Below are 57,671 nucleotides of genomic sequence, written 5' to 3'. Positions count from 1 at the left end.
AACTGCTTCCATTACCATTTGCAGGTCTCCTGCCGTTGACATAAAATTTCGTCACTTCACCTTTAGTGATATTCAAGCTGTTAGTAGAGCCTGGTTGATAACATTGCAAGCGATTGCCTTGATTGCAAACCACAGGACCACCTAATATGTTCTTCACTAATTCGGAACCAATCACTTCTAAGGTTAAAGTACACGATTGTTTATATCCTAATGAAAATGGATTCATGCAGTTCCCTGCTCCCGAAGTCACTTGATTGATTCCGATAATAGGACTCATAACCAAAATTTTTGTTTTTTTTGATTGATTGGTAACGGTGTATTTTATCGTAGCCGTTCTTGTTGGGCTTACAGTGACCGTAGGAGGAAAGTTTGCATCAGGGATAAATGTCCACAAAGGACTAGAGGCCTGCTCCATAGTGGTAGAACGAGTATCCGCGATGGCATTATGATTTAGAAAACTCGAGAATATTATGAAATAAAGAGGATATCTTTTCAATTAATGCTCCTTGCAAACAAATTTATCAATTATCAATACTAGAGTCTGTTGGCATTTCATTCGGTCTACTTCCCACGCATAAAGCACAGAACGTAGTCTAATCAAGAAGTTGTCAACAGAGCCTGGGTTTAGTTGAAACTAAGAAATACTCGGCATTTATAATAAATAGTTCCTAATTATCAACCTTCAAAGCAATCTTTTTTATAAAAAAACCGAGTTACGATCGTAGCTAATCCGAGTTAACTTTGCCATGAAAAAATACTCTCAAATTATTTTAAAGTAAGATGGAAGTCTTGAACCATATCTCAAGGAGAAAATCCATCTCTATATTTAAAATGTTCACAAATATGGATGACAATGATATAGGTTGATTGTTTGTTTTTTTTAAAATCCAAGTATGGCTCATATTTGTTGTTGCCCATAGAATCGTTGATAAAAAATTTTGCCTTTCTCGTTTCGTTTTAATTGCCTGATAAGTCATGTATAAATAGAGCCAACTCGGAAATTATTTTCCAAGTGTTGCAGTACTACCGGCAAAAAAACCTGGCAATCCTTTTTGTCGATAAATAATATGCATTGCCTGGATAGGTTTTATAGATTGTTCCTGGCTTGCTATAACGCTCATTTGTACCGTTTTAATATTCTCAATAGGACTGAGCACTAAAGTATCAAAAGTAGATGAAAGCGTGGCTTTAAATACACCACCAACCACCAGAGGAAACTGTAATTTGTCAATTTCTTTTGGCATATGAGTAATCAATAACGGTCGGTAGGCCACTTTGCCTTGTTGACGTATCATGCACGACAAAAATCCTGTTGAAAAATACTTTAAATTAACACCTATAAGCGGAGGATTTTCATTAAAAACTTTCGCGGCATACCTATAAAATAGTACGATTGCCTTCTAAGACGAGACTGAGGCATGTGCCATAGAACTACATATCTGTTTTTCGAAGTGGAATTTCATTGATTCTATTAATGATTTGAATAATTAAATGTAGCAAATTTGCATTGCATTATTTAGTATTGTGTCTGTGCTTTAAAATAAAATGAAATTAGAAACGCTGCATTGCATTATACAAAATGAATGCAGTGCCATAATTGTCGTACCAATTGAGCAACCCAGCCCATTTTTTAGAATGGCATTTCTTATTGTTGCGTTTATTACTACTAAAAGGGAACATTAGAGTGAAAATGAATCAATTCCAATTAGCAAGCACTTTGTTTTTAATGATGAGTCCAGTCTTTGCAAATAATCCGGTCCTTCATTCTTTAGACCAACCATTTCCCAAACAGAGTTCCACCTTGGGAGGAAGTGTCACTTCAACCTATATTTTTACCAATAATCTTCCCTTTGCTTTTACAAAGCCATTCCGAGTAATACCAATACTGTGTCCATCTCCTAATCAAGCCTGTACTGCTACCGAAGCAGAATTTAAATACAACGATCGATGTTCTGGTAAAAAATTAAAACCTAAAGAAAGCTGCACCTATAGCATTACCCTAACCCCTAATAGCATTGGCCGAAAAACTGTTTTGGTGGCTTACAGCGGGTACGACAATAACGTAGTACACGTTCAACCCGCATTAACAACGACCGCATCTGCAACTCCAGCAGGCCTTCTTGGCACAGCCGATTTTCCTACTGCCCATCCATTACCAAGTCAAGCATTTACAAACTCCAATTATGCTGTAACGTTTACGTTCAAAAACTATGATGCTTCGGCAACCAGTTTTACACAAAAAATCACTCAAAATAATAATTCGCTCCATCCTAATTTCTCAATTACGAGCAATAGCTGTGTTCCATCGGGAACAACGGGAACCTTAGCAAGCGGCGAACAATGCAGTATTGCCGGCACATTCAGTTCACCTACGAATGGCACGTTTACTCTGGCAGCTGAATTAATTGGAAATCTAAGTTCTAATAAACTCACTACATCAACCACCGTACAATCTTTCTCATTCAATAAACTAATTGGTGTTGATTATAATCCTAATCATTATACGAGTAACTATCCATTCAATTTTCACGATGTGTTTTATACAGGAACACCCAATAACGCAACAGCTACCAATGTCTACGCAGAACTACAACAATTGCAAAATGCAGGATTTACAACGGTTCGTTCCTATCAAACAGAACCGTATAGTTGGATAGATATTATTAAACAAGCTAACATTTTGGGAATGAAAGTTATTTATGAGGCAGTCATCCCCCAGCAGCCAAATGACACCATTTATCCAAAGTGCCCATTTGGCGCCCAAGATTATATTCCATGTGCACAAGCCACATTAAATTCTGTGATTCAGGCAGTGACGCCTTCAGTATTTAATAAAACCGTCATTCTTGTCTTTGCAGGACACGAAAATTATTGTAGTGCAGGCGATACAATTCCTCCCTGTACCGGAACCTCGAATATTAATTATTTAACTAGTGCTGTTTCTGCTTTGAAAACAACATTAGCGACACACAGTTTGACAACTCCTGTAGGCTCTGCAGTCGTCAGTGGAAATTTTGTTACCCCAAGCCCTGTAATTTCTGCAGATATGATAAAATTAATTAATTCCTATTCCTCTACTGCCCCCTTGGCTTTTGATCCATACCCTTTTCAATTTGGAGTATTACCAGCAACTACAGCCGTATGGACGCCTCCATTAAGTTCAACGATACAGCATATTAATTCACTAGCATGGGACTACATCCAAGTTGTAGGTTCGACTAACCCACCAGCACTACCCAAAGCTAATCCAAAGCCATTTTATACCCCTGGGCGTGTGTTGTTGGCAGCAGAAACAGGATGGGCAACAGCAGGAACTACTACAGGATATGCATGTAATTCCCCTGGGCCATGTCAACCATCCGTAGCAAATGCTACTGCATACTTCAAAACCCTTTATCAGTTGAATACAAGTAATTTTATAAAATCATCTGGATATAATATAGGAGTTCTTGCATTCGAAGCTTATGATGAGCCAACAAAAGCAGGACCTACAGCAGAACAAAATTACGGTCTTTTTAATTCGAATTGTGTTCAAAAAGGAGCTGGTCTTGTTCCTAACAATGCTATAGTATCCGCAAAAGGATGCCAAGGATTTACCAGTGGCACACTACTGAACATATTTGGTACTACTCCCCCAGATCAGGCATCGTTTAAGGTGCAAATTACTTATCCATCAGGACAACATCCAACGATTAACGTGACGATACCTGCTAATTCCGGTACCGACCCCAATATCAGCGCAGTGACACCATGGCCACAATTTTTAATTTATAAAGGAGCCAAGATTACTGTTTCTTCGACTACCAGTACACAATCTTGCACCACGACAGCTCTCGAAGTTACGCCATCTCCCGCCTCAATCACTTTTGGATCAGTAAAGTGCAAAAATCCCCCTCCCAGCAATATGAGCTGTGTCGGTCTAGATTGCCAATTATCTAATCCTTTTTAAATGTATTTTGACCAAAATATATTTTCTTATAGCAATACAATGTTGGGCCATTGGCCCAACCAAGCCATTTGAACATAGTCTTTCGGTTCGTTCTAAACCGACTTTTAGCGAAATCTACCATCCCATCGAATGATCAAAATGACATCATGATGAGTTAAAATTTGACTACACATCACAAAATATTATATTATTAGGCCACTTTGATTAAATTAGCGACATTTGTACCTGAGATAATATTATGAGAGCCAAATTTTTTAACAAAAAACCTATTCCGAAAACCAGCCAAAATGCTTTTGCATTATTAAACTCTGATACTCTGAGTACTGTTGGAACAATTCTCTCTAATTTTATTCATCTGATTAATATTGAAAAAAGTGTTTTGACTCATCCGAATTCGGCAATATCTGATAATCAAAAGTTCCTTAAGGAATTAGAAGCTGGTTTTAATAAGCTGCGAAATGCTCTTGAGCATGGAAAACCGTATCGATCTTTATTTAACGACGTTTGTAAATTAAAAGAAGGGCTTGAAGTAATTTTTGGATATTACCAAACTCAGATTGAACTCTGCCAGCCAATTGCAAAGGATTATCTAAGAAAAATTCGAAGTGAAGATAGTGAGGTTGCAACGTTATTACATAAAATTGCTTATACAGAAAAGCAATATGCGTTTCACCCCAAGGAATCAAAAATAATAAAAAAACACATCATTAATGTCACCGCTCAAGATGTTATGGAGCAGGATATGACAACTATTCGAGAAATTGTTCAACAGTCTCTTTCTGTTGATCATCAAGATGAATCAGAAAATTCATGTATCAGATCTTTGTAATTGGTAATCTGATTTGATTGATGGATAAATTGCTCATGACAAAGTAATTCGATTTTCTTTGTCATGAGGATTTTGGTTTCAAAATTAGCTCACATTAAACTAAAGTTACACCTATAGCGATCACGATAATTATCAACACGCACTATAGTTTTGCAGAATCAATATCTTTAATTTCCTTCTATATTTTATCAGCTTTTTCTATATTTGATAATTCACGTCGTTACGGTATTCATGCAGTTAAATTTGGTTTCAACGAAGTGTCTTGTTACTTCATAATGAACTGTTTTGCTGCTTAGGTCCGCCTGGCGTAATTGATTTATAAGTGTTTCATTGTGACGAAAACTATCCACCCATTTTTTGAGCCTTTTTAGACGCCATATATGTTTATAAATTTTCTTATTCTTGATCTCTTTTATAACAATAATCTTAGGCAACTTAAAGGGCAGGAACTCTTCGTTGAGAATAAGTATTGCCATTACCCAGCGTAGCGAAAGGAATGAAGGGTAAAAGTCGCCACTGCGGTGACTGATATTTTTTAAAACAGTTCCTGTTTTATCTGTAAATTTTATATTTCCAGCGGTCAAACAGCATGCAGTCTCAAGAGGCTCACCGGTCATTTGAAAATGTTTCGGTGCTATATTATGAGGGCGAGTTTCAAAAGCGAACCACAACTTACCTTCCATATCTACTAAAAAGCGAAAAATGGTTTCTTCTTCTTGTGCCAGCAGTTGTTTTAAAGTAGATAAAGACTTTATAGAAAAAGAATTAGCTTCACAATTAACAGCTGTTTTTCCTGCATAAAAAATATTTGCTGGATCTGGCGGACTTGAGAAGAACTCTTTATCTAGTTGGGTTGAAAATTTAATCATATATTTCATTAAGATAATAGGGCGTTAATAACATGAATCATAACAAACAAATAGGCACCGTCAAATGAATAAATTCAAGGTAAAAATAGCAATAGCTTGCAGAACCAAAAATTCGAACGTTTTAGGCATAAAAGGATTGCAAATTTAATGTAACTCGATAACATAATCTACAAAAAATTAACAAAGGAGTGTCATGAAACTTGCACTATTTACCACCGCTTTATTAGCTGCTGGATCCGTGTCTGCCTCGACTGCAGTTAATGGCTGGTATGCCACCGGTTTTGGAGGTTACACTTACGCCCCCTCAAATGTTGAAAGGCTTTATTATGGTTACTTGCTCTCTGATGTGCATTATCGCTGGGGCTATAATGCTGGTGGCGGCATTGGATACCAAAGTGATCCTGTTCGGTATGAATTTCAATATACTTACTTATATGTTGATACGAATCAATATAGTGTGAATCATAAAAAAGCATTGGATATCGATGGTGGTACTAAAGCAAATATTCTTATGGCAAATCTTTATTATGATTTTCCTGAAATGCTGGGTAAAATTTCCCCCTTTCTTGGAGTGGGTATTGGTTACTCCTTTATGCATGCCACTTTAAACAGTACAAGCCGTTTCAAAAAGCCTCATTTTAACACAGACCTGGACTCTTTTGCTTATCAAGGAACTGCTGGGTTGACTTATAATTTTAAGAAACATTTTGCAATCAATGCGGCCTATCGCTATACAGCAACAACCAATAAGGGTAACTGGGGCAAAACCCTGCAGGCACAAATGGGTAATCTTGGAGTAATCTATCGTTTTGATATAGGCAGTTATAAATAGAGATTTTTTATTTAAATTGATTTAAAATTGGGCATTTCTGAATGTCGCGGACAACCCGCGACATGTAAGAAAAGCCCCCTACTACATATAAGAAAACTCTGGTTCATGGCGATGATCAGCCAAAAATGATTTTTGCACGATTTGACCAATTTTTTCTATATCTTCCTTCATGATAGAAGGTGCACAAAAATTAATGGAGTACTTGGTTAAGACTTTTGAGTCTTGTTCATCAAGTAAGGAGGTATCTTCAGCTGCAATTGAAGATGCTAAAATCGCAAGGTCGCTGTCTCTATATTGAGTATTTCTTAGATACTCTCTCACAATTGGCTGATTTCTTTTAATCTGAGATTGATAATATCCTAGAATTACCTGTAGATCCTCTTTTAATCTACAAACATCACCGTAAAAAGATTGATAAGGTTTACCTTCATTTACCGCATCTTTTAGTCTTTTCAAACGCTCGTCTAGCCCATTGATGAATTCTTTATTATCACTTATCCTTCCATTAGAAAGAGCGTGAGAATTTAGAACACTTTTTTCAGTGTTAACCAACTGCTTAAAATGAAATACAATTTTTTCAATATTGGATAAATCATCAAAACTGGCCAAAATATCAAAGGCTTCTTGGCTAGTTTTTGGAATGCTTTGTTTTTTAAAAAACGATAATAACTTGGCCTGCATAGTAAATCTCTCCGAGAAATGACTTTTTCTTAATCAAAGTGGATATATTTTAATATGATCAGCGCAATTAGTCAACTATTAGCCATATTGATCCATTTTTAATCAACTATAATTTGGGTAATAGACAATAACTAAAAAATGATTTGAACGGATGATAGCCTCTTTCTTCGCACTGATTTACTGCTTTTGTTAAGATAATGAATCGATACATGCATGGACTTTTTCTGAATAAGATGAAGTTCATCATACTTCATAAATAACTGAGTTCATTGAAGTAAGTGCTCCCTAATTACTTGGGATATGCTAAAAAGTTTTTCCTCCTAACCCATAATAAATATTGGGGGTTTGCAACTCATTTTTTTGTTTCAATTCAGTTATGTGTTGAATTGCCTGAATTTTTTGTGGACCATAGTCCATTAACTTAAGCGATACTTGATTTGCTGAACCAATTCGCATTAATTGTGCCTCACAAAAATTTAAATTTTTAATTACCGGGCCTGTAAGGATAATTTTTTTATCCAAATACTTTGTTAAATTTAAATCTGAATTGTTAAATTCTTCTTCTACCTCTTTTCTAGTGCATTTAATGGCACAAATAACGGAACGAGGCAATACACGATATGCCAATGCTTCATAAGCATAAAGTGGCCAACCTGCACTAACAGGCATTGAAAAATTAAAAAACTCATTGATATTTCTTGCCTGAACCGTTTGAAGTCCATTTAAATCAACAACAATTTCCTTATTGTCAGCTGGAGTATTTGGATTCTTTGATAAACTGACTTCTCCCTTTGAGCCGACATATTCAATTTGCGTAAGATCTGGAAGCGCAATTGCATAAATATAAGTATCATCATTATTGAGGGGAAAAATAGCAGCACTCTCAAATTTGGTACTCATACAGACGCAGACCGCGGGATCCGCATCCACAGCCCGGTTATTAATTCCTCGATCATTATCATATCCTCTATATTGAATTGCTTCTCTCCACCAATCTGCTTCAAACTCTTTAATTCTCGGAGAAAATCCTTCTTTAAAAATGAATTCTGGTGGTCGCTTATCCGAGCGATAGTAAACTCGTCCTTGTGCATTTAATTCATTTTCTTTATTAAGATTATTGGTAAAAAACATCACGATTCCTTGACCATAAATATAATGATTTTTGCCCTTCATAATGAGAATACGCTTAAATAATTATAACTACTAGTAAAAATCATTTCTCGATGACCAATAAAATCTTCTCTCCAATTATGAACAATTGAAATTATATATTTGCTTATTGAATAAAAAATTTACTTGGATACAATAGCTATTTTTTCGGATATCCATCATGGGATTTTACTTTAATACGTACAGACAAGAAGAAGGTGATAGGGCTTACAACGAGCAAAGATATGAGGATGCCCTCACTCATTACTCAGAAGCATTAAAAACATTGCATATGCATGCTGCTACTCAAACAACACGGCACATTGATTTTTATGATGCATTGGTTTATGTACTCTCCGAAATTTTAACAACCAAACTGTTCATTATTCAGCGTGAAGCCCAAAATGCAAATTTTGCTGTCGTTATAAGCCATTGGCAGGATATTCCCGGCTTGTTGCATGAAATGAAACTTACTCATAAAGAGCATCTTAAAACATCCAAGCACGCCTTTAGTAACAAAGAAAAAGTAATTTCAAAAGTACACTCATTACTTGCAAAAATTTGTGAAGAGGTAAGTGACGAGTTGGTAGATCAATTAGAAGAAGATGATGCTGAAGTAAATCTTCAAGTACTTACACAATCCATTGAGTGGATGAAGAGAGCCATACATTTTCAGGTAAAAACAGAAGGAGCTACTAAGCTATCAAGCAGCCTGGGATATTTAAATTTACTTGAGCGCCTCTATAAAAGAACACAAGATGGAACTCATATTCGAGTAATGTCCGAGTATATTATTGAACATAATCTCTTGGAAAAAACAATGAAATCGCCCTTACGGAAACTAGAACTACTAAGCTATGTTGCAAGAGTGGCGCTTTTTAATCATCAAGATATTAGTGAACTTACTCTTGAATGTAAAACACTCTATGATTTAGTTCCTGAAGATGAACGAGACAATCCCATCCTGGACGATCTCCAGAGTTTACTTCATCTAATACCTCAAAAAGATGGAGAGGAAGATGATTATGAAGTGGAAAATAATGATCCAGAGGTTATGGATGATACAAATTTTACATTGGGCAGCTTAGAAGACCTCTCGGTTGACTCCATCACATTAGATCAGATCGATGAACGTGCCTGTCCTGTCGATATGTTGGCAGAGCTTCAAAGTTTAAGCTCCGAAACCACTGAGGGAAGTACATTACCCTCATCATCAACGAATCCATTGTCCTCGGATCAGGAAATGGCATATAGCTCTTCGTTTAGTGGTCAGAGTTTTTGGCAAACGGCACTACCAACTATTTTTAGCTCCCCTTCTCAAGTGCAATCATTAGAAAATGAAGTTCCCCATAGCAGAGCTCTTCAGCAGGGACTGGAAAAAATAACCACCCACTCAGAGAATCCAAGATTTATAGCAAATTTACTCTCTCTGGTAGCAGATTTCTTCAATAAATACAAAGCGCGTTACGTTCAAAAACAAAATGCGATTGTGTTAGCCCATGATCTATATCAAAAGGTATTTAAAATAGATCCTCAGCATCACAGAGCCAGTGAAAAATTGAAAGATATACGCACTCAACACCTAAGATTGATTAGCTCATATCAATTCTATAGTCATCGACCTCAAAGTCCTATACCAACTGTTACTGCTAGAATTTCAGAAGCAAAACATTGTTTTAGTCAGGCACTTGAAGAGTTAATAATTCAGTTAGAAAGCCTATTAATGAATCAGCCGGCTAAACTTCGAATAACAATTGACGAATTAGCCTGCTTTATTGGGGAGCAGCTATCTAAAGGCGCAATCACCGCCAACCCAAGTCCTGAAATAGGGCAAATGCTGAAGAGCGCTTTTGAGGAGGAGCTTAAGAACTCAGCGCATTCAGCATCCAGGCCAGAAAATTATTAGAGCTGTTCTACATTCATATTTTGGAGTGCAGCTTCAAAATATGAATCACTATGAATTTTGGCTGTAGGCTTTTACTTTATCTTTACCGGCCTGTTTCGCCGCGTAAAGAGCATGGTCAGCAGCCTTGATTATCTCGTCAATAGTAGCGCCATGTTTTGGTGCTTCTGCTACGCCAATTGAAATAGTAATGTTATCCAGGGGATTACCTTTAAAATATATGGATATCGTTTTTATCTTTTCGCGAAGTGCATCCATTTTACTCATAGCATTGTTCAAAGTTGCATTCAACAATACAACAACAAACTCTTCGCCACCGAAGCGAAAAGAAATATCACTTTCCCGGAAATTATCCTTCAATAATTTCCCGATTGTCTTAAGTAACTCATCTCCCGCTAAATGGCTGTAAATATCATTAAATTTCTTGAAGTTATCGATATCTAGCATCGCAACACATAATGTATTTTTATCTCGAGCAATGCGAATTAATTCCCGCGATAAAATATCATTTAAATAACGTCGATTATATAAATTAGTTAATGGATCATGTAATGATAATTCACTCAATGATATGCGCAAATTAATATTAGCAATGGCAAGCTTCACAATATTACCAAATGAATTGGCCATGTCTTGTTGGTGTTGTGTTAATTTTTTACCTTTTGGTGCAAGTAGATGGATAGCACCAATTAATTCATTTTGAACCATGAGCGGTAATGCCATATACCCTCCTTGAGGAGGAGTCTTATAATGGGAACAAGGAACTGATTTATTCGGATCATCAACCACGTTGGTAGTCGCTTCACGAATTGAAAAACAATCGATGGGAAGGAAAGTCTTTGGCATTAATTGTTCTTTTCCCCATTGAACTACAGTTTCCATTTGATTCACTCCCTTATTGTAAACCGACAAGCCGCCGCTTAAATCAGGGAATAAATCTTGTGCAATTAAATTAATTCGTGGATAAGCCTCTTCTGTCGTAATACAAATTTGCAATGAACGATTTAATTTATTTAATAAGCTCTCATCATGCTCCAATAACTTCAATTCATTTAAAGTTCCCATCGTTTTCTCGTTCAGCTCTCTCATTTTTTCTTCATTTTGAATTCGATCACTGACGTCTTTCATTTGCACAATAAAATTAATCGGCTCCCCATGCTCATCACGAATTAACGTTGCACTGACCATCACCCAAATAATACTGCCATCTTTTCGAATATAACGTTTTTCCATATGCGAAATACGCAATTCGCCTTGCAGAAGTTTACTCATGGCATCTTGAGTCATAGACACATCATCAACATAAGTAATATCCATCATATTTTTACCATGTAATTCCTCACCACTGTAACCCAAAATCTCTTGCAGTGTACGATTAGCATGGATGCATTTACCTTCAGGTGAAACAATGGCCATACCAATAGGTGCATTTTCAATGGTATTGCGAAAGCTCTCTTCACTATGTCTTAAATCGGATAAAAGATTTGAGCTGTATATTTCCAGATAGATTGATCTCATTAAAAATTGATTTACTTCTGCAGTGCTATAAATCACGATAAGAGCATAAAGCAAAATCGCCATAAATAAGATTACAGATAATGAAGGGGTAATGGAAACTGATAAAAAAATCAGGAGCAGCCATATTGGTGCCATGAACGCAATATAAGCATTATAAATGGTTAGCAATTTAGCCGCCGGTGCTCCAAGCAATCCGATCAAATAGACGAAAATGCCCATGCGATGAAGAGGATCATCTATACAGAGGAACAACAATCCTCCTAAAGCCCATAAAATACCCGAAAGAAGATTATTAATTACAAAATATTTTTTCCAAAAAGAGGGATGCAATACCCCCCCTTCTTTTGTTTCCCGATGATAACGAAATAAAAATAGCCCTCTTAATAATTGATTGAAAACAACCATCGTTAGTACCCAAATCACTACCAGAAGTTTATTATTCACTTGCACCCAAATGATTAAAGCAAAAATGATGGTTGCAAAAAAATCCGCAATAACTAGAACGTAAAATTTTTTATATGATTCGGTTATAAGCTTATTTTCTATTTCAGAGCTCGTAACACCCGGAAAGTCCATTAAAGAATCCTTCTGAAAAGTTCGGCAGCTTATTAAGATAATAGTATTTATTCGTGGAATATCCAGAATGCTCCTTAATATCCCTAAAGTGTATCTTTACGATTTTGTTATATAAATTGACGATTATGAAATAATGTCTTAACTTGGACAGGACTTACGAAAAATCTCAAGGTCGAGGCAAAAAATGTTTTTAATGAGGGAGTTTAGATAGGCTAAATGACCGAATTAAAAACATTTTTTAACAAAGAGATTGGGGTTTTTCGTAAGTCCTGTTGGATATAAAAAAGAATAGGATGTCCATTCTTACTGCGCATATAACAAATTGATATCTACTTTAAAAGGAGCGCCTATGTTAATTAAATTGATGCTTGGGGTACGTCAGTTCCAAGATGGGTCATTTAAACAAATGGAAGACATATTCAAGCAATTGAGTGTAGGTCAAACCCCTGAAATTCTATTCATCACATGTTCTGATTCACGCTTATTGCCAAATCTTCTGACACAAACAAAACCAGGTGATTTATTTGTCATTCGTAATGTAGGAAATATCATTCCTCCTTCTCATATTCCATCAAGTGAAGCTGCGGGGCTTATGTTTGCTCTAAGTGAACTTCATAGCATCAAAGACATTATTATTTGTGGCCACTCACACTGTGGTGCCATGAAGGGTTTATTAACTCCCAACCTCAATGAACGCCTGCCCGAAGTCGCCTCATGGCTTACTCATTCACATTCGGTCTTAAAAAAAATGAATGATTCTAAAGAATCTAATCCTAATGATTTCAGTTTAAAAGTGCTTCAAGCCACCAAGCTAAACATTTTAACTCAGATGGAACATTTAAAATCATATCCATTGATTGCCGAAAAATTGAAACGTAAAGAACTCACTCTTCATGGATGGTTCTATGAGTTTGAAACAGGTGAAGTGTTTGTTTATGAGTCTAGCTTTGATGAATTTGTTCCACTTGAAAAAGCATTGGGTTTTGCTATTTCTACACGTAGGGATAAAATAATTGAACAGGTAGCAATGAAACATCTTGAACTTTTTACCAATCCTCAAACAGCCCATGAATATAAAGAGTTAATGCGGTTATTTTTGCTTCTTGAAAAGAATTTATCGCCCATCTGGCAAACAATAAAAAAAGAAGTTACTCAAAAAGTATGGGCAGAGTTAGGAGGATTATATTCCAGTATAGATGATGTTGAATTCATCGATATGCTAGAGCAAGGCTCTCAGTTAAAACTGATGAATTTAAAAAATTTTCAAAAAAACATATCGGAATCAATTGGTTATCAGAACTATCTCCATAAGACAATGTATCATTCTTTTTTTGCACCAATTCCTAAATCAACTCCAGATACCTTCTGTAATTTTTTAAATTTTAATCTTTAAATCATAAAGACCAGAACATTCTGGTCTTTTACTTTGAGTCCTTTAGAAGGCTTAAATTCCAACTCCAATTCTAAGCAAGAACGATATCTATTTAATTTACAAAATAAAACTTTTAGTCTAAATAATATTATTAAAGGGATTTTAATTTGGGTACTTATGAAAAAATGGTCTGGATTTATTATATTTTTGCTGGTACTTATACTCGTAGCTTACTATTTCATTGGTTTAACAATCAAAAGCACTCTAAATAAAAATATAGACTCAATACCTAAATCGTCTGCATTTAGTGTCCATCTTGCTCAATACCATCGTGGATGGTTTTCATCTCAAGCAACATTAACACTTAAGATGTATATTCCCGCTCAAAGTACAACAGATAAAGATGGAGTCACTAAAACAGAACCACCGGTTGATTTGAATATGGATATACCTATTCTCATCAAACACGGACCATTCATAACGACACCTAATGGAATACGTTTTGGATTAGGTCTCATTACAACGCAACCTGAAACACATTATGAAGCCTTTATAAATTATCTGAATAAAACTGTTTTCAGATACACGCTTCCTTCCTTTTCCCTAGAAGGCAAGATTGGACAAAATGAGGGAGACTTTCAACTCAATTGGCAAGGTTTAACTTCTTTGCTCAGCGTTTCCTCTAATCTGGATCATATCAATGGTAATTTAAGGCTTTGGGGGTTAAATGGCGAAGCTAGCAACCCAGTTAATGCTCAAAGTAATGTTAGCTTCAATATTGGCGAAGTCACCTATGATTATAAATTTAAACGGTATCAAGAATGGTTATGGCTTGGTCAAACTTATTTTGATATTCCTTCTATTGCATTCAATCTAGCTGGTGCAAAAAACTTCGAGCTTACTGGATTTGATTTCTCGGCTAGCTCTGATGTTCGTGATGATGTGCTGAACATCGACCTTAAACTGTCATTGCAAAAACTATTTACTAATAATCAAAATTTTGGACCAGGGATTTTACACTTGAATTTTAGAAATCTGGATCCAGCAATTGTAGCGAAAATCAATCAACAAGAATTCAATATGATTCAAAATAATAGCGACCCTAATCTTGCCACGCTTGCATTCGCAACAGAATTACCAAAACTCCTTGCCAAAGGTGCGGTATTAGAGCTTTCAGAATTGACCCTGAACTTACCAAGTGGGAAAATTATAGGAAATTTTAAATTATCAGTACCAAAAGGCGAAGAAAACGATCTATCACAGATAATGCAAAAGATGCAAGGTGAAGGTTACTTTAAGGCACCGATAGCCACAGTAAAAGAGCTGATGACCGCATCAATTAAAAGTGATCTCGCCAACAATACCCAAGCGAACGAAGAGACTCAAGCACCTTCACCTGGCTCAACAAGCCCAACACAAATCTTATCTATTACTGATAATGAAGCTGCAAACAAAGCAGAAAAAATATTACAAGATTTTGTCAGCAAAGGTTTTTTAAAGGTTGAGGGTAATGATTATGTCTTTACCTTCAAATTAGAAAACCAAAAAATTACTGTGAATGGCCGGCCATTTGCTCCCGCTATGCTAAAATAATTTCTGCTTCATTACGTTTAAAAAGCCCCTATCACAAACCGATATGGGGCTGATAATTTTTTACATTATAGACATTTTTTGGGAGTTATAATAGTTTGGATCGGGTCGCTTAGCATAGGCATCAACAAGTTCTGTCAAAAAACCAACTTTCTCTGCCATTGGCAGATCAGATGCTAAAACTCCTTGAGTTATACCGGCAAAGATTTGAGTTAACGAAGCTGAAGAAGGATTTGAGTTTGCTTGATTCCTACCGGAATGGATATCCTGCTGAGCCACCTGATTAATTCCACGAATTGTTGAGGAAGAATCAGCCTTATTTTGAGGTAAAAGAGCCAAAGCACTTGCATGCTCCTCTATTTCATTAGCTGAAAAAATGTTTTTTAGAACCCCTTGCTCACGATGAAGTGATTCTTTTGCTTTAGGTCCACTTCTAGAAGCGAAAAAAGAAATGTTACTACGAGTCATTGCTTCTTTTACAGGTAAGTTTTCATGGCTTCTTTTAAAATTAACTTCTAACCAATTGACCAATCGAGAAGGATTCTCCACATGAATACAAAATTTATTATGATTACATTCATTTTTAATATTCTCACCTTTTTCGATGCGAGCAACATGATTATCAACCACAAAGTATCCCTTTGTTGCTTCAAACGGAGGTAAGATACTCCCTGGATAAATGATAAAATTATAACCTAAGGCAGCTGCTAACAGCATAATAGAAGGACTTTCTTCGGTAAGGTAACCTTCAGAACGATGAAGCCATAACTCGCGATTATCTCCTTCCCCGGCATGACGACTTGCAAACTCGGAACTTACCTTGTCAATAGTTACCTTAAGACCTTCTACTGAACTATATAGAGGTATTATTTCTTTTAAAATTTCATTAAAATTATTTTGAGACACCCAATTATGCCAACGAACTATTTCAAAATTCTTTCCAGTATCCGCAGCTAATTTATTGATAATCTCAATTTTTTCATCCACGGTCTTATTTGGATACCTAGTATCGAAATCGTTCTCAGTAAGCCCCAAAGGAGCTAAGAACGCGCCAAGATTAGCTTTAAAATATAGATCCCCTAACTCTATGGCGTTCTTTTTAAGAGCATCTTCATTATCACCGGATGAGGAATCTTCCTTAAGATTATGCCAATAAATTTCATCGGCAATTAAAAATGTTGCTTTACCCTTCACACCAGTATAATCAGGACCGGTTTGATGCATATCAACAGCTTGTTTCACAATAGCTGCTAAAAATCCACCAGCACAGTACTCATTTCCTTTAATACTTAAAAGAACTAAATCATTTGTAGTCTTCAACGAAGGAAAACGACTTTTACTACTATCTTTTGAATCAAAACTTGCGGTAATAATTTTGCCGTCTTTCGGACCTTTGATTTTGGGCATCTAATATTTCCTTAGCGTTATGTTTATCACTTCTGCACACTATCAATTCACTCAACTACTTAAAAATTATTTAAGTCGGGATGATAGGTACTTAACTTAATATTTTGGGGTTTTAAAAATCGAATTATTTTCAATGTTCAGTCAAAAATATAGACATAGTATAATTCATTTTGAAAAAAAAATAACCAATTTTTTTAAAATAGTTTATAATATTCTCACTATTTATTTATAATAGACAGATATTTTGGATGATTTACTATATTCTTTTACGTGTCCGTCCATTAACATACTGTCGATCAACAATATTTTTACTCAATAACGCACGTACTTCGGTTATTAAGTCATTTTATATGGTGGAAAATGGATTCTGAAAAAATTAAAGAATTACACGAAATTATTAATCGAAAAAATGAAGAGATTCGTCAACTGACCCTATCTCTGGATGAAGAAAAACTTAATTATAAAAATGAATTGCACGCTGTTCGTGATTATTACGAAAATATAATTGCCTTAATGCCAGGACATGTATACTGGCTTGATAAGAATAATGTCTTTTTAGGTTGTAACGATCGACAAGCAAAAAGCGCCCGTTTGCAATCAAGAAAAGAAATTGTTGGAAAAACCAATTACGATATGCCATGGAAAGATCAAGCAGAAGAATTAAATAAAATCAATACATTAGTTATGGAAACGGGCATACCACATACTGTAGAAGAATATGCAGTCATGACAAATGGAATGGGTATTTACTATTCCCAAAAGGTTCCCTTACACAATCAAAACAATGAGATTATTGGTGTTTTGGGTATTTCTCTCGACATCACAGAACACAAAAAAATGGAAGTTGCTTTGCGTCGTGCCAAAGAAAATGCTGAAGTTGCAAACAAGGCAAAAACTGAATTTATTGAAAATATGAGCCATGATATTCATACCCCATTAAGTGGTATTGTTGGGATGTCACGACTTTTGGAAGAGAAAGCAGAAGATCCAGAAAGAAAACAATTTGCGCGTTGGATTCATGAAAGTGGTGAACAATTATTGGATCTATTAAATGGTGTAATGGAAATCGTTGCCGCAGATAATCTCAGAGACAGTGATGTCCATGAGGAGCTATTCGAATTACGCAAAAATGTTAAAGATATTGCACATCTTGTACAACCTACTCTGGAAATGAAAAAAATTCAGCTGAATATCGAAATTGATGATACAGCACCAAATACTTTTATCACTGATGGTACAAAATTACATCGAGTTTTATTAAATCTAGTAGGAAATGCAATTCGATTCACTGATAAAGGTATTGTTACAATTAAAGTGGAGACACTTTCACATGAAAATAGCTATGCACAACTTCGATTCAGTGTGATTGATACAGGAATTGGCATACCTCCGGAATTAAAGGATAAAATCTTTGATCGCTTCTTCCGCGCTACTCCTGCATACAAAAGCCAGCACGGTGGTTATGGCGTTGGCCTTCATGTCGCACAAAAATATTTAAGCCTTCTGGGTGGAGAAATAAATCTGGAAAGTGAAGTAGGAAAAGGCTCTACTTTTTATTTTACCCTCACAATGAAAATCGGGTATAACGAGGACAATACCCTCACTTATAATGAAACAAAAATACTGAACAAAGAAACAGTATCTCATACGCCGCTTATTCTTCTGGTAGAAGATAACATCATTTCCCTTCATATGATTGAAAATGTTGTAGAACAAGGAGGATATCAATATTATTCGGCAATCGATGGCGAACATGCTTTAGAGCTGTTAGAAACGAATGATTTTGACTTAATCATTACTGATATAGATATATCCGGTATTGCGGACAAAAACCTCATTCAGTGTATTCGCGATATGGAAAAACGTGCTGGGAAAACTCCTTTACCTATTATTGGCCTAACTACTAATACCTCAGGTGAAACAGAAAATAATCCCATGCGTTCAGAAATGAATAAAATATTAACTAAACCCATTCATTTAAAAAAGCTCCAGGAAGTAGTTAATGGACTCAATTTAGCGTCTTCAAAAAAAGAAAAATAGGGCGTCCCGCCTACGTGTCGCGACTTGTTCGCGGCATCCAGATGCTCGTAATCAACAGCAAATTTCTTCATATAGGTCACGCCACCCAGGGTGCGGTGGGGATGAATTGTAAACACACCCTAATTTTGGGCAAAAAATCTTATATCGCAGTCTGGGTGAAGCGTAGCGACGCCTAGACTACGATATTTTTATGGGGTTTCAAAATAATTAGTATCGAATGGATAACAAACCCAAGTTAAAGTTGAGCCGTTGTAATTCACTTCAAGCGTCGTAGTATTCAAAGCAGATAACTCAGGTTGCTTATCTATATAGCATACTTGCCGCGCCCCATTTAAACTCACATAGTAATAAGATGTAGTCGATTTATAATCATTAGGCACATAGTAAACATCCCCTTGTTTTTCCAAAATAATCGGAGTCCCGGTAATTACAATTTTGGTAGCATGGGAAACTGCATTAAGCATCGTAAGCGAAAAAAAAATTAATAATAATTTTTTCATAATAATTTCACTCCTTGAAATGATTTAAACGACCCTGATTAAGTATAGAACAATAATATTCACTTAATTGCATTGCGGTACGATTACTGAGCGAAATAGAGCATGTCAATTACACAACCAGATGGGCAACCTTTAATTGAGCGAGTACCTCCGATAAGCTGAGTTGACATGACTTCAAGTGGATCAAACTAAGCTCTACAATAAGATGTTTTACACATTGAGAAAGATTATAATTCTCTAACGTAGCTTGGATGGCTACCGCTTTAATTTAATTATAGGAAATATTATGAATACTCTGGAGTGGCTAACAAAACTTATCGCATTTGATACTACCTCACGCAATTCCAATTTATCACTAATAGAAACGCTCGCTAATGGATTAAATGATTATCATATTAATTCTATTTTAATCCATGATGATAAAGGCCTTAAAGCAAATTTACTTGCTTCGCTCCCTAATCGCCATGGTCAACGCAATGGCGGTCTTATTTTATCTGGCCATACGGATGTAGTACCTGTTGATGGACAGGCCTGGGACAGTAATCCATTTCAAGCAACGATTAAAGATGAGAAAATATATGGCAGAGGAGCTTGTGATATGAAAGGTTTCATTGCTGTAGTCATGAGCCTCATTCCACAACTGAAAGCACTTAATCTCGATTTCCCAATACATTTTGCTTTTTCTTATGATGAAGAAGTTGGCTGCCTTGGCGCACCACGCCTTATTGAGAAAATGATGAAGTTAAATTATAAACCCAAAGCGTGCATTGTAGGTGAACCAACCTCAATGCAGCCAGTCATTGGGCATAAAGGAATACAATGCTATCGCTGCCAAATTCATGGAGTAGCGGCTCACTCTTCATTAACGCCTCAAGGGTGTAATGCGATAGAACATGCTGCATCATTTATTACATTTCTTCGCAATATGGCGCATCAGTTTAAATCACAAGGGCATCATGATGCATCTTATGATGTACCCTACACTACAATTTCCACTAATCTCATTCAGGGTGGAAACGCTTATAATACAATTCCTAGTTTGTGTGAATTTGTTTTTGAAATTAGAAACTTAGTTTCAGATAACCAGGAACAGCTACATCAACAAATAGTGGATTACCTGGATGCCCAACTACTCCCTTCTCTGCGCAAAGAACAATTGAATACAAACGTTATTCTGGAAACGCTTGCTAAAGCACCTGGATTGGATACACCGTTATCAGAACCAATTGTGCGTGCTGCCCAATCAATTTGTCAGAATGAAAAACAATCAAAGGTCGCTTACGCCACCGAAGCAGGATTATTTCAACAAGCAGAAATACCCACTATTGTTTGTGGGCCGGGTAGTATTGAACAAGCTCATCGTGCTAATGAATTTGTTGGGCGAGAACAATTACATCGTTGTGAACAATTTATACTCAATATGGTACAATCACCATTTCTTAGAAATACTGAATAAAAAATAGTTACTGCTCATAATTCTGTTTCAACAAGGTGAGAAAATTACATGATAATCCTCTATATCCCATTCCATGAAAATAATGATCTCATTGCCCGGGCAATAGATTGGAAAAATACGCTTACAGATCAAAACATACTCATCTTACAACATGGTAATCCAATTGATTATAATTTACTGAATCAGGAACAACTCACCATCTATATCCTCGCTCATGGTGTTAATCAATTATTAGAACATTTTCATCTGAGCAGCCATTACCCTATTACCAGTCAAACAACCTATCTTAGTATTGATCAAATAGCAGATCGTTTTAACTCTGATTTTGTCTACCTGCATTTTAGAATTAAAAATATAAAGCTTTATTTTTGCAATAATCAAGGAAATCAGAAAGATATAGCAGAATTATTCTACAAAAATTTAGTCTTATTTGATGCGTCCATAAATTACTATGCCGGTACGGTTTTTAGTCCTTCAAAAAATCATAAAAAGTATTCATTTTTTCATGGTCAGTGGTATTGCTGTTCGAATGTTCGAAATTCCTTACGTATAAAAACTTGCCTCGATTCAGATGAAAAATTGAATATTAAGACATTAACTATCCTTAATTTTGTTTCAGATGCAAAACAAAAGCGCATTGATGAAGTCTTTCAAAGCCGAAAAAAAGCACGTCATGAACAATTGATGCGAATGAGAAAAAAAGAGACGAAGCATCAAGAACAAAATAGCGATGCGATAAAAAATATAGAAAATGACAACTTTCTGTCATTTGGTAGCCAGCAAAAATATTGATATCGAATTTCAAAATAGAACAATAATTTGCATAAATTTTTAAATAATTGATTGACAACAATCAGGATGATAATATTGTGACCACATTATATTACATTCTATTGACTCGATGAAAGATTGGTTAAAACTCTTTTTTGCAAAAAGTGACGCTATCCTCTTAACCCTAAATGGCAAAACTTTTAAAAAATCCGATTGTCAAAAGCTCGGTGGTGGAGCTGAAAAAAATGTGTATCAAATTAAAGAGACAAACCAATGCTTTTTTATTCCCAATAAAACGGATCGGGAGATATTTTGGGATGGAAAAATACAAACAAGTGAAGATCTTTGGAATCGTAAAATTGAAAGAGAAAAAGCTTTACTCGATCAAATCAGTACATTTGGCTTAAAAACACAACGTTTTGAAATCTTACCCCTAAAAATTGAAGATCCAGGAAAATCGTCCTATATCCTTAATGTTCTTGTTACAAAAGATTTTAAAAGCCTATGCGAAGAAGAATCTATTGTTATTTATAATAAAAAGGAGCAGGAGATTATTGGTACTCCTCCAAATTTTATTGCGATGCAAAAGCAATTCAAGGAGAAACATTTTGCTCAAAAGGTAGTCAAAAAAATTATAGCCGAATATGCAGTTGCATTCACATTTACATTACCATCAAGTATTCTATACGTTCTTGATGACAGTGAACATTTGTGTTTTGAATTACCAAAGGACGCTACAGAACCTCCCGTAGCACGATATATGTTTTGGGATGTTCTATCTGACTTTAGAGGCGTAAGTATTCCTATAGTCCCCACATTAAATGAGTTAAAGCTCGGTTCAAAGGAAGAACCTTCCACCACTTCTACTCGAGATCCTCTTCAAGGATTAATCAACCTTGCTTATCAGGTTGCGTCCCCCATACTTAAAATGAGTACCCCCGCAAAGGAAGACTTCAATGTGGATTCCTTAGCTGCAGATCTGCTCAACGCTTTAAACGACGATGATATTCTCAATGAGGCCCTGGCTCATGCAAGAAAATTAGCGTCCCAATTTATTGAAAACCTATTAAAAGAAAATGAACAGAATAAGCTAGATAATAATGAGGACTTTATTCTATTAATGGAATCTGTTATTTCAGTAGGCGAATTTGATTTATTCCTACGCGCTTTTCGATCATTTGAAAATCCGGCTGATATGCCTCAAGAAGACATCGATAAAATTACATTTTTTGCACAAAAATACAAGGTTCAACCCATCATTGATTATCTGAATATTCATCTTGTTCAAGAAAAAGCCAAGAGAGAGATGGAAAAAAATATTCGTCTTGCCCAAGAAAAAGCCAATCAAGAGGCAGAAAAAGTAAAAGCAGAAGAAAAGCGCCACAAAGATTCTGAACAATTAAAAAACGATTTTCTGCAACGCTACAATAAAAAATTGACCGATGACAAAAATGCATGGTGTGGTATGTATTCATTTTTTGTTAGAAGTTATACCAATGAAGATATGAGCTTAAAAGAATTGGTGGAACATGCTCAAGGACGTTCACAGCATGGTAGTGGCAAACGCAGTAAAGAAATTATGAAAACAATGGGTTGGTTAGATGAAAGTAATGAAGTAACGGATAAAATAAGTAGTTACATCATGTAAAAGACGTTTCGTTTTTACTATTGAATATTTTATGATTTATTTTTGCAAGCGAAACTCACATTAATAGGCATTGCAGTACAACCAGTCTTAAAACTGTCCTTAATATTTTTGAGACTATAAAAATGAGCTAGTAAAAAGAACTTGATAGGCCGTATAGGGATCGAACCTATGACCAAGAGATTAAGAGTCTCCTGCTCTACCAGCTGAGCTAACGGCCCATTTAAATGATAACAGTTAACTTTTGTAATCGATTGTTAACTTTTAAAATATTAGCTTATATCGATAGATTTTCCAACATCTAGACAGAACGATATGAAAAACAATATTTTCACCTCGATCTTTAACAGACAATTGCAACTTGAATAAATAAGTGTAGTAATCTGTCTTGAGATAAAATTCATGACAGTTACTCCACTTTTTATTTTGAAGATTGGATCACACCTTAACTTGGAGACTCTACAGGATAGAGTTTTGTGACTGTGTTTTTTTCTCGATATGCGAGAAGTAAAAAACCGATAACCCCCATTGCCAGGGTGGCAGGGATAACTCCTATTCCATAAACAAAAGCTCCCGCCTCACGAATGCCGCCATTTACATTGACAACATAACCTATAATTGTATGGAACGCATAGCCAAAAATCATAATTATCATATTGGCGATTGCCGTAGTGAGGCCAGCAAGATGCTCTGGAACATAAGTAGAAACTTTATAAATAGCTAGAATCTGATAAGCACAGCACATTCCGACCAATATAAAAGATATCGTGATACTGGATACGTTTAACATACCTCCAACAAGTGCAGTAAAAACAACACACATGGTTATTCCTGCTGCGATGATTGTTCCCAGGTAATATCCTGATTTTTCTGCAATCAAACTTAAAACTGGGGAGCCAAAACACATGCCAATAAAAATCATTGAAGGTAAGTAGTTTGCTGTTGATGTATTCAAACCATATACCTGTTTTAAAAAGCCAGAACCCCATACATCAGAAAATCCTTCCAAAGGACCTAGCATTAGCCCTGCAAAACAGCACATCAAAATGACTTTTTTGTTGGTAAAAACAGTTTTGATATTGGCAAGGATTGATGTGTGATAAGTAGGTTTCTCATCGGGGACTATAAAATAAGTTACGCAGGCAAGCACGAGGCCAATAGCGATAAATACTTCAATGACCATTTTATAACCCACTGCATGACACATATAGCTAACTGGACCACCACCATAAACAGCGCCTATAAGTCCTATCATCACTGAAAAACTTAGCATTCGAGAAAAATGCTGTTCTTTAAATGTCATACGTATTATTTTAAACGTACCCAAAATTGCAGCTGACGATCCAATGCCAATAAGCGCTCTTCCTATAAGAGGATACATCCAATGATCAGCAAAAATCAGCGGCAGCAAGCCAAGAACAGGAAGTAAAATGCATAAAGTCATTACTTTTCTTGGGCCAAAACGATCCAGCATAATCCCAATTGGCAAATGCATCAAAGAGTAGCCAAGATAATAAACACCAGAAAATTGTCCAAATACCGTCGCATCAATATGAAATTTCGACGTAATATCATCCATCATAATATTGGGCATCACTCTAAGAACATATTGGTATGCGTAAAATATTGACGCAATAAGCCACACAAACCAGGCAACAACACGTGATGTAGACATAAAAATCCTCGAAAATACAAGCAGCTAATATACGCACATTGGTTACAACCTATGCATTAGAGAATATTGTAATGCATTTGTTTTGAAATTTTATTGCAAATATAGGGTTTTATTTTAATTATTTAGATTCTAATTTTAATTTACTAACATTTTTTGGATTAAAATGCTAATATTTAAAATATTCATGTTATTTTTAAAAAATTATGGATCGTACAGACAAGAAAATATTAGATATCCTTCAGTCAAACTGTCAAATTAATAACCAAGAACTTGCTGATATGGTAGCGTTATCCCCCTCGCCTTGCCTTCGTCGCGTCAAATTGTTGGAAGATAATGGCTATATTAAGAAAAAAGTTGCTCTTCTTGAACCCGAAAAACTGGGTTTAAAGTTATCTGTGATTGTTTTAGTTGGATTAAATAGTCATCAGCCCGCTGTCATGAGCCAATTTGAGGAAGCTGTTCGCTTTCTTCCTGAAGTAGTTCAGTGTTATTTAATTACAGGTCAATCTGCAGATTACGTGTTAAAAGTAATCGTGCCCGATCTAAACGCATACCAATTGTTCTTATTAGACAAACTGACACGTATCAATGGGGTTACTAGCGTACAATCAAGCTTTATTTTAAGAACTATTTGTGAAACAACTACACTTCCATTGGATCATCTCGATTAATTAATTTGTTTTATCCCCATTAACTCTAATACAAGTGCGTATCCTATTGATTTTAATTAATTCCTATTGAGTTTATCGATAAAAAAAGCAAGGTATTGCGTCAATCATATAGGAGTAAATTAAGACATTGAAGTTTTTACCTTTAGTTTTAGCTGGATTTTGCGTTGTAAATACAGTTTCTTCCGCTTCCGCCCCTCTTCCGAAATACCTTGATAAAGATGGACCTGTTTGTACCACGCTTAGAGGATTTACTGGCCTCATAGTAGGTCCAACTGGTATAGATAATTTAGGCCCCAACGTATTGTTGGTAATGAGACAAATAACTTCTCATTCCAGGGATTGTTTTTAAGCCTTACGTTACACGCCTAACAAGCATCATAAGAACTGTCTTTAAAGTAATCGTGTCATTTACTCATAAAGACAGTACTTTGTTTCACTCACTTTTCTTTGATCGAATTTTCTATATTTACTTGGGCGTGTTTACAATTGAAAATAAAAATTCTCTTAGAACTCGCCTTCCTCATATTCCCAAGGTATATAATTTGAGGTAATACTTATTTCAGAACCTCATTGAGTATATTTATAAAAATTGCTGGTAGCAGGTGCTTTCGCTGTACTAAACCGCATACTTGTCATTGGCTAAAAGGATAAACAAAGATGACAAAAACAGTAGATTATTTACTTCTTGGCGGCGGCCTTGCTTCGGCACTTGCCGCCGATACTTTGAGAAAAGAAGGCGCTACTGGGAGCATTGCCATACTATCAGAAGAGCATTACCTTCCCTACCTTCGCCCTCAGCTCGCCAGAGGATTTCTGACTGGAAACCGCAAGAAAGAACAATTCATTATATTCAACGAAAGCTACTATAAAAAAAATGATATTGATGTATTGCTCAACACAAAAGTTTTGTCTGTTGATCCCAAAAATAAAATTGTGAGAACAGACCATACTGGAAATTTCTATTTTAAACAATTGCTTATTGCCACAGGCTGCAACCCTAAACGAGTTGAGCTGCCAGGAAGTAAACTCGACAAAATCTATTATCTTAAAACGCTCCCTGATGCACAGCCACTTATACATGAAATAGAACATGCAAAAAAGGCAGTAATCGTGGGAGGAAGTTATATTGGCATCGAGCTCGCTTCTTTATTGATTAAAAAAAATATAAAAGTAACCATTATCGCAGAAGAGTTCCATTTGTTTAATGTAAGTTCTTCAGCTGAGGTAGCTGCTTTTATAACCAACAATGGCGTTGAAGTACTTCTTCATGAAACGATAAAACAATTTAATGGTAAAAAGCATGTCCAATCAGTAGAAACAAATACAGGAAAAAATTTAGCGTGTGACTTTGTAGTCATAACCGATAAATACTTTCCGGTTACTGATTTTCTTCAAGGGAGTGGAATTCAGATCAATGATGGCATTGTTGTCGATCAATATCTGCAAACCAATAAAGAGGGAATTTATGCTGCCGGTGATGTTGCTAACTTTTTTGATCCAGTATTTAGAAGATATCATCGAAATGGAGGAGTAGATAACGCCATCAAACAAGGAAAAATTGCTGCATTAAATATGATGGGAATGAGAAAAAGCTACAGTACTGCCTCTTATTTCAATCTCCACGCATTTGATAATTACATTGTCATAATCGGTGATACCGTTGATGCTACGGAACGAATAGTAAGAGGTTCAATTAAAGAAAAAAACTGTGCCTTGTTTTATCTGAAAGATGGATTGTTGCAAGGTGCCTTTTTTTCTGGACGCCCTATAGAAGAAATTAAAGCGGCAGAATCACTGATTATCAACAGAGTTAATATAGAGCCTCATAAGAAAATGCTTTTTGATATTAACTTTTCTCTGGAAAAAATTGCAATTCAAACCATCCTTACCCTGCAAGGTGGTGGGGCTCTTGGTGCTTTTGAGTGCGGCGTGGTTAAAGCAATGGAAGAACATGGGATTTACCCGGATATTGTTTCTGGAATTTCTATAGGTGCATTTAATTCCGCAATTATTGCTGGAAATCCCAAACATGCGACTGAAGCGTTGGAGGGCTTTTGGAATGATCTCGCTCTAGATATGTTCAGTGTTGCTGATGAACAAGCAAGACGACTTCTCTCTTCCTGGCATGCTATGATTTGGGGGTCTCCCAACTTTTTCCTTCCAAGATGGCCTATGCCAGTTTTTAGTGCCGATCAATTACCAATTCACTGGACAAGTTTTTACGATACTTCATATGTTAAAGATCTTTTACGCAAATACATCGATTTTGATAAGTTAAAAGACAGCCCCGTCCGCCTGCTGGTGATGGCAGTTAACGTTGAAACATCTGAATTTGAAACCTTTGACAGTTATACAGATGACATTACCCCCGATCATATTCTTGCCAGTGGAAGCCTGCCTCCGGGGTTTCCATGGACAACAATTAATAATAAACATTATTGGGATGGTGGAATCATAACCAATACCCCTATTGATTCAACACTTGATGTCTGTGGTCGATCCAACAAAAAAATCTATATTGTTGAGCTTTATTCAAGAAATCGCCCCCTTCCTGAAAATATGATTGAGGTTCTTTCAAGAAAAGATGAGATTTTATTTTCAGAAAAAATAAGGAAAGACATACATACAACTGATCTTATCAATAACTACAAAAAACTAATTGAACAGATTTTGAATCATTGTGAGCCCAACATAGCTGAAGAGATAAGACAATTCCCTACTTATATTCAAACAATGGGTGATCCAGGCATTCAATCCATCACCAGAATTATACGTGAAGTAGGAAAAAATGAACCGTATGCATGGGATTCTGATTTTTCAAGAGAAACTATAGAACAACATAAGAAAAATGGTTATAAAACCATGAAGAACATATTAAAAAAAGAAGCCTTGGCAAAGCGTGCAAAATAAATAGGGCTTAATGAGCAAGTTTTTTGGCTTCGTGCTAACTCAAACCCAAGTTGAGTTTTTTCAAACGCAGGAAAAAATTCTTTGGCCGAATCATCGATAATACAAATCTTAATATATTGATCGTAAATCATTTTTATTAAGAGTTTGGCACAAGTGAGTTTAATTCGTACTTAATTTTAGTTGGAATTTAGGACGTTGGCTTTTTATTGACTCATTAGGAATTTTATGGAATATTGTGCCCCTTAAAAATCCATAATGGACAAGATAAGATATTTTTACAATGTGATCTTAATCCTATTCACAGCTCTCTCTTGGCAATAATACCTTTCCAAGATCCTTAATCGCTGGCAAATCCAGTATTGTTGAAGAAAATTTATCAGTCAAGGTTGTATGTCATTCTCGCTTAACAGGTATGGCCGCACGTTTGTTAACTTAGCGGCAGTGTCTTAAGAAAGTAGAATGGAAACATAAGTATTGCCAGAGGCAATTCTTAAGGATTTTATTAAAGGTTATACTTTTTTAAAAATAATTCGGTGATTCATATTATGTTTACAAAGAAAGAAACAAACTCTTCCAATCTGCGGCATCAAAAAATCGTTGAAGAGTTAACTAAGTTGGCTAAAAGCAATAATGAAGCGGGTCGAACATACAAAGAGGCTCTTTCATTGACAAAAAAGAGAAATTACCAAGCAGCTTTAAAGTTGCTGAAACCCATAGAAGAGTCTGAATTTTATTTTACAAGTAAATCCATAGTTCGGGCAGTTTCTAATTTACGAAAAGAGGTAAATTTTAAGTTATTTCAGAAAGCCTCATCTGTTATTCCACAACAAACACCTCTTAGCATAGAAGATAGACTGAACAATCCACAGGAAATTGAGTCCGCAAGGGATTTTTTGGAAATACATTTTACCTCATCCTACGATGATGACGACGTTGACTTACTTTTCTCTTGGAATGAAGCCTTGAAATTTGGACATAAAGTAAAAGGAACCCAAGATATTCCTCGCGATCTTAAACAATTAGAGCATGTTCTTTTAATCATTAATTTTCTTTTAAAATATCGCGGCAAAAAGGGTTTTGTGGCCCCTGTGGATATTGAATTGGATGAGTTTCATACAAAGGTTCTTGAAAACTGGGGAATTACTTCGGCTAGAGAGCTTCTTTTGCAGATGTGCCAAACATTATACCATTTGTCTGATGACACCCTGAATAAATACAACAAATTATTTATTCCTGCGCCTTTCACCTGGATAACATTTGAGCAATTTGGTGGCTTTATGGGGGAAGATAGCAGGGAAAAATTCTTGCTAATAAACACAGAATACCTATGCTCTATTAGTTCAAGTGACGAAGAAAAAAAGAAATCCTATTTTTCAGCGCTTAACCGATTGACTAATGAGTTGGCTCATAATGGTGATATTCTTGTTCACGCACTGCCTGATATCATCGAGAAAGACCTTCCGATTTTAAAGGAATGCATAGAAAAAATGAGGGCCGAATTAAATACAAAAAGGCCTGATAGTTTAATCCAACCTGTTTCTTTACTTAATATACAAGCTTTAACACAGCGTCTAATAGATACCAATACGTATACAAATGTTTTATCTTTGTTGACATTTCTTTATCAATCCATTGATAAAGCAAGAAATTCTAAACCAAGGATAGATGAATACAAAGATACGTTCCTTTACTTATCTTCAAAAGTAGGTCGGCATGCCGCTTTAAGGTATTTGCAAAAACTAGGAGAATATCTAACAGGAAAGAACTTTTATAGTTTCTATAACGAGACCGTCTCTTGGGAAGATCTTGTCAGTTTAAGGAATATTATTGTTCATCAGGATCAGGATAGTAATAAATATGTCGTGGATCTTTTGCTTCAAGACCCTAACCAGTTAAAGCAAATATTTAAGGCAGAATTAAAAGAACTCATTATCCTATTATTGGATAACTTGCTATTACGTGAACAAAAAACTTCTGTTTTAGAAGGAAACCCTCAAGAACATTGGTCAAATATTTATAACGCACAAGAAAAAAAAGCTCTGGAACAATTTGCATCATCCCAAGCCAAAAGAAATGTTACAACCCTCTTAACGTCCAAAGAAGATGAAGAATTTTTTATAGGTTTTCTGAAAAAGAAGAATGCTCCACAAGAAATAGAAGATTTGTGGTGCAAAATATTGCGGGGTGAAGAAAAATCACCTCTGACCACCAAAGAAGAAGGACAATTCAGACAAACATACTTCCCCACAAAGAAAGAAGATTTACAGAGTTTTACAAGGCTAAGTCAGATCATGAGGAATGCATTAAGTCCACCTAAGCTAAAAAAAAGCCAGCGTGAAGAAATGCTTAGGAAAATACAGGAAGAGGCTAAACAACGTGAAATAGAGAAAAAAAACAAAGTAAAGGGATTGGATACTATTCGAAGTATCGTTGAAAGTGCTATAAAAATCCAAGATGAAGGACATACTTTAAGTCCTTTAGATAGGATTAATGCGGCCATAGAGGCACTAGATAACATGAGAGAATTTCTAACCGAGGACTTATCTATTTTGCTAAATTATCCTTTACAAAAACATGGAGAAATCCTTGCTTTAAGGCTGCTGGCTAAACCCATATTGCGTGCTGCTCTTGAGTATAATTTTGGACAGCTTGTGCAACACTTGCAAAATATTCGTCAATTACATGCTTATCCAAAAACCAGTTTCTTAGAAAAGAATTACTCAAACTTAAAGCGATTAAGAAATTATGTTGAACATGATAATGCAATCATGATGAGTGCCGTTTCTTCTGAATCAGACAGTCCTATTATTAATCGTACTATTTTCGATAGTCAAACACTTTGTCCTATGTACATAAGCCTACTCAATGAGTTAGCTCCTGAATTACAACTGATCAAAAAGAGAATCGCCCCCCCGCCTAAAGAAAACAAAGCGGCAACATTTGGTTATATTTATCAACAACCTGTATCTAGACCTTGTACTACTACTCAAACATTGTTTTTTTTCAATCCAATTAACACTACTAATGTCAACAATACAAGAAAGCGTGAAGAAAAAGAGCAGGAAAAGGAAAAAGAGAAGAGTTATAATTTCTAACCATATTGGTCGGGCAAGTTTGCCCGACCTACTAAAAATTGAGAGTCAAAGTGGGCTGGTTTGAGCAGAGCTACCAGATAATATCGAGAAACAAAATGCTATTGATTATAATAAGAATTTTTAGCTAAAACGCCATAACGGTTATTTTTCAAAAGAATGCGCTCCTGTGGTAAAGCAATGGATGAACATTTAAGTGATTCAACTTGGAGTGAATAATAGCCTTAGGTCAGACCAAGATGTCCTTCCGCAAGTAATCGTGGCAAAATCTGTTGCCCTAAAATTGAAGCAAATTGGTATCCACTCGTCTTGAAATGAGCATCTAACCATACAAAATGATCAATTTCATTTCCTGGAACAGGAGTTCTTTCAATATCAACAAAATAGGTGCGCATCACTAATAATGCATCTTCATAAATGGCCTTTGCTTGAAATTCATCATAAGGTGTAACCGATAAAACCCTGACGTTTAATTCTTCCAATAATTCCCTTCTTAATGCCTCCTCATCAGTTTCTCCAGGCTCAATCTTACCTCCTGGTACGATGTATTCATTTGCTGGTTTTCCGCGTTTATGTACTGCCAAAACTCGATGCTGTGCATCAAAAATTAATGCACCGGCTTTAAAGATCGTTTTTACACATTGATTCATTTTCTAATATCCTATCCGTGAAACACGTTAATTGATTTAAAATGGTTGTAGATGGATTACTAATAACACTCTTGGGAGTAGTAAAAACTGCATCACATTGTTCACATTGGTGTTGTTGGTGAGGCACTACTGCCAGATGCTCCTTATCAAAATGCGCATGGGAACAACCAGGGCAGTTGATGCTGGTTAAACAAAATCGAAGTTCCGGAATTGCTTTTTGTATTTGCAATATACGCACCATTTCAATATCCAGAAGCATCCCATTTACCCAAACTTCACTATACGTGTTATCAATGACTCGCTTTTTTTCACGATTATAAGCATGAACATGAATTGCACTTTCTTCCAAACGTTTTGCAGTCCAAATAATCGAGGGGTTCGATCCCCAAATCTGAAATCCACCTGGATATTGTGTGTGATCTAAGATTATTTTTCGTTGCGGCATTATTGATGGCCTTTTTACTAATTTATCATCAAGCATCTCTTTGAATCGAATCACCGGATTCACTACACAACGCTTACTGGTTAAAGTTGAACCACCACAGAAGGTACAGTAATGTTCAAACGAAGGGAGAACGGAGGCCAAATTCTGATCGAGAAGTTCCATCCCACAATGACAGCAATTCAAACTAACGATATCAAAATCAAAAATCGAACTCATGGTGTAGCTTAAAGCACACGCCTCAGTAAGTATCATACTTTTTTCTTGCCAGATTATTTCAACTTCGGGGTAGGATTGGTCAATTATTTTTTTACCCGAATCAGCCATTCTTGCATGAACATGAACACCACGATCAAATTTTTTATTATGGCAATCAAACACAGCCGGTAAAGCACCCCACGCCGCTACTCCTCCAGGAAAATTATCCAGATTAATTGAAATAGGTTGGTGTCTTAAAATTTGAGAGTGATTTAGCATAGAGATACCTTAACAAAAGTAATTAAAGTATCCCTCGCCCTACAAGTTGAATAAATCATTACAAATCGGGAGGGAATCGAGAATAGATGTAATCATCAACTTGCGTGGATTAAACAAAATATAGAGAAAACCCTTTTGCATGTCAATAAAGACTAAACTGCAAGGTTGACTAAACCTAATCATTTCAAGGAATATAAGGAAAATAGGTAACGACATAAAACCAATTTAATTACAATGATAGAAATATTTCTAATCCATACGATGATTTTTTCATGTTGAAGAAAATACTGTTCTTGATGTTAATAGTAACAGGTTTGTTAAGCTGCAATAAAAATATTGAACAGCAAATCTCTTCACCACCTAAAAAATTTCCTTCCAGTACAAAAGATTATAAACCTGTAGATGATTTGCCTTACATTGCTTGGTGGCAACAATTTCATGATGTAGAATTGAATCAATTGATCAAGACTGGCTTGAACAACAACATGGATATTCATATTGCCATAGGAAACTTACAACAAGCACAAGGCGAATTGCGGCAAATCAAGCTCAGTTGGATTCCTTTTGTACAAATATTTGCCGGCTACTCCACGAACCCCGCACTTGGAGCGCCCGGTGCATTTTATGGGGTGTGGCCCTACTATTTCCTGAACATGATGAAACTTTATACCCAACAGAAAGAGGCCACATATAATGTTCAATATCGTCTCGCGGCCATTGAAGGAATGCGTCTAACATTAATTGGCCAGGTCGCGTCGGCGTATTTCACCTTAATCGCTCAATTAGAACAATTAAGATTATTGCAGCAATTAGACAATGACTTAAAATCATTAATTGAATTGAGCAAGGGCGAAATCAAGATTGGTTTAGAGAATGAAATTAATTTGGCTCAATTGCAATCGGATGAACGGCTGATTGCAGCTCAGATTAAACCTGCTTTGCATAATATTGTGTACAGTGAAAATGCTCTTCGTTATTTGATCAATGAAAACCCTGGCCGGATAAAAAATAAAAATAATTTTGCCCAAATAGACTTTTCACATTTTAAGCCGGGCAGCTTACCCGCTACAGTATTAAATAATCGTCCAGATTTGAAAATGGCTCAATATGCATTGAATGCCTCACGTGCGGCAATTAATGTTGCCTATAGTGATTTTTTCCCGGCATTGCAGTTAGATGACTTTCTAGGCGAAGTAGATTTGCCAAGCAGTAATTTTGCTGAAACAACTGATGCATACGTCAATTGGACGCTTGCCCCCAGCTCCCTTGGAAAAATTGCAGCACGTAAAGGTGCCTATAATGCAAAAATTGCTGAATTTAATAAAACAGTCCGACGTATTTTAAAGGAAGTTGATACTGACTATTCTGCCAATAAACGTATGAATGAAAAATATATAGCTTATTTACATGCGGAAAAAGAGTATCGTCGTAAATACAAACTACAGCAAGGATTGCTAAAAACAGGATTAATTTCTTATAAAGAATTATTACAAAGCAAAATTTATTTGGATAACATGGCTCTGTCAACAAATCAAGCCAAGTTGGAACTCACGATGTCATTGATTATTTTGTATCAAGACTTAGCGGGTGGATATGCTTACAAAAAATAGTTCAGGACTTATGAAAAAAGTAGTTATTGGAACGAATTGTAGCCAGGGAACAGCAATGAACTACATATATAATTTTAATGTAATTTGGATTTTATGATAAATTTATTCAGATATCGTGAACGTGTTAAAAATGGATTTGTTCGGCTAAAACGTTGGATCACCATCACCAATGTCATCATTTTTATTGGCATTTCAACAACCATTATTTATATTTTTTCTTTTTTATTTCCTTTCACTGATAACGCATTTGTCGTCAATAATGTACGTCCAGTTGCAGCCCTTGCGAATGGCTATATTACAAATCTTTATGTGCAAAATGGTGATGTTGTCAAAAAAGGTCAAAAGCTTTTTACTGTCTTTCAAAAACCCTATATCTATGCGGTAGAACAACTTAGCGCCGATTTAGCGAGTGCTCAAGCAAAATTAGCTGCGTTAAAAACTACTTATGAACGCGATCTCAAACTCAGTGAAAACGAGCAAAAAAATTACATCAAACTCAAACAGGATGATCAAAAATATTATAGAGGTTATTTATTAAAATCGGTTTCTCTCATCACCTTACAAAATTCACAACAAGAAACAAAAGCCGCTAAAGACAAATGGGACGCGGCTTTAAAACAATTGGAAATTGATCAACATCAAATAAAAGCACAAGAAAATGAAATTAAATCCCTGCATGCACGATTAAAAAATGCCAAAGTGAATTTGGAGCAAACAGAAGTTTATGCACAAACCAATGGAATTATCCAAAATTTATTTTTTAGCGTCGGAACACCCGTAAATATTAATCAACCACTATTTTCCTTAGTGGATACTGATGATATTTACATTCAAGCAAACTTTAATGAAACAGATTTGGGGCAAGTACATAAGGGTGCAGAAGTATTGGTATTTCCCAGAATGTATCTGGGGAGAAAAATGTTTCATGGCGTAATTGATTCAGATTATTGGGCGGCTAATCGACAATTGGTAGATAATCGAACTCAATTACAAAACGTAATCAATGAAAATCAATGGATCTTATTACCTCAAAGACTTCCCGTCATTATTCGCATCACAGATCCTGATTCTCATTATCCGCTCCGTCTTGGAACAAGTGCGTATGTCTATATCAAAGTTTAAGCAATGGCTTGATGAAGTGGATCCCTATGCCTTACAACGCATTACTCTTTATAAATGCCTCTTTGTTGCGACTATAGAAGTGTATGTCTATTGGTTGTTTCAACCTGTCAGTTTCCTTGCTTTTTTCTCCCCCTTTTTTTTGGTCGCCCTTTATGAAGCACCTGTACTTTCGACGTTTAAAGAAAAAGAACACTTACTGATTTTTATCACTGCTGCAGTCATTCTCATCAGCGTATCCTATTATCTTGTCTTTCCATTTCGCGGTGTTTTTTTCTTTTTCTCAATATTTGTCTTAACGGTAACCTATTTTTACGTTTTAAAATATTTCTATGCTTTGAAAAATCTAACCATGTTGCTTATATCGACTGGAGCTGTTGTTTTAAGCGCTGAACCACCAGCCAACCTTGAAGTCGCATACGGTTTTATTTCATCAACAACATTATCGATGACCTTTGCATTGATTAGTTTGAGAATTTTCCCCAATATGTATTTGATCGTATGGAATAAAGCCCTGCAAAAATTCATTCAGTACCTCGAGGAAGATATTGATTCCGCTATAAATCAAAATAATAAAAGCCCTATAGGAGAGGAAATTCTCCATTTAGGAATGGTCCGAAATTATCGTCGGCTACTTCCTAAAAAATATATAATGCAAACTTATCGTATGGGAGTAAACATACGAAATATTCAACACGCGTTAGACAATTTATATTACGAGACAAAAAATGAGGTATTTTGGTACGGTGTAAAAAACAATCTCTTTTGGCTTAGACACAATATGAAAACGTATATACCCTGTGGAGCACCCTCGCTTCCTATAGAGCCACAAACAAAATTACAACATCATATTGCTCGTTGTTTACAACAAGCGTTTATCCATTGGAATAAATTATGCTTTCTGCGGCAAAACTGAAGAAAAAACTTGATTATGCGCGGTTTACGCAATTAACAATCATGTTTATGGTTGCCATGTGGATTTACTTATTTACAACTATTCCTCATAAATGGTGGGTGTTACTCACAGTAATCGTCATCAGTGCAGGAATTGAGCCAGGTTTTATTATCAGAAGGGCAATTCATCGCATTGGAGGTACTTTTGCTGCCTTGCTGATTCTAATTCCTCTAATTTATCTCATGCAGTTGAATTATCGATTAATTCCCGTCTTATTTATAATCAGCATCATTGGACTCGCCGTTTCATCATTAAATACAAAACGCTACGACATCAGTGTTTTTTTTATTACTCTTATGGTTTTTTTACTATTAGCGCAGACCACTGAAGCAAACTCACCTGAGGGTCCATTTGAAATGGTGCTGAATCGCGGTACATGTACTTTAATTGGTATCTTTATTGTTTTAGTTGGCGATTATTTTTTATTTCAAGCTTATCGTTACTCCCAAAAACTTTATTTATTTCATCAAATGATGGTTTACAGTTTTTTTAACGATATGATGCAACAAATAGTCAAATGCCGAGAGCAAAAAATAAATACATTTCTTTTTGTTGAGAAATTACGTGGTGAGGTAATCAAACATTGTGCGCCCATTACAATTAGTTCTGAAAACTTAAAACTGGAAGTTAAAATCAGCCAAGAAACCAAAAAACGAGTCGACATCTTTCAAGAAACAATTTGGGATATACGCAGGCTTTTATTTGCATTATGTGTTTCTGAATTTGTTTTACACTCTTCAGCAACAACTGAGAAACATTTACAACAATTTAAAATCTTAATGAATAAGGCGAAGAACAATTTTATTTATACTGAGGATATTTAGAGTAGCGATTCGTCCTTATTTTTAAAATTCCAGAGGGAGAAGTTTGAGACAAAGTATTTGATTAACATACTTTGTCTCATTTTATAAACATCGATAAAGATGCGACTTACTGATTCAGCATGATGGTCCGGCCGTACATGTTTTTTCTACTTCTAAAGCTCGTTTTTTTTCTCCAATAACCTGATTTAAAATTCTTAGCTCACAAACAGCAGCTGTTTTCTTTTGCTTCAAATCTGCAATCCATTCATTCAGGCTACTAACTTGTTCAGAAGCATGTGAAATTTGAGTACATAAATACTGTGACTTAAGATCATAAGAGGTCATGGGAGAATAACCAGCCGCTTGTCTTCCAAGGTATCGATCCGTTTGATCCGTATCAGAAAGAACCCCACCAAGAGTTTGCTGAAATCCTGTCTCCTCATCTACGACGTGTTCATATGTTAGTTCATGGGCTCGTTTACTTTCCAAAAGCTGAGCTAAACGTGCCTCTGCAACCTTTAATGCATCATTATGTTGATCAAGTCTGTTGTCAATCCAAACAAAATGAGGTTCATATTCTCGGTTAATTCTGATTAATTGAGGCAAGTCTTGTTGCTTAAAATATTGACGAAGTTCAAAAGGAGTTTTATGTGGAAATTTTGCCATAATTTAATCCTGATATTAAAAAAAACAAATAATATCACTTTTTACCCATATAGGAACTATTTTATCATTATGGTGATTTGCGAGCCTAGCTCCATAGCATCGATTAAACGATCTGAGGTATTTTTTTTCAGGAAACTTAATATGACTAGTGCCTAATCATGAAGTTTCGACTAAAGAACCCAAGCTCTCTGTAGCCAGCGAATGAAGTAGATTAATTTTTATGAGTTCAGCTAGAGTCTTAGTTTCCATTTTCCGCATAACGTTCGCGCGATGAACTTCTACTGTAGATATAGATATATCAAGCATATGAGCTATTTGTTTATTTAATTTTCCTTCAATAACCAAATCCATAACCTGTCGCTCACGTTTGGTCAAACGCTCAAGGCGCTCATAAAAATCAGATTGAGGCTGCAGGAACGAATGAGATTGCATTTTTTTGAGGCATTTTTGAGTAATTTCTAGTAAATGCTGGTGATTTACCGGTTTAAGAATGAAATCTGTAGCTCCAGCTTTCATCGCTCGTACAGCCATTGGAATATCACCATAGCCTGTGATCATGATTATCGAAAGCTGATTTCTTGATGCATTAAGATGCTCCAGCAATTCCAAACCACTCATAAGCGGCATCCGCACATCGATAATCAAACACCCTTTTTGCATGTAATCATAACTATCAAGAAATGATTTGGCATTTTCATAAGTGTGCACTGGAATATTAACAGACTCAAATAACCAACGAAATGACTGGCAAATCTCTGGATCATCATCCACTACAAAAACAGCTGCATTAGCAAAATCCATATTCACTTCCTTGCTCAAATAATACTAAATTGAAAGATCAAAATAATTCAGGGAAGTTCCTTCATTACAAAATGATTCCTCAAAGTGATTTGAACTACTTCTCTACTTTTACTTTTCTAATTTAGGGTTTACCCCAGCTTCATCCAAGGTAAAGGCTAACTAGTCATCGTACAATAAAATTTTGAATAATATCGAACTCACTTAATCTAGCATTAAAAGGAAGTAATATCCAATTTCATCAGGAGAATCATGCATGGAGAGAAAGATAGCAGTTGTTACGGGGGGAACCGGAGGAATAGGTACTGCAATTTGCAGGCGTCTTGCAACGAATTATAAAGTAATTGCATGTTACTTTAAAAACGGTAAACATGATGAAGTATTGCAGTGGCAAACGCTACAAAAAAAATCAGGTTATGATATCGAAATTCTCTTTGCAAATCTGGTGAATTTTTCTGATTGTGAAGCGATCACTAATTCGATTATGGAGCGTTTTGGTCGTATTGATATCTTAATCAATAACGCTGGAGCTACATGCGATGTCAACCTAAAAAAAATGGAACCTCACCATTGGCAACAAGTCATTGATGCGAATTTAACAAGTACATTCAATATAACACGTAACGTTCTACCTTTTATGATTGAGAAAAATTATGGACGAATTGTTTGCATTTCATCAATTAATGGACGAAAAGGTCAATTTGGTCAATGCAATTATGCTGCGACAAAATCTGCTTTATTTGGGTTTGCAAAGAGCTTGGCCTTGGAAGTTGCAAATAAAGGGATCACCGTTAATACCATTTCCCCTGGTTATATTGAAACATCGATGATAACTACTTTAAAAAAGGAAGTCCTCGATAAGATCACGAACAGTATTCCTGTAGGGCGGCTTGGTAAACCAGAAGAAATTGCCAATGCAGTTTCCTTTTTAGTCGGCGAAGAAGCTGGATTCATCACCGGTTCTAACCTGGATATTAATGGTGGTCAATACATGGGGGCTTAGTCCTTCATAGTTCATGGTACAAATCGCATTCAAGTCAGAATGCGATTTACCGATCTTGGCTTTAAAAACAAAATGATGCCCTTTTCTAGCGTTGTATAATAAGATGGAAATTAGAAAAAATTTTTTACTTTAGTATGAACCTGAAAATTAATAACGACAAACTCATTGTATTTTTTTGGGGAGAACAATCATGCCAAAGCTTCCTCATAATATCGAGCTTAGGGAAGTAAAAAAAGAGGTGTTACCCGCTAAAATTGCATCATCTTTATCTAAAGGAATCACCGAAAAAAAAATATTAACTGACCAATATGGTGCATATTATCTGATAAAAAAACCTGATGCATTAACTGTGAACGATGTGTTCAAAGGCTATCTTTCTCAAGAAGAACTGAAGAATCCTTCTTTTAATACCATGGAACATATTTTCTCTATCAAACTCGAAAGTGCTTTCCTCGAGATATTGATTCCCCACATGGCAAAAAAAATGTTTGAGGGTATTTTAGTCGTCCCGGAAAACCATCTACATGTGGATAAGGACGGAGCAATTGGCGTCATCTCCAAATTCATCAATGGTTTTTCTGAATTTTTGTCACAAAAAGAAGCAGTCAAAACAGACCCATTATTTGAACGAGAATACTTGCCTAAGCGGGTCAATTTATCACTCTCTTTAGAAGAAGCAAAAATTCTTGGTCAATTGTATGCAGTGGCTTTAGTTTTTAATTTATGGGATTTATTAAATTCCAAATTACTCAACTCAGGCTATTGTGTGGAGAGTGATGGTACCAAACGAGCTGCAATTGTTGATTTTGGTTGCGCAGGTATTCTGAGTTATAAAGGTCGTCATGCAGATACGCTGGCGTTGGATGATCCCAGTTTTTCCCCGATTATGAAAATCAGCCACTCATTTTTTGGGCAGAACTATCGTGATCATTATCGCCATGGTTATGCCCTACCCTTTGATAAATTGGTGGGTCCTCTTTTACCCCATACAATTATTGCTGATTTATTCAATATGTCTGGGGAGGATATAATTAGCCGTTCCATGCTCGATGGCTTTTGTCAGGCAATTACTGCCGCAGAAAAAAATATGGCTCAAAATCCTCATTTATTGGAAGAGGCATTAATGCGAGCATATGACGCATTCACTTTAGACTCTTCCTTACAAGCCAATGAGTTAAAAACCCACTTGAATGCTGAGTTTTATGGCAAACCTGAAAAAAACTCGCATAATCTGGTGACTCTTCTTCAACAACGTCTTGCCAGTACCCAAATGCTCATTGTGCAATTTAAAGCAGGAATACCAGCAACTTTAATTCAAGAAGAAATCAGGGACTATTATTATTATTCTCAGTGTTAGGAAGATTTGCTATTTTATAATTTTGCGTATATTAATTTAGTATTGCGATGCACTATCCTGTTTGCATCGTCCTAAAACATGCGAGGCACGTAAATGTTTTTTAATCCTCTTGATAATCGTAATCTATACAATATCTATGATTTTAATATGCGTTTACTTCAACCGTACTCAGATTATTTTGACAATGTAGCAAAACGTCTGCGCAGAATTTCTGACAATATTAATTTACCCGTAAACATTCCTTATATCTCAGCGGATGAGCAAAATGCATTGAAAAAGATGCTGGAAGCATCTTCGGGTCATTTTCGCAGGCTATCTGGCTATTCCTATATTTTTCACATAATTACCAATGTGTACGACAAACCCAAATTTGATATTAATGAAGTCAAAATTAAAGATGAATATTACGATGTTCAAGAAGAACTTATAAATAAAAAAAGTTTTTGTAATCTAATTCGCTTTAAAAAAGTAAATGGTGAACATTTGAATTTGCCAAAATTACTCGTAGTTGCGCCCATGTCAGGTCACTATGCAACCTTGTTAAGGGACACGGTTAGAAATTTACTTCCTCTATACGATGTCTATATTACTGACTGGAAGAACGCTCGTGATGTACCCTTGATTGAAGGCTCATTTGATTTGGATGATTTCATTGATTACATCATCTCTTATTTAAATTTACTCGCACCTAACTTAAACGTTATGGCCGTTTGCCAGCCAACTGTTCCTGTTTTAGCAGCGGTTGCGCTCATGTCTACTAATAATTCACCCAATCTTCCTCGCACAGCGATATTGCTTGGAGGTCCAATTGATACGAATCAATCACCTACTTCGGTAAACGAATTAGCAGCCTCACGAGGAGATGACTGGTTTCAACAAAATGTGATCTCGATTGTCCCTTCTCGTTTTCCAGGTGCCATGCGGCTTGTATATCCTGGGTTCATGCAACTTGCAGGCTTTATGAGTATGAATTTTCAGCGTCATGTGGAATCATTGCAAAAAGCAATTGATCGCTACGCCGACAATCAAACAGAAGCCGCCTTCAAGATAATAAAATTTTACCTTGAATATTTTTCAACCATGGATCTGACTGCTGAATTTTACATGCAAACAATAAACACCGTATTTCAGGAAAAACTGTTAACAACGGGTCGTTACAAATCGCGCGGTCATAATGTACGCTTACAGGATATAAAAAACACATCTATTCTGGCAATAGAAGGTGAGCGAGATGATATTACTGGAGTAGGACAAACAAAGTCGGTTCTGAGTTTATGTAAAAATTTACCTGATTCTATGAAAAAATATTTTCTTGCCGAAGGCGTGGGACATTATGGATTGTTCAATGGCAAGAAATTCCGCAATATTATTATTCCAGAAATTCACTACTTTACTGAAATGCATACTGATTCTTAATAAACTGAATTTTGATTTATTGTATCCTGGGTTCAGCGTAGCGAAACCCAGGTTCGTAATTTTGAATAAAAGCACTCCTCCGCTTCGCTGTACCCTGGGTCCAATTTATAAAATTTATAAACTTTCAATAAACTCGCATACTATTTTAGTGAATTGCTCTGGATATTCCATTTGAGGTAGATGCCCGCACTCCATAAAACAATAATAACGTGCTTTAGGAATCTTTTCGGCAAGCGATTTCGTATCTTTTTCACTGAAAATTAAATCCTGATCCGAACCCAATACAAGCACTGGTACATTGATTTTGTCAATCCAATCCCTTGAATCAAACTGCTTAAGCGCCGCATATTGTCCTTCGTATCCTTTAACAGTAAATGGAAAAGGATATTCAAAGCCAAGCTGGATTATTTTCTCAAGTACACCAGGTTGCGTAAGAAACTGATATGAATAAACCCAACTGCATGAGGCTTTAAGCAATGATTTAAGAGGGGCATAAGCTTTGAGTAGCTCTAATTGTGCATCAAGGTAGATATGAAAAACGTTATGTAATCTTGCTGCTGAATGACTAATTACTGCAGATTTAACTAATTTTGGATAGCGATAAGCCAAGCATTGCAGGATAAATCCCCCCATTGAATTACCAACAAAATGAGCTTGAAGAACACCAAGTGCAGAACATAAAGCAGCCACATCATCCGTCATTTGTTCTATAGAATAAGGGCCATCAGGGACATCTGTCTGCCCAACACCTCGATTGTCGAATAAAATAACCTGGTATTTATCTTTAAGACGTTCAACAACCTCAAACCAAGCAACATGATCCACACTAAATCCAGCAATAAAAACAATAGGCTCTCCCTTGCCATGCATCTCATAATACATGGAAATATCATTCACTTTTATATGAGGCATATTACTCCCGACATTAATCAAAATGTTTTTAAATGATCATAAAAAATATATCACAGGACTTACGAAAAAAAACAAGGCCGAGGCAAAAAATTGCCTTGACCTTGAGGTTTTCGTAAGTCCTGTACCATTTAAAACGAATAGGCTAAAGTACATTTTAGAGAACTAATTGAGGTAAAGGACAACCAATGAATCATATTCTTATTGTGTATGCACAAGAAATTGAACCATACAAAAAGCATTTTATCAGTATGCTGGAAGATTTTTTAACACAAAGAAATTATGAGCTTACCGTATGCACTTCATTAAAGGATGCCTATGATGTGAGTAGCTTAAATCCCCGAATTGTTACTATTCTTTATGATTGGGATGATTTTGGATTTGATGATTTACATCATTTTTCGAGTCATAATAAATTATTGCCTGTTTTTGCCATGGCCAATAAGCATGCCTCGATTGACATCAATCTAAGTGACTTTGACCTTACTTTAGATTTTTTACAATATGATGCTAATTTGGCGCATGATGATTTTAAACGCATATTGCTTGCTATAGAAAAATACCAACACGCAATTTTACCCCCTTTTACCAAAGCACTCATGCATTATGTTCAGGAATTGAATTATGCATTTTGCACTCCGGGACATTTAGGTGGAACTGCATTTCAAAAAAATCCTACCAGTGCTGCATTTTATGACTTTTTTGGAAAAAATATTTTTCACGCCGATCTTTCAGTTTCAATAGAAGAGCTTGGAAGCTTATTGGACCACTCAGGTCCTCAACGCGACGCCGAGCAATTTATAGCGAATGTATTTAAAAGTGATCGTTCATTGATAGTGACCAACGGAACCTCTACATCCAATAAAATAGTGGGCATGTATTCAGCAACTTCCGGGGATACCGTAATTATTGATCGAAACTGCCATAAATCAATCGCCCAATTTTTAATGATGGTTGATGTCATTCCTATTTATTTGAAGCCTACACGCAATACTTATGGGATACTTGGGGGAATCCCCAAATCGGAATATACAGAAAAAGCAATCCACGACAAAATTTTGGAACATCCCGAAGCAGTTTCCTGGCCTACATATGCAGTCATTACGAACTCAACTTATGATGGCATACTTTACAAGGTTGAAAATCTTCAAAACGAGCTCAAAGTAAAACATTTACATTTTGATAGTGCCTGGGTTCCATATACTAATTTCCATCCTATTTACGCTGAAAAATTCGGGCTCAGTTTAACTCCCCAAAAAGATCAAGTGATTTTTGAAACACAATCAACCCATAAGTTATTAGCCGCTTTTAGTCAATCATCCATGATCCATGTGAAAGGCAATTTCAATGAACACATTCTTAATACCAATTACATGATGCATATGAGCACTTCTCCCTTCTATCCTCTTATTTCCAGTTGTGAAGTTTCGGCTGCAATAATGGCGGGAAATCAGGGGTATGATTTAATCAATGAAGCAATTGAATTAGCGTTAGATTTCCGAACAGAAATAAAGCGCTTGAAAAAACAAAGTTCCGATTGGTTTTTTGATATATGGCAACCTGTTTTAGAAAACAAATCATCCTGCTTTGCTTTAAAACCCAACGATAAATGGCATGGTTTTCATGAAGTAGACGAAGATCATTTATTCCTAGATCCAGTCAAGGTGACCGTTCTTTTGCCAGGAATCAAGAATGATGAATTAGATGAATGGGGTATTCCAGCTTCTATTGTGGAAAAATTTTTAGCATCTCATGGAATCATTGTTGAGAAAACAGGCCCATACTCGATGCTGTTTCTATTTAGTTTGGGAATTACCCGGGCCAAATCAATGGCCTTATTGGCAGCTTTAAATAAATTTAAGCAGCTTTATGATGAAAATGCTCCTGTTAAAATCGTAATCCCTCAACTGCATCAAGAACATCCTGAATTTTATGAAAAAATGTCCATCCAAACCTTAGCTAAAACCCTCCATAACTTGATGCAAAAACATAATTTGCCAAAAATGATGTACCATGCCTTTGACATGCTACCTAAAGTAGTCATGACGCCTCATCAGGCATATCAAAAACTTATTCGTCAAGAAACGCAGCTTATACCTTTAGCACAATTAAAAGATAAAATTTCTGCTGTAATGATCTTACCCTATCCTCCTGGTATTCCCTTAATTATGCCAGGAGAACAAATCACGGACGATTGTGAATTGATTCTCGATTTTTTGCTCATGTTAGATGATATAGGAGAAGAACTACCAGGTTTTGCAACTGAAATTCATGGTGTTGTTGTTGGCGAGGATGGAACAAGTTATGTACAAATAATTAACCATGAGTAACTTTATAAGTACCTTAAATTTTCATGGGGTGTCTTTGAATCGCTGCATGGCAGCACCTACTTTAAGGTAATACTCATCTCCATTAATTGAGCTTTTGGGAATAAGAAAAAAATGAGCACCACAAAATAAGCTTGGAAGAAAATCTAATTCCAATTGATTGGTTTGTATTGCACCTAATTTATTTAAAGTGGGTATCCCTCAGTAATCATAGCAATTCGTTGGCGTTTTAATGGTCATTACCACTCTAATTTGCGAAGAATTAACTAGTGCAAATCGCCAATACTGTGAATTATCACCACTAGGTGCCCATCGAGCAAGTGCTAAAATTTTTCCGACTGTTGTCGCATCCTCCGATAAAAAGTCGTCCTTGTCTTAACTTGAAGAACTTAAGCGTTTTTTCATTAGAAAAATTTTCATTCTCTGAATTGGATTTCGATTTCCCCAAGGCATCCATCCTATGCGATGTTTACACAAGTAGGGATCAAATACATGATATCTTGGCAGTGCATAAATAGTACCGCGATGAAGCAATATTTTTAAAGCTTCAGCGCCCATAACCCCCGCACATAATTGACAGGCAATTATTGTTGACGGCCCCTTTTCTAAATCAAAATTAACTCGACTTGGATCAACCAAATAATGCCTATTAAAAAGCTTAGGGTTTAGTCCAACCAAAAAACGAACAGGAAGCTCTTCAGTATTGTATCCATTAAATTGAAAGTACTCTTCAAACGTCATTTGACCTGGCATCACGACCAAATAACAAGCCCCCATCCCTATGGGGCCGGCAGTAATTGCCGGTATATTCATTTCATAAGCTCGTTTAAATACCTGGGCTCTTATATCTAAAACAAAAAAATCCAAGCCATCTACATATAGATCCACCCCAGATAGAAATTCGTTGATATTATGCTGATTAATTCCTTCTTTAAAACAGGAAATTTTGACATTTGGGTTGATATCTTGGGCCATTTGGACAAGTACATCAATTTTGGGTTGATGAAGAGAACTTAAGGTGGCGCCAACTTGTCTGTTAAAATTTTGGATTTCAAAATTATCCATCTCTGCAAGATGGAATTGTTCTACGCCTAAACGAACCAGGGTGAGTAAATGAATTCCGCCAACGCCACCAAGCCCTGCGATTGCAACTTTCTTTGTTCTAAGAAAAATCTGCTCTTCTTCAGTAAGCCAACCGATGTTACGATTGAACGCATTTAAATAATCAAACTGTTCGTGCCCCATAATTAATTCCTTATCATTTTAGAATTAAATCATTCTTTTAAATTATAATTCCCTTTTTATTTAATTAATTTGATTTTTATCATTGTTATCATTAGAAGCACAATTGTATAAACAGGTTTAGTCGTCTTACATCTCATGATTTTATGATAAAGTTTAGGTTGTTTTATCAAATGGTTATGGAATCCACGCACTGCAAGATTCAATGTATTTTTCATCGTAATTGGATTCAGGAAAAAAACTTGCTCTCCTTGCTCAGAATGACGATTAATTTTATTGAAATACTTGTCCATTTTTGTAGAAGAATGTCCTTTTTTATGAAATGTAGAATTTATTTTTTCAGATAAGTTATAGGTAATTACATTACCATTTTCAATTCGATATTTATCAATATTTAATTTTTTTAAAGTATCAAGCATTAATTGAACGATATGAGATGGTGTTTTTTCATTGGGGTTTGGCCAACAAGGAGTATATTTCAGCGAATATTCCAAGGTACCCGATGATGAAGCTAAACCGCAACAGTATTTATTTTTAAAAGGATATAATAAAAATAATTTTAAAACATGTTTTGTCATGGCATATGAAATAATACCCGAATGCTTATAAGATGCATCAACAACCACGTTTCCAAAATAAACTAATACATCCTTTTTAAGATGTATTATAGAAACACCTATGGTTGCAACAAGTTTTTTTGTTTTCTTATCGTAAAAGAGTAGTACGTAATCTCTTGGGGCCAAATATTCAAGCAAAGTCTCCTTGTCTAAAAATAAATACTCTTGATGAAGGGTTACATACTCGGATTTTTGCTTACTACTTAATAGGGCGGGCTTTACAACAACTAAATCTATTTTTTTCATAAAACACCTAAACAAAATTTTTCATTTAACTATTTCTCCTATCCTCGAGTGTGATAATTCACACTGCCCTTCCATAAATATGAGATGTATACTTAAAGCCAACAAAGCACTTTACAATCTTTAGACTAGTATAGTACAATATTTATACGTATTGTTTTATTTTTAATATTTATTTGTTATGCCAGTCTGTTAAAAAATAAATTCAATACTGATTCATGGGATTATGCGATATAAAGTTACCGAGCAATTTGCACGAGGCGAAGAAAAAATAATTGCAGAATTTAGTGACTTAAATGATACTCACCTCTTCATCGCAAAAAAATCAGCTTACACAGAACTGGAAAAACAAAACATTATTTTTAGACTCTATGACGATTCAGATTTATTACATGAATTTAATAGGGAACATATCTCTGTTGCCTATGCAAAATATGCAGAAGGAAATGGAGATCTTAATTTCGTTCAGTTTTCATTCCACGTAATGATTAAAACAGAGAATACTTTAGAAAAGACAGGGATTGCGAACTTTAATGATAAAAATGATGCGAATTTATTCATGGTTGGCAAATGCGAAACAGATAAAACCCTACTCGACAGCGATCTCTTATTTCTATTTAAAGAACAAAACCTGATAGATACCTTAAACAGAACGATCACTATTCATCGGAAAAAAGAAACAACTCGCGTTACACGAAATGAAAAAGGAGCAAAATTTCATCCCACCCCGATGCCAAGACGTCCAACACCGCCTGGTGGGCCTAGTGATTGTTGGATTGAAGAAGATGATGAAAATAATTAAAAAATAGAACAGAATCGATGCGAACTTATATAGCCGCTCGATCGCTGTCAAAATTGTGGCTCAGGCTTAGAAGAAATTGCTTCATCTGTAAGTTCATCGATAAAAGCCTCTAGAATTTCCCTAATTGCATCGTGAATATTTTTTTTGGTCTCATTATCTATATTTTTAATAAATTGTTCTGGTTGGTTCAGAAGAAGATCTAAAGTGATGACTTCTTTAGGTAAGGAATCATGCGATTTTCCATCGATAATAAGCTTAATTGCATTAACTATACTAGAATCCTTTTGGTTCCTTAGACGATTTAGTATCGTTTGAACATGGATCTTAAATGTATTGATTTCGATAAAAAATTTATAATTGTTCGATTTAAGCATCATAAATATTTAATTAATTAAAATTCTTGCCACAAATAACAAAAAGTAGCAATATTGTATAACAATATATAACTTCATTCCATTTTCATGCAAAGCAAATCTGCTTTTTTCGCTCCTTCGAACTATTATTCAATAGATAATTTTGACTCCACTTTTCGAAAACTTGTATTAGATGCCTATGCGAAACGATTTAATAGTACGTCAGATGCTAAACTCTATTTGGCTATTTGCGGTATTGACTTGGAATCCACCGTCAAAATTCTTTTAACAATGGAAGAAAATAATTTACTCAATATCTCCATAGAACAAGCTATTTTTTCACCAGTTGGGTGTGGTGATATTGCAAATGCATTTTGTACCTTGATGACCGGAGATGCAATGATTTCTCCCAGAACGGGAACATATTCTATAGCGAGCCTTGGCGAAGAACTCGAGAATGACTTGCCTAAAGTTGTTCGCATTGATATACCAGGACACTCCTATGTCATGGTAGCTTGTGAAAAAACATCTCAAGGAGTTTGGGGATATATTTATCAATCAAACGTAGCTTATGCGATGGAGGATAACGCTTTTTCTCTCGCGGCTTGGTTGATGGACGCCAAGTCCTCAAAAACAAATCTATCAGAACATTTGCAAAAATTAGCTCGACTGCTTAACCCCGTTGTTTCTCATTTAGAAAAAGAAATCATCTATCTTGAGTTATATTCCGCAAACCCCATAGTTGAGGTAAAAGTTCCTGCAAACATGCAAGAAATGATCTCATATATTAATGAAAATATTTTTTTCAAATACAAAATCAAGGCTGTTTGTCCTCAAGATATGCTATTTATTGCGGAACGAATCAGAAACATGATAACCCAAGACTCAGAAGAACAAGAACAATCTCTTGATGTCTATCTTTCTAAAATGAGAGAAGAACTGGAAGATTGTACTGAATTGGAATGCCAAACACTAATAGAGCCCTCATGACTACAGGAATTCAATTTTTTGCCTTTTGAAATACAGAAAATCTGTCAACAATACAGTAAGACCGCCCCTATTTTTTATTTTTGCACAATTATGTTACAATGTGATCAATGATCAATTTGGAATTAATACGTGTGTTCCTTAGTATCTCCAAAGAATTATCAATGGGTAGCCAGTCTCTATTTTTTTCAAAGCATGCCCTACGTGGTTGTCACCTTAATTGCGACAATCATGTATCAACAATATGGAATGACCAATACACAGGCTGCATTTTTAACCAGTTTATTCATGCTACCATGGACAATTAAGCCTCTTTTCGCTCCTTTTCTGGAACATCTTGCTACGAAAAAAAAATTAACACTCTATGCGCAAGTTAGTATAAGCCTGATTTTTATCATATTAGCATTTTGTGTCGACAACTCCTATTTTCTTATGATCAGCTCAATAGGTTTTGTGGGTCTTGCTTTGATTTCTTCGCTGCATGATATTGTTTCAGATGGCATTTATTTACTTAATTTAAGTCATGAAGAACAAAAAAAATATGTCGCTTTACGTAGCTTTTTTTATCAAATGGGTCGGTTAATTATTAAGGGTGGGTTATTGGCTCTAATTGGCAGTTTAGCCGTGTATTATGAACTTAATGTATGGCAAATATTCTTCCTGAGCTTATTTGTAATAGCCCTTTTACTCACTTTTTATCATCAAGCCAAAATCCCGGAAAACCAATCCAAAAAAGAATCGTTAAATCTGAATTATTACGAAATTTTTAAAACACTTCTTTTTGATACTCAAATCTTCCCAATATTGCTCTTTATCTTTTTATACAATTTTTCTGAAGCACAAATGCAAAAAATTATTCCTTTATTTTTGCTGGATAAACAAGGGTTAGGACTCAATGTATCTCAGGTTGGACAACTTTATGGAATAATTGGCGGTATTTTTCTGATGCTGGGTATTTTTGTTTCAGGCTGGCTCATTACTCGTTATGCCTTCGAAAAGTGCCTAAAAAATGTGACTTTATTCTTGCTTATGGGGCATTTTCTTTACCTTTTATTTCCATTTTTTCATGCACACGACGTACTACTTTATCTGGTCATTTTATTGAATCAATTTACGGTAGGATTAGCTAATGGCACTTATATGGGCTATCTCTTAATGATTGCCAATAGAAGTAATTATCCGATGTCCATGTATAGTGTCTGTACTTCGATCATGGCATCAAGTTACGTATTTTTTGGCGCATTTAGTGGCTGGATAGAGCAAAAAATGGGTTACTCCGGCTTTTTCTTTTATATTTTTGCAGCAAATGCAGCCCTCGTCATTATAACCCGTAGAGCGATGAATAAATATGATTGATTTGCTCGTAATATTAGAAAATGAATTGGTACAGGCCTCCTCACTCACTGATTGCGACCATGCGTTGCGTTCTTATTTGAATAAAAAAGGCATTACAACATTTTCATTCACGTATTATGCCTATCATCCAAATTCAGCGAATCGCTTAAAATATGATATGTGTTCTGCCAATTTCAAATCATGGCATCAACATTATCTTGCGGAACAATACCATAATATCGATAGCACACTGAATTTTGTTTATAACAACCATTTGCCGATCTATTGGAATTTAAAACAACAATTAGCTCAAGCAACATGTGAATCAGAGCGAAAAATGAGAGAAGACTCTATTGCTTTTGGTGCGGAATCGGGTCTATCAATTCCTATTCATGGTCCGCATAATAATTTTGCAATTCTGTTACTCGTGCAAATGCAAAATCAACAATGCCACTTGCAAGAAAACCGAGCCCAATATGAATTCTTTGTTGCAGCACATCACTATTATCACTACATCCAGCCCCATCTTTTAGATCAGGTAAGCGAAAAAGAGGCTTTTCATTTAACCCAACGTGAAATTCAATGCTTGTTATTGATTGCAGAACAATTTTCAGTCAAAGAGATGTCGCAACGACTTGAGCTCAGTGAGAGAACTATTAATTTCCATATTCAAAAAATCAATAAAAAATTAGGGACTAAAAATAAATATCAATCTTTGACCAAGGCATTGGAATTTCAATTATTAACATTATGATCCCCCTGTCATAATTGACAGTGGTTATTTATTAACCATGGGGAGTAAAATTTAACTCCCTGTCTATTGGAGGTTCATAATGACTTTTGTAAAGAAAATTATGCGAATAACCACGCTTACTGCTTTTCTAATTCCCGCAGTAGCAAATGCAGCATTAACCTTATACACCACCAATTGGTCTATGTATGGTCAAAACCCTTATGAATATGATGGCGCTTATAAAATTGGTCGATCTTATGGGCAATTAGCTTATGTTTCCAATCCAGAAATGGTTGCTCAATTTAACAAGGCGGATGTCATCGCCTGGAGTTTCTTACAAGTATGGAATAGTAACGATCCTAATCAAGCACAATACCAAATTCCCTCCAGCTGGGATGGTTTAATGCATTTTGCTGATCTTTGGGGTGAGTTACCCCTAGAAGGATCCTGGGTATCTCCCTTGCCTCCTGAAACCAAAAATTTCCTTAATTTTTGCGCGGCGAACCAAGGCGCTTGCGCTTCGGTGCAAACGAATGGCAATACAGGTCAAAAAGAATTATTCAATTACTCAGATCAAAAAGGTGTAGGACAACTCAATAGCTTTGGCGCCTTTATTAATTCCAACAAATATACCGCCAAGCGTATTATTGCTATTGGTGGGGCAAATACCGTAGAGAATCAAGGGATCAGCACTGCCACATTCGCAGCCATTTTTGCCAATCAAAATAAATTCCTGAATCAATTCAAATCATGGATGGATCATTTTAAAAATTTAAAAGGAATTGATTATGATTTCGAACCACCAATTGATCTACAAACGGGCGGTCAATTACCAGCTGATGCTAATACCCTGGATGACTACAAACACCTTTTTGATTTAGTTAAAGCCAGTCGTCAAACTTTAGGAAAAGATGCATATATCTCAGTAACAATCACAGTAAATAAAGATTATTTGGAAAAAATCAATCAATCAGTTGATGGCGGTTGGTTTAAACAAATCGCAATTTACGCTGATAGTGTTAATTTAATGACTTATGATTTACATGGACCATGGTCACAAAGCAGTGATCCCTATACCGCAGTTCATGCTTATTTAAAGCAACCGGACACCAGCCGTAAAGATGAGTTTGCGATTAACTATGCAACGGATTCCATTACAGAACAAGTTCTCGCATATGGAATGCCCAAGGGAAAATTACAAATTGGATTAGCGGCTTATGGACGAGGTTTTTCTGGGGTAGATACGGGTGAAAATCCTGCTCTTCCGGGTTTTGAACAACATTGGACTGGCGCCAGTCATTTTGCTTCTGAATATTCAATACAAGATGGTCTATTACCTTATAAGGCCGTTGATAAATTGGTGAAACAGCTGGGTTATAAGATTTTTCATATAAATGCCTTGGATGAGAACAATAATTCTTTTATCACGGGCTCTTATCTCTACAATTCATCAGCCAAACAATTTATCGGCTACCAATCTCCAGAGGTAGTAAAGGCTGTATGTCGATTTATTAAGAGCAAACAACTCAAAGGTGCCATTATGTGGAGTGCTGATACAGACTTACCAGTTTCTAACCCAAACAGTCTGGTTGCTTCTTACAAAAGCCTATGTAATTAATCCTTTATAGCCTGGGTGCAGCGCAATGGAACCCAGGCTACAAGACTATAAGACTTGAATCATTGCGTTCCATTAACTATGATTTGAAATATATAATTTCAAAATCAAGATCGATGGACCTCTCCAGTTCGACTATGGCCTCAAAATGGAAAATGATTTTGGTTTTCCTATCACTCATCGCAATTCTTCTATATGTCATGATGAAGATAATGGATTTGCCTCGAGCAGAAATCCCTTTATTGATTATTATGTTCCTAGGGGGAATCCCCTTATTTTTACAAATTGTATTCAAATTGATTCGAGGAAACTTAGGGGCAGACTCCTTGGCTGCTATTGCATTAATCACCGGCACTTTTCTGCATGAATACCTGACTGTTGTGCTGATTATCCTGATGTTGGCTGGCGGACAAACATTAGAGCAGTATGCGATGCGTAAAGCCTCCTCTGTTTTGATGGCTCTTGCTGAGCGTATGCCTACCAAAGCGCATCGAAAAATAAAAGACCAAATTCAAGACATCACATTAGCTGATATTCGTGTTGACGATAATATTGTGATTTATCCTTATGAAATTTGTCCTGTCGATGGCAATGTTATTGAAGGACATGGTGTTATGGATGAATCCTATCTCACTGGTGAACCGTATATGATATCAAAAGCGCCTGGGACTTCCGTACTTTCCGGTGCAATCAATGGGCAATCCCCTTTAACCATTCAAGCGACACGATTACCTTCCGACTCACGTTATGCAGCGATCGTCGAAGTGCTTAAGGAAGCAGAACAAAAGAGGCCTTCTTTGCGACGATTAGGAGATCAAATTGGAGCAATTTTTGCTCCTTTAGCCTTGATTTTTGCATGTGCTGCCTGGTACTTCACTGGAGAGGCAATGCGTTTTCTCGCTGTGGTGGTGATCGCAACGCCGTGTCCTTTACTGATTGCAATTCCTATTACATTGATCAGCGCCATTTCTATGGCAGCAAAACAAAGTATTATTATTCGCGATCCCACCGTTCTTGAACGATTGCCTACATGCCAAACTGCAATTTTTGATAAAACCGGCACTCTGACCTACGGTAAACCTACATTATCAGAAATTCATCTCGCCCCAAATACACACCTTACACCAGATATCATTTTACAATCCATAGCAAGTCTTGAACGTTATTCAAAACATCCGCTGGCTCCCGCAATTCTTAAAGCAGCTCAAGAGCACCATTTAGAATTGCTTGAAGCCTCCCATGTTTCCGAAAAACCAGGGCAAGGATTGACCGGAATCATCGCGAATCATAAAATCTATGTTACCAGTCGCAATAAATTTCTACTCAATCAGCCTCAATCTGCTAACCAACTTCCGGCCGAATCTCCAGGATTAGAGTGCCTTGTCCTCTTCGATGAACAATTTGTGGCCTCATTAATTTTTCATGATGCCCCCCGAAAAGAAGGAAAATCCTTTATCAGTCACTTAACCCCTTCACATCAATTTAAAAAAATAATGGTTGTCTCTGGTGATCGGGAATCGGAAGTACAATATTTAGCGTCACAGTTGGATTTAAAAGAAATTCGTGCCTCACAAAGTCCTGAACAAAAACTTGCCATTGTTCGAGAGGAAAGACAAAAGGCACCTACAGTATTTATGGGTGATGGCATTAATGACGCGCCCGCACTTACAGCAGCAACAGTAGGTATTGCCTTTGGACAATATAGCAATATAACTTCTGAAGCAGCAGGCGCCGTAATCATGGAAAATACGTTGGAAAAAGTTGATGAATTGATTCATCTAAGCTTGAATGTCCGTAAGATTGCCTTACAAAGTGCCATTGGCGGAATGCTACTCAGTATCATAGGGATGAGCTTTGCTGCTTTCGGCTTAATTACTCCAGTGGCCGGCGCAATTCTTCAAGAACTAATTGATGGGCTTGCCATTATTAATGCACTAAGGCTCGCATGGGGAGGAAAAATTAAAGTTGATTTACCCCCTATTACCGCTTCATTTATTGGCTAAACTGCCTTAATAGCAAAATCGATTTTAACTTCAATTTTGAAATCCTTTTATACCCATTTTAAAAAGAACATTACTTGCGAAAACCCAAGGTTGAGCCAAACAGTGTTTTTAATTAGGGAGTAAAATTGAATGACCGAATTAGAACACTTTTTTAACAAAGACAATGGGATTTTTCATAAGTCCTGAAAAAGTTTGCACTATAATGTATATAGTGGAGTATAAAATTGGAGGTATAGGATATGAACTCACCTAAAGAGAAGGATCCTTATGAAGCCAGAATGAAAATGGAGGGAAAAATTATTTCTTCAACAACTGGATCAAATATTGATTCATTAATGATACTTTTGACTGAACAATGTGATTCGGAACATTCAGGAACTGAAGGCGAAATTATTGAGGTTGCTACAGGTAAAGTCATATATAGATGTCATAAGCAAACTATCATAGATCAATAAATATTCCTGAAAACGCTATCAACCCCATCCTCATTTATCTCACAGTGGCAAACAACTGCAACAATCTGAGCATTCAGCCTTGTTTTATCTAATGCACAGGACTTATGAAAAACTCCAAGGTCGAGGCAAAAAATGTTTTTAATGAGGGAGTTTAGATATACTAAATGACCGAAGTAAAAACATTTTTTAACGAAGAGATTGGGGTTTTTCGTAAGTCCTGATGCAGAAAAAACGCTTAGTGCGAGGCTATACCACCTTATAACAAACTTTTTATCCAGGTTATTAGGCACAGTTACTAAAAAAAAACTCAATGAGAACCAAAGATATACGCCATGAATTATTGCAAGCAAGCAAAGCTAATGTATTATTTAATATATAATACTGGCAAGGAAGTCACATCTATGTACAAACAAATTATGGTAGCAGTTGATGATAGTAACGCGTCCACTCTAGCACTCAAAGAAGCCATTAAACTCGCGAAGAATCAAAACTCCAAGATATGGATGATTCATATCATTGATACCCTGTATGAAGGCGATGTCGATCGTAAATCATTTATTGAGCTAACAAGACAAAAAGGACAGGAAGTTCTAAACTCAATGAAGAAAATTCTCAGTAGGTCAAAAATAGAATTTGAAATGAAACTCACCGAATTAACCCCTTCAAAACCCAAAATTGCCGAAAAACTTGTTAATGAAGCAACAGCTTTATCAGCTGACTTAATTGTCATAGGAACTCATGGTCGTCGTGGAATTCATCATATACTTACCGGTAGTATTGCGGAGGAAATCATACGAATATCCAAAACTCCAGTATTGTTGGTTAGAGGTTAACAATTATAGAGGATCACTAGCTACTCCTCACTGCAAGACTTCCAAGTTACGTAGCTCTTGGTGCAAGAGATTGTATTAATCAACTCGAAAGATTAAACAACAAAGAGATGCAACATGTTATCCTTCTGGGTCATAAAATTTATTTTCTTTGATGCCATCTTGCGGTATAAATTATACAGAATTAGCATCAGCGCTTTGGAAGGATGGGCATGCCTTAGTCCTTTTATCTTATTATAACTTTCCCTGTTTTCAATTAATTGGTCATGGTTGCAGTAAAACATGGAGTTCGATAGTTGCTCAACCGTAAAGTCTGCAAGCACCATGACTTGCTCCCCCTGATTGTATTTTGGATTGATTTATGTGGATTAATATGCGGTTGTGATGGTTGGAAAGCGATGGCACTTTTTGCCAAAACTCGAAGACGCTGGTTAAGTCAATTTATTGATTTAAGTCAAGGAATTCCCAGCCACCAAACGTTAGCTCGTG

Annotated in this window: 47 protein-coding genes, 1 tRNA gene and 1 pseudogene (1 of these 49 running past the window's edge); 30 read left to right on the top strand and 19 right to left on the bottom strand. The window is 35.9% G+C overall.

All coding sequences use genetic code 11. The features are described 5' to 3' along the window. Positions 1–496: the start of a hypothetical protein gene (locus tag ELY20_RS05800; protein ID WP_110143988.1), read on the bottom strand. It extends 1,754 nt beyond the left edge of the window; the window shows 496 of its 2,250 coding nt (coding positions 1–496); it begins with the start codon at positions 494–496; its stop codon lies off the left edge, out of view. Positions 497–1,001: 505 nt separating this feature from the next. Beyond that, positions 1,002–1,295 (bottom strand): MC/SLC25 family protein, encoded by a 294-nt coding sequence (locus tag ELY20_RS16970; RefSeq protein WP_233590506.1) that lies wholly within the window; start codon positions 1,293–1,295, stop codon positions 1,002–1,004. Positions 1,296–1,690: 395 nt separating this feature from the next. Between ELY20_RS16970 and ELY20_RS05790 the strand changes: the two genes are divergently transcribed. After that, the gene (locus ELY20_RS05790; protein ID WP_110143987.1) at positions 1,691–3,949 is read left to right on the top strand and encodes a hypothetical protein; all 2,259 of its coding nucleotides are present in this window, start codon (positions 1,691–1,693) and stop codon (positions 3,947–3,949) included. 238 nt (positions 3,950–4,187) lie between these two features. After that, entirely contained in the window at positions 4,188–4,778 is a 591-nt protein-coding gene (locus ELY20_RS05785) for a hypothetical protein (RefSeq protein ID WP_110143986.1), read from the top strand. A 212-nt stretch (positions 4,779–4,990) separates the two neighbouring features. On the opposite strand, the gene ELY20_RS05780 is transcribed toward ELY20_RS05785, so the two are convergent. Next, a complete protein-coding gene (locus tag ELY20_RS05780; RefSeq protein WP_199739252.1) occupies positions 4,991–5,647 on the bottom strand; it encodes a hypothetical protein in 657 nt (218 codons plus the stop codon). Between the two features lie 193 nt (positions 5,648–5,840). Between ELY20_RS05780 and ELY20_RS05775 the strand changes: the two genes are divergently transcribed. After that, on the top strand, positions 5,841–6,479 hold the full coding sequence (locus ELY20_RS05775) for an outer membrane protein (protein WP_110143985.1): 639 nt from the start codon (positions 5,841–5,843) through the stop codon (positions 6,477–6,479). Positions 6,480–6,560: 81 nt separating this feature from the next. On the opposite strand, the gene ELY20_RS05770 is transcribed toward ELY20_RS05775, so the two are convergent. Then, complete coding sequence (locus ELY20_RS05770) at positions 6,561–7,160, bottom strand: hypothetical protein (protein WP_110143984.1); 600 nt, start codon at positions 7,158–7,160, stop codon at positions 6,561–6,563. Between the two features lie 303 nt (positions 7,161–7,463). Further along, positions 7,464–8,291: a hypothetical protein gene (locus ELY20_RS05765; protein WP_110143983.1), complete on the bottom strand. Its 828-nt coding sequence runs from the start codon at positions 8,289–8,291 to the stop codon at positions 7,464–7,466. Positions 8,292–8,490: 199 nt separating this feature from the next. Here ELY20_RS05765 and ELY20_RS05760 point away from each other — a divergent pair, with 199 nt between their 5' ends. Beyond that, positions 8,491–10,215 (top strand): hypothetical protein, encoded by a 1,725-nt coding sequence (locus ELY20_RS05760; protein WP_110143982.1) that lies wholly within the window; start codon positions 8,491–8,493, stop codon positions 10,213–10,215. Between the two features lie 48 nt (positions 10,216–10,263). On the opposite strand, the gene ELY20_RS05755 is transcribed toward ELY20_RS05760, so the two are convergent. Then, positions 10,264–12,306: a GGDEF domain-containing protein gene (locus ELY20_RS05755; RefSeq protein ID WP_110143981.1), complete on the bottom strand. Its 2,043-nt coding sequence runs from the start codon at positions 12,304–12,306 to the stop codon at positions 10,264–10,266. Between the two features lie 349 nt (positions 12,307–12,655). Between ELY20_RS05755 and ELY20_RS05745 the strand changes: the two genes are divergently transcribed. Both ELY20_RS05745 and ELY20_RS05740 read left to right on the top strand, forming a co-directional pair. Continuing rightward, complete coding sequence (locus ELY20_RS05745; RefSeq protein ID WP_110143864.1) at positions 12,656–13,699, top strand: carbonic anhydrase; 1,044 nt, start codon at positions 12,656–12,658, stop codon at positions 13,697–13,699. 156 nt (positions 13,700–13,855) lie between these two features. Further along, positions 13,856–15,271, top strand: coding sequence for a YdgA family protein (locus ELY20_RS05740; RefSeq protein WP_110143898.1), 1,416 nt, complete (start codon positions 13,856–13,858; stop codon positions 15,269–15,271). Between the two features lie 60 nt (positions 15,272–15,331). Here the strand turns inward: ELY20_RS05740 and ELY20_RS05735 are convergent, their stop codons facing one another. Further along, entirely contained in the window at positions 15,332–16,675 is a 1,344-nt protein-coding gene (locus ELY20_RS05735; RefSeq protein ID WP_110143865.1) for a hypothetical protein, read from the bottom strand. A gap of 360 nt (positions 16,676–17,035) precedes the next feature. Between ELY20_RS05735 and ELY20_RS05730 the strand changes: the two genes are divergently transcribed. Further along, on the top strand, positions 17,036–18,715 hold the full coding sequence (locus ELY20_RS05730; protein WP_110143866.1) for an ATP-binding protein: 1,680 nt from the start codon (positions 17,036–17,038) through the stop codon (positions 18,713–18,715). A gap of 188 nt (positions 18,716–18,903) precedes the next feature. Here ELY20_RS05730 and ELY20_RS05725 read toward each other — a convergent pair whose 3' ends face one another. Next, on the bottom strand, positions 18,904–19,215 hold the full coding sequence (locus tag ELY20_RS05725) for a hypothetical protein (protein ID WP_165831643.1): 312 nt from the start codon (positions 19,213–19,215) through the stop codon (positions 18,904–18,906). Between the two features lie 286 nt (positions 19,216–19,501). On the opposite strand from ELY20_RS05725, the gene argE reads away from it, so the two are divergent. The 3 genes from argE to ELY20_RS05710 all read left to right on the top strand — a co-directional run bounded on the left by argE (position 19,502) and on the right by ELY20_RS05710 (position 23,090). After that, on the top strand, positions 19,502–20,671 hold the full coding sequence (gene argE / locus ELY20_RS05720) for an acetylornithine deacetylase (protein ID WP_110143868.1): 1,170 nt from the start codon (positions 19,502–19,504) through the stop codon (positions 20,669–20,671). 48 nt (positions 20,672–20,719) lie between these two features. Beyond that, positions 20,720–21,463, top strand: a complete 744-nt coding sequence (locus ELY20_RS05715) for a hypothetical protein (protein ID WP_110143869.1) — start codon at positions 20,720–20,722, stop codon at positions 21,461–21,463. Positions 21,464–21,572: 109 nt separating this feature from the next. Beyond that, a complete protein-coding gene (locus ELY20_RS05710; protein ID WP_110143870.1) occupies positions 21,573–23,090 on the top strand; it encodes a hypothetical protein in 1,518 nt (505 codons plus the stop codon). Positions 23,091–23,235: 145 nt separating this feature from the next. Here the strand turns inward: ELY20_RS05710 and ELY20_RS05705 are convergent. Both ELY20_RS05705 and ELY20_RS05700 read right to left on the bottom strand, forming a co-directional pair. Then, positions 23,236–23,308, bottom strand: a tRNA-Lys gene (locus tag ELY20_RS05705). A gap of 224 nt (positions 23,309–23,532) precedes the next feature. Continuing rightward, positions 23,533–24,762 (bottom strand): MFS transporter, encoded by a 1,230-nt coding sequence (locus tag ELY20_RS05700; RefSeq protein WP_110143871.1) that lies wholly within the window; start codon positions 24,760–24,762, stop codon positions 23,533–23,535. A 203-nt stretch (positions 24,763–24,965) separates the two neighbouring features. On the opposite strand from ELY20_RS05700, the gene ELY20_RS05695 reads away from it, so the two are divergent. The 3 genes from ELY20_RS05695 (at position 24,966) to ELY20_RS05685 (ending at position 31,438) form a co-directional block, all read left to right on the top strand. Next, positions 24,966–25,433, top strand: coding sequence for an Lrp/AsnC family transcriptional regulator (locus tag ELY20_RS05695; protein WP_058468676.1), 468 nt, complete (start codon positions 24,966–24,968; stop codon positions 25,431–25,433). Positions 25,434–26,090: 657 nt separating this feature from the next. After that, entirely contained in the window at positions 26,091–28,343 is a 2,253-nt protein-coding gene (locus tag ELY20_RS05690; protein ID WP_110143872.1) for an FAD-dependent oxidoreductase, read from the top strand. Positions 28,344–28,888: 545 nt separating this feature from the next. Beyond that, complete coding sequence (locus ELY20_RS05685) at positions 28,889–31,438, top strand: hypothetical protein (RefSeq protein ID WP_110143873.1); 2,550 nt, start codon at positions 28,889–28,891, stop codon at positions 31,436–31,438. A 221-nt stretch (positions 31,439–31,659) separates the two neighbouring features. Here ELY20_RS05685 and ELY20_RS05680 read toward each other — a convergent pair whose 3' ends face one another. After that, positions 31,660–32,085 (bottom strand): NUDIX hydrolase, encoded by a 426-nt coding sequence (locus ELY20_RS05680; RefSeq protein WP_126955647.1) that lies wholly within the window; start codon positions 32,083–32,085, stop codon positions 31,660–31,662. Beyond that, positions 32,057–33,004 (bottom strand): hypothetical protein, encoded by a 948-nt coding sequence (locus tag ELY20_RS05675; RefSeq protein ID WP_110143875.1) that lies wholly within the window; start codon positions 33,002–33,004, stop codon positions 32,057–32,059. Before ELY20_RS05675 ends, ELY20_RS05680 begins: the two co-directional genes overlap by 29 nt. 272 nt (positions 33,005–33,276) lie before the next feature. On the opposite strand from ELY20_RS05675, the gene ELY20_RS05670 reads away from it, so the two are divergent. The 4 genes from ELY20_RS05670 to ELY20_RS05655 all read left to right on the top strand — a co-directional run bounded on the left by ELY20_RS05670 (position 33,277) and on the right by ELY20_RS05655 (position 37,512). Further along, positions 33,277–34,614, top strand: a complete 1,338-nt coding sequence (locus ELY20_RS05670; protein WP_110143876.1) for a TolC family protein — start codon at positions 33,277–33,279, stop codon at positions 34,612–34,614. Positions 34,615–34,707: 93 nt separating this feature from the next. Beyond that, positions 34,708–35,736, top strand: coding sequence for an HlyD family secretion protein (locus ELY20_RS05665; RefSeq protein ID WP_126955646.1), 1,029 nt, complete (start codon positions 34,708–34,710; stop codon positions 35,734–35,736). Then, the gene (locus ELY20_RS05660; protein ID WP_110143877.1) at positions 35,717–36,649 is read left to right on the top strand and encodes a hypothetical protein; all 933 of its coding nucleotides are present in this window, start codon (positions 35,717–35,719) and stop codon (positions 36,647–36,649) included. The genes ELY20_RS05665 and ELY20_RS05660 overlap by 20 nt, the downstream gene beginning before the upstream one ends. Then, positions 36,628–37,512, top strand: coding sequence for an FUSC family protein (locus ELY20_RS05655; protein ID WP_110143878.1), 885 nt, complete (start codon positions 36,628–36,630; stop codon positions 37,510–37,512). The genes ELY20_RS05660 and ELY20_RS05655 overlap by 22 nt, the downstream gene beginning before the upstream one ends. Positions 37,513–37,626: 114 nt before the next feature. On the opposite strand, the gene ELY20_RS05650 is transcribed toward ELY20_RS05655, so the two are convergent. Together ELY20_RS05650 and ELY20_RS05645 are read right to left on the bottom strand one after the other, a co-directional pair. Then, a complete protein-coding gene (locus ELY20_RS05650; RefSeq protein ID WP_110143879.1) occupies positions 37,627–38,157 on the bottom strand; it encodes a hypothetical protein in 531 nt (176 codons plus the stop codon). Between the two features lie 156 nt (positions 38,158–38,313). Then, on the bottom strand, positions 38,314–38,958 hold the full coding sequence (locus tag ELY20_RS05645; RefSeq protein ID WP_110143880.1) for a response regulator transcription factor: 645 nt from the start codon (positions 38,956–38,958) through the stop codon (positions 38,314–38,316). 253 nt (positions 38,959–39,211) lie between these two features. On the opposite strand from ELY20_RS05645, the gene phbB reads away from it, so the two are divergent. The 3 genes from phbB to phaZ all read left to right on the top strand — a co-directional run bounded on the left by phbB (position 39,212) and on the right by phaZ (position 42,731). Further along, complete coding sequence (gene phbB / locus ELY20_RS05640; RefSeq protein WP_110143881.1) at positions 39,212–39,958, top strand: acetoacetyl-CoA reductase; 747 nt, start codon at positions 39,212–39,214, stop codon at positions 39,956–39,958. Between the two features lie 190 nt (positions 39,959–40,148). Continuing rightward, a complete protein-coding gene (locus ELY20_RS05635) occupies positions 40,149–41,315 on the top strand; it encodes a hypothetical protein (RefSeq protein WP_110143882.1) in 1,167 nt (388 codons plus the stop codon). Positions 41,316–41,408: 93 nt separating this feature from the next. Continuing rightward, positions 41,409–42,731: a polyhydroxyalkanoate depolymerase gene (gene phaZ / locus ELY20_RS05630; protein WP_110143883.1), complete on the top strand. Its 1,323-nt coding sequence runs from the start codon at positions 41,409–41,411 to the stop codon at positions 42,729–42,731. Positions 42,732–42,845: 114 nt separating this feature from the next. On the opposite strand, the gene ELY20_RS05625 is transcribed toward phaZ, so the two are convergent. After that, positions 42,846–43,643 carry an alpha/beta fold hydrolase gene (locus ELY20_RS05625; RefSeq protein WP_110143884.1) on the bottom strand — a complete coding sequence of 266 codons (798 nt, stop codon included), beginning with the start codon at positions 43,641–43,643 and terminating at the stop codon, positions 42,846–42,848. Positions 43,644–43,828: 185 nt separating this feature from the next. Here ELY20_RS05625 and ldcC point away from each other — a divergent pair, with 185 nt between their 5' ends. Then, positions 43,829–45,970: a lysine decarboxylase LdcC gene (ldcC, locus tag ELY20_RS05620; RefSeq protein WP_110143885.1), complete on the top strand. Its 2,142-nt coding sequence runs from the start codon at positions 43,829–43,831 to the stop codon at positions 45,968–45,970. Between the two features lie 198 nt (positions 45,971–46,168). Here the strand turns inward: ldcC and ELY20_RS17140 are convergent. The 3 genes and pseudogenes from ELY20_RS17140 to ELY20_RS05605 all read right to left on the bottom strand — a co-directional run. After that, positions 46,169–46,300: pseudogene (locus tag ELY20_RS17140) on the bottom strand (hypothetical protein); the annotation flags it as partial. A gap of 42 nt (positions 46,301–46,342) precedes the next feature. After that, positions 46,343–47,212 carry a ThiF family adenylyltransferase gene (locus tag ELY20_RS05610; RefSeq protein WP_110143886.1) on the bottom strand — a complete coding sequence of 290 codons (870 nt, stop codon included), beginning with the start codon at positions 47,210–47,212 and terminating at the stop codon, positions 46,343–46,345. A gap of 56 nt (positions 47,213–47,268) precedes the next feature. Beyond that, a complete protein-coding gene (locus ELY20_RS05605) occupies positions 47,269–48,072 on the bottom strand; it encodes a hypothetical protein (protein ID WP_110143887.1) in 804 nt (267 codons plus the stop codon). 223 nt (positions 48,073–48,295) lie between these two features. On the opposite strand from ELY20_RS05605, the gene ELY20_RS05600 reads away from it, so the two are divergent. Beyond that, a complete protein-coding gene (locus tag ELY20_RS05600; RefSeq protein ID WP_110143888.1) occupies positions 48,296–48,871 on the top strand; it encodes a hypothetical protein in 576 nt (191 codons plus the stop codon). 47 nt (positions 48,872–48,918) lie between these two features. Here ELY20_RS05600 and ELY20_RS05595 read toward each other — a convergent pair whose 3' ends face one another. Then, entirely contained in the window at positions 48,919–49,248 is a 330-nt protein-coding gene (locus ELY20_RS05595; protein ID WP_110143889.1) for a hypothetical protein, read from the bottom strand. A gap of 84 nt (positions 49,249–49,332) precedes the next feature. Here ELY20_RS05595 and ELY20_RS05590 point away from each other — a divergent pair, with 84 nt between their 5' ends. The 8 genes from ELY20_RS05590 to ELY20_RS05550 form a co-directional block, all read left to right on the top strand. After that, the gene (locus ELY20_RS05590; RefSeq protein WP_110143890.1) at positions 49,333–50,214 is read left to right on the top strand and encodes a hypothetical protein; all 882 of its coding nucleotides are present in this window, start codon (positions 49,333–49,335) and stop codon (positions 50,212–50,214) included. Between the two features lie 129 nt (positions 50,215–50,343). Continuing rightward, a complete protein-coding gene (locus tag ELY20_RS05585) occupies positions 50,344–51,567 on the top strand; it encodes an MFS transporter (RefSeq protein ID WP_110143891.1) in 1,224 nt (407 codons plus the stop codon). Then, on the top strand, positions 51,560–52,300 hold the full coding sequence (locus ELY20_RS05580) for a helix-turn-helix transcriptional regulator (protein ID WP_110143892.1): 741 nt from the start codon (positions 51,560–51,562) through the stop codon (positions 52,298–52,300). Before ELY20_RS05585 ends, ELY20_RS05580 begins: the two co-directional genes overlap by 8 nt. 79 nt (positions 52,301–52,379) lie before the next feature. Then, the gene (locus ELY20_RS05575; RefSeq protein ID WP_110143893.1) at positions 52,380–53,897 is read left to right on the top strand and encodes a glycosyl hydrolase family 18 protein; all 1,518 of its coding nucleotides are present in this window, start codon (positions 52,380–52,382) and stop codon (positions 53,895–53,897) included. A 152-nt stretch (positions 53,898–54,049) separates the two neighbouring features. Then, complete coding sequence (locus tag ELY20_RS05570) at positions 54,050–55,897, top strand: heavy metal translocating P-type ATPase (protein ID WP_233590505.1); 1,848 nt, start codon at positions 54,050–54,052, stop codon at positions 55,895–55,897. Between the two features lie 239 nt (positions 55,898–56,136). After that, positions 56,137–56,352 (top strand): hypothetical protein, encoded by a 216-nt coding sequence (locus ELY20_RS05565; RefSeq protein ID WP_110143895.1) that lies wholly within the window; start codon positions 56,137–56,139, stop codon positions 56,350–56,352. Between the two features lie 401 nt (positions 56,353–56,753). Continuing rightward, entirely contained in the window at positions 56,754–57,185 is a 432-nt protein-coding gene (locus ELY20_RS05555) for a universal stress protein (protein WP_110143900.1), read from the top strand. Between the two features lie 293 nt (positions 57,186–57,478). Continuing rightward, positions 57,479–57,671: transposase family protein (locus ELY20_RS05550; protein ID WP_148112577.1), on the top strand; the 193-nt coding region annotated here is incomplete at its 3' end.

The sequence above is a fragment of the Legionella qingyii genome (assembly GCF_003990155.1).
Lineage (GTDB): Bacteria > Pseudomonadota > Gammaproteobacteria > Legionellales > Legionellaceae > Legionella > Legionella qingyii.
The sequence above is the reverse complement of the archived record's forward strand: the minus strand, read 5'-3'. Positions and strand labels throughout refer to the sequence as shown.

Bases quoted from the DNA above. Each gene is read 5' to 3' on its own strand.
- ELY20_RS05780 (WP_199739252.1), bottom strand. From the start codon at position 5,647: ATGATTAAATTTTCAACCCAACTAGATAAAGAGTTCTTCTCAAGTCCG.
- ELY20_RS05730 (WP_110143866.1), top strand. From the start codon at position 17,036: ATGGATTCTGAAAAAATTAAAGAATTACACGAAATTATTAATCGAAAA.
- ELY20_RS05690 (WP_110143872.1), top strand. From the start codon at position 26,091: ATGACAAAAACAGTAGATTATTTACTTCTTGGCGGCGGCCTTGCTTCG.
- ELY20_RS05785 (WP_110143986.1), top strand. From the start codon at position 4,188: ATGAGAGCCAAATTTTTTAACAAAAAACCTATTCCGAAAACCAGCCAA.
- ldcC (WP_110143885.1), top strand. From the start codon at position 43,829: ATGAATCATATTCTTATTGTGTATGCACAAGAAATTGAACCATACAAA.
- ELY20_RS05760 (WP_110143982.1), top strand. From the start codon at position 8,491: ATGGGATTTTACTTTAATACGTACAGACAAGAAGAAGGTGATAGGGCT.
- ELY20_RS05665 (WP_126955646.1), top strand. From the start codon at position 34,708: ATGATAAATTTATTCAGATATCGTGAACGTGTTAAAAATGGATTTGTT.
- ELY20_RS05610 (WP_110143886.1), bottom strand. From the start codon at position 47,212: ATGGGGCACGAACAGTTTGATTATTTAAATGCGTTCAATCGTAACATC.
- ELY20_RS05605 (WP_110143887.1), bottom strand. From the start codon at position 48,072: ATGAAAAAAATAGATTTAGTTGTTGTAAAGCCCGCCCTATTAAGTAGT.
- ELY20_RS16970 (WP_233590506.1), bottom strand. From the start codon at position 1,295: ATGATACGTCAACAAGGCAAAGTGGCCTACCGACCGTTATTGATTACT.
- ELY20_RS05685 (WP_110143873.1), top strand. From the start codon at position 28,889: ATGTTTACAAAGAAAGAAACAAACTCTTCCAATCTGCGGCATCAAAAA.
- ELY20_RS05655 (WP_110143878.1), top strand. From the start codon at position 36,628: ATGCTTTCTGCGGCAAAACTGAAGAAAAAACTTGATTATGCGCGGTTT.
- ELY20_RS05775 (WP_110143985.1), top strand. From the start codon at position 5,841: ATGAAACTTGCACTATTTACCACCGCTTTATTAGCTGCTGGATCCGTG.
- ELY20_RS05715 (WP_110143869.1), top strand. From the start codon at position 20,720: ATGATAATCCTCTATATCCCATTCCATGAAAATAATGATCTCATTGCC.
- ELY20_RS05755 (WP_110143981.1), bottom strand. From the start codon at position 12,306: ATGGACTTTCCGGGTGTTACGAGCTCTGAAATAGAAAATAAGCTTATA.
- ELY20_RS05765 (WP_110143983.1), bottom strand. From the start codon at position 8,291: ATGTTTTTTACCAATAATCTTAATAAAGAAAATGAATTAAATGCACAA.
- ELY20_RS05570 (WP_233590505.1), top strand. From the start codon at position 54,050: ATGATTTTGGTTTTCCTATCACTCATCGCAATTCTTCTATATGTCATG.
- ELY20_RS05650 (WP_110143879.1), bottom strand. From the start codon at position 38,157: ATGGCAAAATTTCCACATAAAACTCCTTTTGAACTTCGTCAATATTTT.
- ELY20_RS05740 (WP_110143898.1), top strand. From the start codon at position 13,856: ATGAAAAAATGGTCTGGATTTATTATATTTTTGCTGGTACTTATACTC.
- ELY20_RS05700 (WP_110143871.1), bottom strand. From the start codon at position 24,762: ATGTCTACATCACGTGTTGTTGCCTGGTTTGTGTGGCTTATTGCGTCA.
- ELY20_RS05565 (WP_110143895.1), top strand. From the start codon at position 56,137: ATGAACTCACCTAAAGAGAAGGATCCTTATGAAGCCAGAATGAAAATG.
- ELY20_RS05790 (WP_110143987.1), top strand. From the start codon at position 1,691: ATGAATCAATTCCAATTAGCAAGCACTTTGTTTTTAATGATGAGTCCA.
- ELY20_RS05745 (WP_110143864.1), top strand. From the start codon at position 12,656: ATGTTAATTAAATTGATGCTTGGGGTACGTCAGTTCCAAGATGGGTCA.
- ELY20_RS05710 (WP_110143870.1), top strand. From the start codon at position 21,573: ATGAAAGATTGGTTAAAACTCTTTTTTGCAAAAAGTGACGCTATCCTC.
- phaZ (WP_110143883.1), top strand. From the start codon at position 41,409: ATGTTTTTTAATCCTCTTGATAATCGTAATCTATACAATATCTATGAT.
- ELY20_RS05625 (WP_110143884.1), bottom strand. From the start codon at position 43,643: ATGCCTCATATAAAAGTGAATGATATTTCCATGTATTATGAGATGCAT.
- ELY20_RS05660 (WP_110143877.1), top strand. From the start codon at position 35,717: ATGTCTATATCAAAGTTTAAGCAATGGCTTGATGAAGTGGATCCCTAT.
- ELY20_RS05670 (WP_110143876.1), top strand. From the start codon at position 33,277: ATGTTGAAGAAAATACTGTTCTTGATGTTAATAGTAACAGGTTTGTTA.
- ELY20_RS05635 (WP_110143882.1), top strand. From the start codon at position 40,149: ATGCCAAAGCTTCCTCATAATATCGAGCTTAGGGAAGTAAAAAAAGAG.
- ELY20_RS05555 (WP_110143900.1), top strand. From the start codon at position 56,754: ATGTACAAACAAATTATGGTAGCAGTTGATGATAGTAACGCGTCCACT.
- ELY20_RS05645 (WP_110143880.1), bottom strand. From the start codon at position 38,958: ATGGATTTTGCTAATGCAGCTGTTTTTGTAGTGGATGATGATCCAGAG.
- ELY20_RS05725 (WP_165831643.1), bottom strand. From the start codon at position 19,215: ATGAAAAAATTATTATTAATTTTTTTTTCGCTTACGATGCTTAATGCA.
- ELY20_RS05590 (WP_110143890.1), top strand. From the start codon at position 49,333: ATGCAAAGCAAATCTGCTTTTTTCGCTCCTTCGAACTATTATTCAATA.
- ELY20_RS05580 (WP_110143892.1), top strand. From the start codon at position 51,560: ATGATTGATTTGCTCGTAATATTAGAAAATGAATTGGTACAGGCCTCC.
- ELY20_RS05675 (WP_110143875.1), bottom strand. From the start codon at position 33,004: ATGCTAAATCACTCTCAAATTTTAAGACACCAACCTATTTCAATTAAT.
- ELY20_RS05695 (WP_058468676.1), top strand. From the start codon at position 24,966: ATGGATCGTACAGACAAGAAAATATTAGATATCCTTCAGTCAAACTGT.
- phbB (WP_110143881.1), top strand. From the start codon at position 39,212: ATGGAGAGAAAGATAGCAGTTGTTACGGGGGGAACCGGAGGAATAGGT.
- ELY20_RS05600 (WP_110143888.1), top strand. From the start codon at position 48,296: ATGCGATATAAAGTTACCGAGCAATTTGCACGAGGCGAAGAAAAAATA.
- ELY20_RS05735 (WP_110143865.1), bottom strand. From the start codon at position 16,675: ATGCCCAAAATCAAAGGTCCGAAAGACGGCAAAATTATTACCGCAAGT.
- argE (WP_110143868.1), top strand. From the start codon at position 19,502: ATGAATACTCTGGAGTGGCTAACAAAACTTATCGCATTTGATACTACC.
- ELY20_RS05770 (WP_110143984.1), bottom strand. From the start codon at position 7,160: ATGCAGGCCAAGTTATTATCGTTTTTTAAAAAACAAAGCATTCCAAAA.
- ELY20_RS05575 (WP_110143893.1), top strand. From the start codon at position 52,380: ATGACTTTTGTAAAGAAAATTATGCGAATAACCACGCTTACTGCTTTT.
- ELY20_RS05680 (WP_126955647.1), bottom strand. From the start codon at position 32,085: ATGAATCAATGTGTAAAAACGATCTTTAAAGCCGGTGCATTAATTTTT.
- ELY20_RS05595 (WP_110143889.1), bottom strand. From the start codon at position 49,248: ATGATGCTTAAATCGAACAATTATAAATTTTTTATCGAAATCAATACA.